Consider the following 57671-nt stretch of genomic DNA (forward strand, 5'->3'; position numbering starts at 1 on the left):
AATCGAAGGGTCAGCCAGCCCAAATCGTTTCACGGCACCCGATGCATGCCATAATTGAATACACTCTACATTTTTCTTAAAGTTAACAGCAGCTAGAAAACCAAAATAATTATCTACAAACACTTTTTCCGAAGTCGCCAGATGATAAATAGACTTTACAAACGCTAAAGGCTTCTTGGGTTGGAATGGCAATACAGTCGTTTGTTTATCCTCTTGAAAAGAAAATTGGCATCGAGCTTCTTTTAAAATTACGATGTCTCCTCTGTACTGTTGTTTCTTTAGAGCTTCAACTGTAAACAAAATATTATCCCCAAAAGAAGAAACAAAAACCGTTTTCTTCCGTTGGGGAGCACGTTTAGCAATATTAAAAATAACCTTCACGATAAGCAAATAAATGCTTATCAAAAAGTCTCTAACCATTGTTCACATCCAGTAAATCGTCTTTAATTTTACTAGTTGAAATTCCAACAGTACGAGGGAGATACACGACTTCACAATAATCTTTTAAGTGGTCGAATTTACCTTTCCAATCATCACCCATAACGAACACGTCCACATCGTACTTCTGAACGTCTTCTACTTTTTGCTCCCAATTATCTTCAGCTATTACTTCATCGACGTAGCGGATAGCTTCAAGTATCATTTTACGGTTTTCAAAGCTGTGATAAGCTTCTTTATTCTTAATAGCATTAAATTCATCTGATGAAATAGCGACGATCAAATAATCTCCTAGATCTTTTGCGCGTTTTAATAGATTAATATGTCCCCAGTGGAGTAAATCAAAGGTTCCATAAGTGATTACTTTTTTCATTATATGTTTCTCCTCCTTGGTTGTTAAACATACCATTATAGAGTATATACCATTATTTTTACAAAACTAAAACACTATATTTACAATATGATGAAATTTCTATTATATAATACTTAGTATCTCTGTCTATTATATAGTACAAGATGTTACAAATTAAAACAACTGAATCTAATAAATTACATTGATTCCCAGGATGGAATTCTTCATTAGAGTAGTTGTTTAATCATCTCTATGGCTCGTGGGTATTCGGATTTCAATTTCCTTATTATAGAGAAACGGTTCCCTCAAAATAGCTTGTTTTTAAAGGGCGCCCCGTAAGGATACTCGGGCTGAAAACATTCTCGATATTTAAAAAAAGCAGTTCTCCTAGGAGAACTGCTTTTTACATTTTCTACTTCTCGATGATGTAGTTATTATTGATACCACTGCTTGACCATGCTGTGGATCCATTGAAATGGATTTGATACCATTCTTTATTTTTAATAAGGTTATTTCGGTTATCCAAAACACCTGCAACCAGATCTCCAGTTTGAATAGAACCTACTGGAGCATAAGAAACAGAGGCACCAGATCTTACGTTTAAATTACTTACTTTAACTTCCAAAAGATTAAGTGAATCAATATAATCTCCACTGACCCATCCTTTATTACCGTCAGAAGAGATTTCATACCATGAACCGTTTGTTCCTAATACATCGACGTTACTGCCAGAAGGTATCGTAGCTATAACTGAATCACTAGTAGATGGCCCTTTTCTTACATTTAGATTAGAACCAGGATTTACCGTGACTACTCCCTTAACATTCTCAGGATAATCTATATAAGTTCGAGAAGGCGGACTCGGATCAGGCTCAGGAGTTGAAGAAGGCTGTCCTACATATGCCGGTACATCGTAAACTAATGCATAATTATCTAATGCATCATAAATATTAGCAATAGTTTTTGTTTGAATTTCGGCCCAAGCAACATGGGTAGCATATTGATGGTGGCCCGGGGAGTCAGGGTTCCATCGCATTTTATAGAGAGTGTCCTGTCCGCTGTGTACATAATTAACGGATACGAATTTGGCTCCGCCAATTATTGCGGACTCAGGTGTAAACCACCCCTCATTAAATGCTCTCTTTGCTCCGCCTGAAACCGGTGCATTGTCAACGGCACCAATACCATAAACGTTGTAGACAGTATGCGTTTTGTTACTTTCAGAAACCACATTGCCATTCCTGTCTACTGGAACTCCTCTTGCTAACGTAGAAGTGCCATAACCAGTTTCATGAATAGCATGAGAAATCAAATAAGCTTCATTAATACCGTGAACCTTGCCTGCTTCTATAAACGAAGATGCTTTTCCTTTTAGTACTCCAGCATTATAGAGAACCTTACTGTTCGTTTCTGCAGCATCCAATCCAGCTGGCTGTGACAATTTTAAAAACTGATAATAACTTGAGGAATTCTTGTCGAAGTTATCAGGATTTAAATAAAAAGCCACTTGTTCTCTGGAAGCGGAAATTCTTCCTGCTCCATCAGCTTTTGGTGTTCTTGTCATTTGAACATCCAAAACATCATTAAAGTTATGATTATAATTTGTTATTTCATAGTTTAATTTTTCTATACTAACTTGATTTTTGTGAATATATCCTTTTTTATTCTGACCATTTATATATGCCTCAGCTTCGAACCAGTTATTGCTGAAGGTTTTGATGTTTAGAATTTCGTTTTTATCGTATACATGCACAATATTTGATTGCTTCGATGCTCTTTCATACATAATGGTTTGATTTTCAGCTGCCAGACCGCTGATTTTTTCCTGGTCGCTTTTCAGGTTATCGACGTGCGATTTTGCGATAAATCCAATGTGGGGTTTTGAGTTTAAATATACTGTAGCTTCATACCAGTTAGGTGAAAAATCTCTGTATTGAAGAATTGTTCCCTGCTCATATGTTTTTAATTTCTTAGAGCTTGTGGAAGTCTCGTTGAATACATGAGTTGGTGCTTCTAAACCAATTCCCTTGTGAGTATTATCCCCATGAGAAGGTTTTCGGACATGGCTTTTATGAATATATCCTGTTTTTTTAACTCCATTTACACCTTTTTCGACAATGTACCAGTCGTTAGAATAGGCTTTAAATGAGAGAGTGGTTCCTTCTGGAAAAGCCTTTATAACATGAGAATTGGTGCTTGCATCAGCATAGACGTTAGTCTGTTCCAATATAGAAATGCCTGTATCTTCTGCACCATGTTTTTCCCCGGTTTCTACATGGCTTTTATGAATGTAGCCGGTTTTTCGCTCATGATTGATAATAACTGTAGCCTCATACCAATCATTTAAATATGATTTATACAAAAGAATCCTTCCGTATGGATAAGATTTTAAAACCTTGGAACCTGTGTCAGCCTTAGAATAAACATTTGTTTTATTTTGCAGAGCAATTCCTGTAAAATCTTCTTGTTCCTCCACGGCTGTCTCTACATGACTTTTGTGAATATATCCTGTATGAGGCTGGTAGTTTAAATACACGGTGGTTTCATACCAATCATGAGAGAAAGTTTTATACTTGAGAATAGAGCCTTGCCCATATGATTTTAAAGCTTTAGAGTCAATATTTGCTTTATCATACACGCTAACGACACTATTAATAGCCCGGCCTTGTAGGCCGTGCTGTTTATTTACTGAATTGTTAACATCGTCTTTATGTATATACCCGGTGTAAGCCTTATAGTTCAAATATACAGTAGCAATATACCAGTTATTGCTATGCGGTTTATATCGGAGAATAGAACCTTTTGTATATTGTTTAAGGACTTTAGAACTTTTACTTTCTATACTATAGACTTTTGTAGGTTCCTTAAGAGCAACACCTCTTATTTCACCTTCTGCTGCAACTTTCTCAATCATTGGTGTTACTGATAATAATGGAACAAAGAACAGTGCAGCCAAAAAAAACTTTAAAAAGCTTAAACTCATCTACTTTTTTTCCTCCTAGTTTCTTAGGTTTTCATTTTTTACACTTTAAGGAGTTATGACATAGGCCTCACCCTCTCCAAAGTATTTAAAGCATATGAAAAAATGAAATAGGAAAAAAGTAGAGATAGTACATATCTATTACTATTTATCTATTTATTTCATGGTGTTCATTATTATGGACATAGTATATCACTATGTTACAAATAAATGAATGAAATATTACGAAAAATGATAGAATTTGTCTATTTATGTCGTCACGGTAAAATTGAAGGCTGTAATAACCCTTCTTATTTGAAAAGTTGATAGAGTCTAAATATAAGGTTAAAATAACCGTTATGAGAATTTTTTGTAGTTGATCGGGGGAGATAGCGATATGGAAGTCCTTAAAAAAGCTTTGGCTTTCTTTTTAGAAAATGAAGATAAAGATAAAAAAAATTCCTTGGAGCCCTTTGAGCCTTCAGATGTAGAAATTAAAAACATTCAATTACATAAAGAAGTAATGGATATTCATTTGTCAAATATCCCAAAGGAAACAAATGTCGAAGTATGGGTCGTGAATATGGGGAATAAAGAAGTAGTAAAAAAGATAAAAGTTACTTCACACTCTAAGGCAATTCTGGACCTGAAAAGTTTATGTGTGAACGGTAAGTATGCATTTTATTTAACTGCAGAGCAAAAAAAATTCCGGTTAAAACCTTCTAAGGCTTTCCGAATGTATCTGACAGACTGGTCTTTTGCTAAAGAATTAAATGACTTCTTGATTGTCCCGTATGTAACGATAAAAAACAATTTCAGCTTGGAAGTCATGGATCCTCATTATTATAAAACTTCGAAGAAACTGCCTCATGTTTTAGAGTTAATTAGTGAAGGAAAAGGGAATATTTTACTCGAAGGTAAGGTTTATGCAGAAGAAAAGTATTTAAATGATTTGGAATTAATGATGAGAAAGAGAGGATCGGATCTCGAATATCATTTTCCTGTTGAAAGAGATGGAATGAAATGGCGAACAGCTATAGACTTTGCTTTTTTAAAACCCTCTAAAGGAATTTGGGATTATTACTTAAAGATTAATAGTGACAGTTTTCGAATAAATGTAGTCCAAAACAGTAATTTAAATCAGTTAGAAAATGTGTTTTCTGCCAGAAGAGAAGCAAGAGTAAATAACTTTTATATAACAAAAAATAACTACTTGTCTTCAAAGATCCAGGCTTCAGTTATTTATATGGACAGAATTGAAGCGAAAATTTCAGGCGGCTGTAAAGTGAAGTGTACGGGTGTTTTAGAAAGTTCTTTAATTAAGAATGCAACCGGTAAGGAAGAGGTTTCTATTTTGACCCGGAACTATAATGAAAGAATTACTGTGCCTGTAAAACTGAGAAAAATAACTGAAGAACTTTTTGATTATTCGTTTGAAATAGATTATCGAGAGTTAATTCCAGAGAATAATGAGACACAAAGGTGGGATGTTTTTTTAACACTCCCTTTTAAAAACGACAGCCAAATGGTCCGTTTTAAAGTGGATTGTGAACAATTGGCTTACCAGTCAAGGGTGAAATGGGACTGTGGCTCAATATATCAAATTTACTTATATTCCACCGTAAATAAACATTTATCAATTGTCTTTAAGGATCTTAGTGTAGAACGTGAAATAACAAATATGTCATTAAGAGATCAAAGGATAAAACTAGATGGTTACGCTTATTTAGACACAATAGAGTGGAGAAATAAAGAAGATGTTAAGAGGGAACTGGTTATCAGAGACCGGGAAACAGAAAATGAATACGTTCTCCCATTAAAAGGTGTAAAAAATAACTTTCAAAGTCACGGTTATTGTTATAACTATAGTGGTTTCGAACTTGAATTAAACTTAAACTGTTTTATAAACCTTGGAAATGGCAATAAAAAGATATTTGACTTTTTTATTAGGTTCCATTATAAGGACAATATAAAGGAAAGAAGATTAGGAAATAAATTATTTGATTACTATAAGGACGATATAATTGATCGAATAATTATAGAGAAAGAAACCTTTAATGAAATTGCTTATTTAACTTATACTCCTAGTGGAAATGTTAAATTAGAAGTGAACAGAGTACCACACGAAGCAATGAAATATTTATCAGAAGAGTATTGGGATCAGCTGGGAGAAGATATTTGGCTCATTGGCGAGCGCTCCAACACTGCTCAAGATACCGGATACCATTTTTTTAAATATTGCCGAGAAATGTATCCTGAAAAAAAAGTTTATTATGCTATTGATCCTGATTCAAATGAAATCGAAAATGTGTCATCATTAGGAAATGTACTTTATATAGGGAGTATTGACCATTATAAAATCGCTGCTAAAGCTAGTGCATTTATTGGGTCCCATGATTTAGAGTATTTTCTTCCAGCCAAAGCTATCGAATTCGAATCCTACAAAAAAGGAAAAAGGATTTTTCTCCAACATGGTGTTCTGGGAAGAAAAAACGTAGAGTACCATAAAGCATTTTATAGATATCCTTTTAATGTATTTTGTGTCAGTTCAACTTCCGAAAAAAATTTAGTTGTTAATAAACTTGGATATGATAAAGAAGATGTTGCAATAACTGGCCTTACTCGCTTTGACAATTTAGTAAATAAAAAGACTAATAAAAATTCTATCTTATTTATTCCAACTTGGAGAGATTGGTTGCTGACTGAAGATCAATTCTTAGAATCAAATTACTTTAAAAAGTATAAAGGTCTTTTAAATCATCCAAAGCTCCATAGTCTCCTGGATACTCATAATGTGGAACTTACATTTTTCCCCCATTATCGAATGCAGCCTTTTGTAGAACATTTTGACTTTGCTCACAACAAAATTAATGTCGTAAAATTGGGCGAGAAGGATGTCCAGAATTTGTTGCTGGAGAATGATTTAATGGTTACTGATTATTCATCCGTTTCTTTCGATTTTAACTATATGGATAAGCCTGTACTGTTTTATCATTTTGACCGAGAATCTTTTTTTCGCAAAGGATTATTACGTCCTATCGAGGAAACATTCGTCGGCGATATTTGCTTTACGGAAGATTTTTTGTTAAAAAAACTCAAAAGTTATATTGAAAATGGATTTCAAGAAAAAGAACTTTTTTTGAATAAGAAACACTTAATATTTGATAGAACAGATTTAAACAATTGTGAAAGAGTGTACAATGAAGTTACAGACCAAATATAAATCTTGAAAAGAAAGGGTTTTGAATCATATGAAAAATAGGTTTAAGCCGTTTATAGCCGATGTAAAGTGGCACAAAGAAGGGAATTTCTCATTATATGTTCCTATTTCAGCAGAAGATAATAAAGTTAATCGTTTAATTTTAATTAACCGCCAATCTTACCAGGAGATTAATATTCCGATCTCTGAGAAAAATGTAAATGAAAATGTTAGACTTTTATACGGAATTCTAGATTACAATAAATGGAAAAATAAATTACAAGAGGGAGAATTCTGGGATCTTTACTTACAAAATGGTGAAGGTAATCACAGGTTAAGTTCCCCTAATTTTGCAATAGAGTACGCCCGAGTAAAAGAAGCAGAGTCTGGGAAGACCTTTCATCCATATCTTACTAAGAAAAATAATGTCTCCTTCAGATTCAGTGAAATCGATTTCTTTGCCGGTATTAATAGTGTAGTTGTAACAGATGAAGGAAAGCTTTCCCTCATTGGAAAAGTAGAAAAAGCAGCTTTTAAAGAAAAAGATGAAGTGAATTTATTAATTACTGATTCCGTGGATTTGGAAACTAGACTACCAGTGAATATGATCAATCAAAACGATGCTTCACTAGCTGAATTTGAAGTGGAAGTGGATCTCTCTGAATTACACACTGGAGAACTACCAAATTATTTGAAGTTTTCTATTGAAATCGAAACAACTGACGGTAATCAAACAATGTGGAGAGAATCGCCTCGACTCAAATTTTTTGGAAAAACAAAGCTTGAAAAGACATACCAGAAAACGATTGAGAGGACTGAGATAAAATTCAAGGTCGCTTCAACTAAAGTAATGAACTACCTTACCCTTCATATTGTAGAAAATAACGTAATTAAAGAGTCTTTGAGGTTAGCAGAAAATAAGATTATAAAGATCAGAAGAGGAAAGAAAGCTCTTGATTTTTACAAAGTAGTTTTCCAATTGTTCAGTTATCTGCCAAGTAAGAAAGAATTAGTAGTGTTTGAAAGTTTCCATGGAAAACAGTACAGTGATAGTCCGAGAGCAATTTATGAGTATATGAAAGAACAGACTCCTTCTTATGAGCTTATATGGAGTGCGGACCGCCGCCATTATAGTGAGTTTGTTGAAAAAGGACTCCCTGTCGTAAGACGTTTTTCTTTAAAGTGGCTTCTTGTTATGACGAGAGCGGGGTATTGGGTGACAAATACCCGGCTGCCTAACTGGCTGCCTAAACCTAAAGGTACAGAGTACGTACAGACATGGCATGGTACGCCGCTTAAACGGTTAGCTGCAGATATGGATGAAGTTCATATGCCGGGAACAAATACTCTTAAATATAAGAGCAATTTTGTTAAAGAAGCGAACAAATGGGATTATCTTGTAGCACCAAATGAATATTCTAGTGAAATCTTTAAGAGCGCCTTCTTATTTGGTAAGAATATGATTGAGTCCGGTTACCCTAGAAATGATTATTTATATAAAGAAAATAAGCCGGAGACAATACGTGAGCTTAAACGTCAACTAAATCTTCCAGAAGATAAAAAGATTGTTCTTTATGCACCGACCTGGCGGGATAACCAATTCTATCAGCGCGGGAAGTACAAATTTGACTTGAGCCTGGATCTTCAGGAAATGAAGAACAAGCTTGGCGACGAGTATATAGTGGTGCTTCGTATGCATTATTTAATTGCAGAGAATTTTGACCTCGGTCCATTTGAAGGTTTTGCATATGATTTCTCTAAGCACGAAGACATTAGAGATTTATATTTAATATCTGATGTTTTAATTACAGACTATTCTTCTGTGTTTTTCGATTATGCGAATTTGAGAAGACCGATTATTTTCTACGTGTATGATATTGATGAATATCGTGACAGTTTACGAGGATTCTACCTTAATCTTGAGAAAGAAGCTCCTGGCCCATTAACTAAGACAACTTCTGAAGTTATTGAGTCGATAAAAAAATTCGAACAGAATAATTACAAGCTTGATGATTCTTTCGAAGCATTTTATGAAAGATTCTGTGCATGGGAAGAAGGAGAATCTTCTAAACGAGTAGTTGAAACAGTTTTTGAGTAATCCTGCTTGTTGTTTTTCTTGAGAATCCTTAGTATAATTTGACGGGTGTAATGATCTTTAGGATTAAGGAAGGTACCATTATGAAGTCTGCTTTAACCGTGTTAAAAGAACAGATTAAATATTTTTATTTAGTGAGACGGTTATCTTTATATGAGTTAAAAAGCTCAAATAATAATAATTACCTGGGGATGCTCTGGGAGCTTTTAAATCCAGGAATCCAGATAGCAATCTTCTGGTTTGTGTTTGGTTTTGGTATAAGAGGTAACAGAGTTGGTGAGGGAGGAATGGATTTCTTCCCCTGGATGCTTTCTGGAATCGTTGTCTGGTTTATGATCCATCAGGGGCTGATCCAGGCTTCGAAGTCGATTTATACTAAAATTAAAATGCTCTCTAAAATGAACTTCCCAATGAGTGTTATACCGAGCTATGTTATATTTTCAAAATTTTATCCGCATTTATTGCTGCTGGCTGTTGTTATGGTAATTTTAAACATTTATGGTTTCACAGTAAGTATATACTATATTCAATTGCCTTTATATATGTTTGGAGTATTGATTTTGCTTTATTCTATCTCATTAATTACTTCAACTTTGTCAACGATTGTAAGAGACGTACAGATGTTCCTGCAGGCTACTTTGAGAATGCTTTTATATTTATCACCCATTTTGTGGGACATCAGCCAATTTAGTGAAGAGTTTAACTGGCTAAAGATAGTTATGCAGATTAATCCTTTCTATTATGTCGTGGAAGCCTATAGGACTTCACTTTTAGGACAGGGCTGGTATTTTATAGAAGAATGGCAGTATACGTTGTATTTTGTTTCTCTAATTGCTGTGCTATTCATAATAGGTTCTGCACTGCATGTGAAGTTCAGACGGCACTTTATTGATTTTCTATAAAACGGAAGTGATGATATGGCTAAATCAGTCATTGTTAAAGATGTATCTAAAAAATATAAGCTCTTTTCTAATCCACGTGAACGAATGCTGGATCTGATTGTGCCGCGTAAATCTTATGGCGAAGACTTTTATGCACTACAGAATGTCAGCTTCGATGTAGAAGAGGGAGATATCGTTGGGTTTGTCGGTGTAAATGGTTCTGGTAAATCCACTTTATCTAATATTATTGCCGGAATTGTACCTGAAACGACAGGCTCAGTAGAAGTGAAAGGACAGGCTGCTTTAATTGCTGTTAATTCTGGTCTAGATAATAAACTGACAGGCCGGGAGAATATAGAATTGAAACTCCTTATGCTTGGTTTCAGTAAGACAGAAATCAAGGACCTTGAAGATGAAATTATAGATTTTGCTGAAATTGAGAAGTTTATTGATCAGCCAGTAAAATCATACTCCAGTGGAATGAAATCCCGCTTAGGGTTTGCTATTTCCGTAAATGTGGATCCTGATGTGCTTATCATAGATGAAGCCCTTTCTGTAGGAGACAAAGCATTTGCTGAAAAAAGCTTGAACAAAATGTACGAGTTTAAAGAGAGTGGTAAAACAATGTTCTTTGTCAGCCACTCTATTGGACAAATGAAAAAGTTCTGTGAAAAGGTTTTATGGCTCGAATTTGGAGAAGTTAAAGAATACGGGCCTGCTAAGGATGTCCTCGAACACTATGAGGAATTTCTTGAAAGGTACAAGAAAATGTCCAAGAAAGAAAAGAAAGAATACAAAGAAGAAGTCACCCGTAGACAAAGTGGCATAAAGGCCACTTCATAAATATCACTATTAAGCACCCCTCTACTTAGAGGAGGTGCTTTGTTTTTGTATAGCTTTTTTATAAATCTCCAGGAACTTTTGGGAAGCCGAATTATGGGAATAAAGCTGCATAATTTTCTGCTGAGCCCTGTTTGCCATATCTTTTGCTTGAAGAGGGTTATCAAGTAAATAGAGAATATGATGAACCAGCTCTTTTTCATCACGATCTCTAAAAAGCAATCCGTCTAACCGGTGATCAATTAATTCTTTAAGTCCTCCTACAGCGCCTGCGATGACAGGAGTCCCAGAACCCATTGCTTCCAAAGCGGAAATCGAAGTAGCTTCCTCGACCCCGTGTGAATGAACGCTAGGAATAAGAGTGATTTGGGCTGCATGATAGAGGTCTACCATTTGAGAATGAGCTACAGATCCCAGCATAAACACATGGTTTTCAAGATTATATTCTGCTGTCTTTTTCTTTATGGCCTTAAACTGTTCTCCAGTTCCTGCGTATACGAGGACGACTTCAGGATGTCTCTTTATAATCTCCCTTAGAGCAAGTAGCGGATAAATCACCCCGTTCTTCTCAGTCAGCCTTCGTGGTACGAACAGTATGGCAGCTTCGGCAGGTAGACCAAGCTTTTTCCTCACGTCATTTGGTGTCTTAAGAAAAGGCTCTGGATCTATAAAGTTTCGAATGACGGTAGCATCTCTTTCGGAGACCTTTTTTACATAATCTTTAATTCGTTGATCTACTGTTATGTTAGCGATGCTTCGAGAGTATGCTTCTAGTTCTATTTTTTTGAGTTCTTCTGCTTCTGAACTGTCCGGTTTAATTGCACCTCTGCTAATCGCTTCATAGGTGTAGTAGCCATGAACGGTAGCGACAACAGGGAGTTTCGTTTCTAATGCGGCTAGTGTCGCGAAAACGTCTTGAGAATTTATAATATCGTAGTGCGATTGCTGCTCTTTAATTAACTCAGCTAGTAGCTGCATCCGCTTTTTGTCATTCACCAGCTGCCCTTTGCCTTTATTAAGCTTATTGATTACGTATCCCGGTCCTTGAGCGATAAACTTCTTTTTCCAGCTGGGAATATTTGAAAAGGACAGCACATCTGCCGAATGGCCGTTGGCTTCCAAGCCTTTTTTTAATGTAGATACATGTGTAGCCAGGCCGCCTTCATGCGGGTAGTCAAAAATGGTTGTAAGTAGTATTCTCAAGACGTTTCCCTCCTTTTAAATAAATGAGCAAGTTCTTCTCTTACAAAGGTAAGATTGAACAGTTTCAACAAAAGCAGATAAAAAGCAAACGTAATAATTGTAAGACTTATTAGCTGAATCCAGGGGTTTTGGAAAGATGCTGTATTCGAGAACAGAACAGCACTAGCTGTTATTATAATGAAGACACAGGCAAGCTTTATCCAATCTTCTCGATAAGCGGCTATTCTTTGTAAGGAAGCTCTCTGTTTAAGAGTATGAAAAAGATAAATCGATTGAAACAGCATCGACAGGCTTGTAGCAAATGCTACTCCGCCTACACCGAAAATAGGAGCAAGGCTTAAACTGAAGATAATATTAATTCCTACTCCATAAATGCATGATCTTAGTGCTGTTTGATTTGCTTTTATCGCATAAACACTGTTTATCAAGTAGTCTCTTATCGCAAAAAAAGGAAGGGCGACAGAGAAAAATAAAAAAGCAATAGTAGTTAGCGAAACAGCCTTCTGATTAAATGCTCCTCTTTCAAAAGCAACAGATACTAGAGTCTGTGCTTCTGCAGTCATAACCGCCATCACAGGAATTGAAAATATAAGGATTACAGTTATGCCTCTGTAAACGAGTCGAAAATACTCCGTTTTATTTCTGGCAGCCAGTTTAGCCAGCTGTGGATACAGTATAGTCGTTACAGGCATTAGAAGAATACTTAGCGGCAGCCATAGCAGGCGGTTGCCATAGTTAAGTGCAGAAACGCTTCCTTCTTCAAGGAAGGAAGTAACAATACGATCGACCACACCATTTAACTGGACAAACAATGAGGCTAGAATAATCGGCCAGAATGGTTTAATGACTTGTTTGATAGCCGGCCATTCTTTCCAGGGCATTATAAAGATCGTCTCATTATGTTGGGGGCGGATCCATGGCCATTGGATGATAATTTGTAAAATGCTTCCGATCAATACTCCCCATGCCAGCCCATAAATTCCCAGCCAATTGTATAAGGCAAACATAAAAATGATAATGCCGAGATTGTTGACGATCGGCGCCCACGCAGGAGGAGCAAATTTCCCGTTTGCGTGCAGCAGGCCTTGAGCGAGCGATTGGGCCGTCATAAATAAAAGTGAGGGCAGCATAATCAGTGTCAAGATTGCGGCTACATGCTGGTCGGCGGCCTCAAATCCAGGGGCAAACAGGAAAACAAGCGGCTGAACTAAAACCATGGCAATAAGCGTCAAACCAAATGAAACTAGAAGGAAAAATGTGCCCAGCCTTCTAATAAGAAGAGAGGCATGGGCAGGAGACCTTTCTTTCTCACTGATGTACAGGGGGATGATCCCCGCTTGAATTCCTGTGCCAAGGGCAGTAAAAAGAATGGTAGGAATTAAGTAAGCTACGAAAAATATATCTGCTGTTTGACTGGCGCCAAATAAAGAAGCAATCAAGGCCTCTCGGAAAAAACCTAGTATCTTCCCAAAAGCCGACAGGATAGTAACCATTCCAAAAAGTTTAATCCATTTCATAATTAGTCTCCATACTTTGTTTGTTTAATATGTATCCTATTATGAAATAGAAGTAAAGAGTAAATGTTTTATCTTCAAGGATGTTATAAAATAATCCTGCCGTCAAAAGTACGGTGACCGCACTTAAGCTTATCGCTCTCCAAAGTCTGTGTTTGATTTTCCAAAGCTTGTAGACAAGGCATCCAAAAAGTGTAAAAAAGATTAACAGTCCAATAATTCCTGTTCCTGTAAGGATGGAAATGTACTGATTATCGGCATAAAGACCTTCAGGAATTCCGTATTCCTTATAAATGGGAGAAGGGAAACTTTGCGATGCCGCGTCCCCATATGTGGCAAACCCACTGCCAATCAGCGGAGAATCAAGAAAGATCTCCGTTCCTTTTAACACTACATAGATTCTTCCCCATTCAGCACTTGCCTGCACAGTTTCACTTGCGAACATTTCTTTAAAACGTTCAATAAATACATTGTTTTCTTTAACTGTGTGAGGTTCTCCTTCAGTCCGTGATTCGTTCTGTTCAGCTTGAGTCGTTTTATAAAAGTAACCATTTTCATCAATATACTCAGTGGCTGAGACGACAGGGGAGTAGATGAGAACGAAAGCGGTAATTCCATACAGGAGTAAAGGAATTGTTTTTTTCCAATAATTAATGAGAAGCAAAAAGATTACTGTTCCGGCTCCAAATGCCAGTAGGGCTCCCCTTGAAAAAGTAAGCAGTGTGGCACCTACTATAAGAACACGGACAGGAATCAGCCACCAGACTTTCTTTTTTAATAGAAAGGATAGAAAAAAGACGATTAATAAGTAAGTTGCCAGTACATTGGGATTGCCTATTAAGCCATAAATTCTCATCGCATTCGCAGAAGCTAAGTTCCATCCTGTCCATGCTTCGGGCAAAAGCCATTGTCTCAGTGTAAGCTTCTCGATAATTCCGTGAATGGACAAAGTAACAGCTGTTAAGATGGATATTAAAATGATTTGCTGAATTTCTCCTTTATTCCAGTGCATTTCTTTCGCTATAATCAGGACTAGCAGAGTGATAAGGAGAGCTCTACCTTGAAATAGTCCAGCTGTCAAAGTAATACCTGATAATAAACCAGACAATAGTCCGACCATAAAAAAGAGGGCGACAGCACCTAACCATCCATAGATACTGATAAGAGTTTTTGGAGAGTGTCGCTTCTTCAACAAAACTGCTGCAAGAATAAAAATAATCAGCGCATCTCCTAAATATGTGAGTCCATTGTTTATCTCAACTAAAAATGGACGGAATGGAAAAAATACAAATAATAGAAAGAAGCCATTTTTTTGATAAAGCAGAGTCGAACTAACAATGGCTGCTGTAACGAAATACCCGATAAACGGGTGGGGTATAATCAGACTGCAAATGATAAGAATGATATGTATGGCGAAAACCCATCCAGTGAAGCGATACATCTAAACACCCTTTTTCCAATTGTTTTTGGGAGTCTTCCCTTTATAATAAACCTATTGCTAAGTATCGACTATCTTTGAAATGTAAGAATTTTGTAAACAAAACTTTAAACTTTGTAAAAAGCAGGAAGGTGGCTTGTTATGAATAAGAATAGAGAGTATGTTGAAATTAAAGGAGTTCCTTTTTTTAGAGTAACGAATGACCAGCTTTTAAATCATCATTTATTCCCGGCGATAGATAACAAACAAAATACTTTTTTAGTAACAGCAAATCCAGAAATTGTAATGGCAGCAGAAACAGATCCTGAATATAAGAGTATCCTTCAAAATGCTGACTATGTAATTGCAGATGGGATAGGAATTGTGATTGGATCAAAGCTTATGAAAGACCCTCTTCCAGAAAGAGTTGCTGGGTTTGATGTTCTTCACCAACTATTGGAAAAGGCTTCACAAAATAATTGGAGATGCTATTTCCTCGGCAGCAGACAGGATATTCTGGATAAAGCAGTTGCTAAAATGAAAAGACGTTTTCCAGAATTAGTCGTTGCAGGCCGTCATCATGGTTATTTTGATATGAATGACACTTCTGTTGTTCAGCAGATTAAAAATAGTGCTCCAGATTTAGTATTTGTAGGATTAGGATTTCCTAATCAGGAGAAGTGGATACATAAATATCGTAATGAATTCAGTTATGGTTTATTTATGGGAGTTGGAGGGAGCTTTGACGCATGGGCCGGTCATGTAAAAAGGGCGCCAGTAATATGGCAAAAACTTAATTTAGAATGGCTTTACCGATTAATAAAACAACCGTCACGCTGGAAACGGATGTTACAATTGCCAAGGTTTATTTGGCATATTTTATTGAAAAAGTAGCATTCTAAAAATAATACGGCAGAAAGAGGGATCGTGATGAAAATTCTTCACCTTAACACAGGGAATGAAACAGGAGGCGGCATGAGTCACATTCTCTCTTTGCTAAGCACCTTAAAGCATGATGAGGTCGTACTAGGTGTTTTAGAAGAAGGAGAAATGGTGCAGCGTGCTAAAAATCTGGACATTGAAACCGTAAACTTTAATCAAGCCTTTCCTTTCGATCTTTCCGTATTGTTTCAGATTAAAAGATATATTGAAAAAAAGGACATCCAAATTGTTCATACTCACGGGCCGAGAGCAAATGTCCTTATGAAATTACTGAAGCCAACATTATCTATTCCCTGGGTTTTGACGCTGCACAGTGATCCTGATGACGACTTTATCGGGTGTGGTGTAAAGGGTGATTTTTTTACCCGTCTTCATAAACGAATGATTCGTTCTGCAGATCATTGTCTGGCGATCTCCGAAAGCTTCAAACAGCTGCTCCTTAAACTTGGAGTGCCGGATCATAAAATTTCGACTGTTTACAATGGCATTGATTTTAATGACTATCCTGAACAAGTAGCTACTAAGCAGGATTTAGGGTTTTCTAATGACGACTTTCTCATCGGAATGGTTGCCCGGCTGGAACCCGTGAAACAGCACGAAATTGCCATCCAGTCTTTTAAAGAATTGCATAAGGAACATCAAAACGCAAAGCTGTTATTAATTGGCGAAGGAACAAGAGAAGCAGATCTTCGAAACCTTTGCAGGTATTATAAAATTGAGAGGGATGTTCACTTTCTGGGGCGCAGGGAAGATGTCTCCTCTATTCTCCCTGCAATGGATGTAACAATGCTGACCTCTAAGAGCGAAAGCTTTCCACTTGTTTTACTTGAATCGGCACGAGCTCAAGTCCCTGTTATTTCTACAAGAGTAGGAGGCGTCAGCCAGCTTGTTCCGTCTTCAAAGTACGGGTGGGTGGCAGAGCCTCATCAAGTAAGTGAAGTTCTTAAACAAGCTTACCTTAGTACAGAAAGAGAAAGAATGGGACAGTGTTTTCACGATTTTGCCCGCAGCCGGTATTCGCTTAACCATCTGGCAAATCAAGTAACTAAAATATATGACTTACTTTATAAACTTCCAATTGAAGAAGAAATTGAATTCCATGTGTAAAAAGAAATAAGAGAACGAAAGGAGGTGCACAGTGGAACTTCGTGCATTTTTATTTTGCTTTTTTTTAGCAATGATTGTGACTCCTCTCATTATAAAAATCGCCCCATTTCTTGGAGCAACAGATGTACCTGACGAACGAAAAGTGCACAAAAAGCCAATGCCACGGCTCGGTGGTTTTGCTATATATTTAAGTGTTGCTTTAGGATTACTCCTCTATATGCCTGACGATCCGATCGTATATCCTATTCTTATAGGAGCAACAATTATAGTATGTACAGGGATCATTGATGACATTATCAGCCTTAAGCCGTTGTATAAGCTAGCAGGGCAAAGTATAGCTGCTTTGGCCGTTATAATGTCAGGAATCCAGATCGAGTTTATAAACCTTCCCAATCAGACAATCATTCATTTTGGTTTTTGGAGCATTCCGATTACATTGTTATGGATTATCGGCGTTACAAACTCCATAAATCTTGTGGATGGACTGGACGGGCTTGCTGCAGGGATTTCTTCGATCGCACTTCTTACAATTTCCAGCATGGCGATTATGGTAGGAAATGAACTTGTCATGTTAATTGGTTTTATGATGCTTGGAGGAACACTGGCTTTTCTTGCCTTTAACTTTTATCCAGCGAAAGTGTTTATGGGAGATACAGGTGCATTGTTTCTTGGCTTCATGATTAGTGTACTCTCCCTCCTTGGATTTAAAAATGTTACACTGTTCTCCCTGGTTATTCCAATTCTTATTCTTGGTGTGCCGATCTCAGACACTCTTATCGCCATGTTAAGACGGACAATACAGGGAAAACCAATCATGAAAGCGGACTTTTCCCATTTGCACCATAATCTATTGAAACTCGGTTACAGCCATCCGCAGACCGTAATCGTCATATATACACTAAGTGCTCTGTTTTGCTTATCTGCCGTCCTATTTTCCCAAGCCACTCTTATAAATTCTTTAGTGGTCGTCATTTTATTAATATTCACTTTGGAAATTATTGTCGAAATAACAGAAGCTGCAGGAGAAAAGTACCGTCCGATATTAAATAAAATACAATCACAACAAAGCAAAGAGTGAAGATTTTCTTAGTCGAAATTTCTCACTCTTTGTATTATTTTAGTAAAAATTGCTATCCCTTCTTCAAATAAAGACACAGTATGATATAATGTTTATATCTTTTTGAAAATTTTACACAAAGTGGAGGTACAACATCTATGGAGGAGACGATCTCTCTCAAGGAAATCTTCGAAGTTTTAAAGAAGAGATTGTGGATGATTATTGCTGTCACTGCTGGGGCAGCCATTATTAGCGCAATCATTACTTTTTTTGTTTTAACACCTACATATGAAGCTTCGTCTGAATTTATAGTCAATCAAGCAGAAAGTATGGACGAAAACTCCTATGACGTTAACAATATTCGTACAAACATAGAACTTATTAGTACATACAATGTCATTATTAAAAGTCCAGCAATTTTAAATGAAGTTATCAATACTATGGATCTGGAAATGACAGCTGAACAGCTGAGTCAAAAAATTCAAGTCTCCAGTGCGGAAGAATCACAGGTTGTTAATGTTACGGTTACCGACGAAAGCCCTGCAATGGCTGTGGGGATTGCAAACGGAACTGTTGAAACCTTTGAGCAGGAGATTTCAAACTTGATGAATGTTGATAATGTCAGGATCTTGTCCCCGGCTGTAGAAAGTGCTGATCCTTCACCGGTAAGTCCTAAACCGCTCCTAAATATTGCAATCGCAATTGTAGTGGGATTAATGGTGGGAGTAGGTCTGGCTTTTCTCCTTGAATATCTGGATAATACGATTAAGACAGAACAGGATGTTGAGAAGACACTTGGCCTTCCGCTTATGGGCGTTATTTCCACTGTATCTGAGGAAGACTTAGGGCCGGAAACGAAGAATAGAAATCCTTCCCGTGCTTCGAAGATAAGGGGTGAGTCTGTTGGGACGTAAATCGCGAAAAAAGAAGAAGTTCGCTTTGAAAGGCAGAAAAATTATCGCTAATGATAATCCAAAATCTCCAATCTCAGAACAATACAGAACCATTCGTGCCAACCTGCAATTTGCTTCTGTCGACAAGGAGCTTCAATCCCTCCTGATTACTTCTTCTGGACCTACAGAAGGGAAGTCTATGACGGCCGCTAATATGGCAGCAGTATTTGCACAGCAAGGCAAACGGGTTCTGTTAATTGATGCAGACTTAAGAAAACCAACCGTTCATCATACATTTCGCTTAAGCAATACACGAGGATTGAGCAATTTTCTTGTAGGAAGAGAATTACTGAAAGATATTTGTCAAGTCACGGCAGTGGATAATCTTGAGGTTTTGACGAGCGGTCCTATTCCTCCGAACCCGTCTGAGCTTCTGGGTTCAAAAACAATGGGCAAACTGCTTTTAGAAGCGCGCCAGATTTATGATATGATCATTTTAGATACACCTCCCGTTCTTGCTGTATCTGATTCACAAGTGCTAGCTAGTGAAGTAGACGGCGTGATGCTCGTTGTACGAAGCGGTCAAACCGAGTTTTCAGCAGCTGAACGTGCTAAAGAACTCCTGCAGCAATCTAAAGCAAACCTTCTAGGTGTAGTCTTAAACGATCGTGAAAAGAAAAGCAGCAACTATTATTATTATTACGGAACGTAAAAACAGGACCTTTGTGTCCTGTTTTTTGTTGAAAAAAATAGTTAATCCATTCTTTCCTAAGCAATATAAAACCAAAAATTCTCAGCTTGTATAAAAGGGAAAAAGAGATTATCAGTATAATAATTTCTTTACAGAAATGTTAGAATTGTTAGTAAAAAAACAGGTATTGCTTGCCAGATGTATGATAATCGATTATTCTATATTTTATATTGTAAAAATGTTGAAAGGGGTCTTATGTATGTTTACACCAGACAAAAAGATAGCGCAACCTGGTAACATTGTAGAATTTGAAAGAAACGATATTATGTTTAAAGGGAAAGTCATTCCAAGTCAGTGTCAGCGCTCAGTTATTGTAGACCTAACAATTATGGAAAATTTGGAGGAAATAGATTTCGAATATGACCGTACAGTCGTGGCCCACGAAAATTATCGAATAATTTCATAATTTTCAGAATAATAACTTGTTAAATTTAAAAATTATAATTATAATGAGGGTTAATAATACAACTTCTCCTTGAATAAAGGCAAACTTATTGAAAAATAAGGACGCAAAGCTACGGGTCTAAGGCCAGTTTTTTCTGGCTAGAGATTTTGACCGCCGGGTCGCCTAGGTGAATGGTGGAGGGATCATTCATTGAAAAAGGCTAAGGAAACGAAGTTGGATGTGGAATGGGTCAGTCTCTTGAAAGAAGCCAAAGAAATGGGGCTTTCACCTGTGGAAGTGCGTAACTATTTAGCCCTTAGTAAAAAAATTATATTAAAGGAAAGAGTTTAAAGCCTCTCAGCAGTTGGGAGGCTTTTTTTGTATGACTCAATCATCTACAATTTCTAAACTAAAATGGGAAAGGCTGCTAATTTTTATAGTAAAATAGAAGTAGTTTAAAAGAGGATGTGAGAGAAAAGTGGGAGGGAATAAGCAGAAAACAAAGCTGCCTGCTGATTTTGCGAACAGTAAAGACTGGCATGAAGCGAGTCAATATTACGATCAGTATATGGAGACAAGAAAAGTACATAAAAAGCGGAACTGGAAAAGAATCGTTATTTATATCATAACTCTTTCATTTATACTTTGTTTTTCTTTATCCGGCTGGTTTTACTTGGAAAGGGTTTCATCTGCGGAGTATACAGCACAGAAATTTGAAAAAGCAATTAAGGAACAAGATGTGTCCAAACTTTCAGAACTTCTTGTATTTCCTCACGATTCTCAATCTTTTAATGCTTCACAAGCTAATCATATGATTGACTATTATAAAAAGCATTCTGGAGAATTTGTTTCAACTGTGGGCTACTTAAGAAGCTCTTCTGGTATAAAAGAGGAAAGAAACCCTGACTATTTTATTCACATGAATAAATCAGGAAAGAAATGGGGCATATTTGATGACTATTCAATAGAACTTGATGCATCACGGATAACTGTTCAGTCAGCAGCAAAAGGGGTTTTTCTTTATTTGAACGATGAACATATTGGAAAACTGGAAACAAACGGTGTGTTTGCCATAGAAGGAATAACTCCTGGAGAGCATGTCTTAAAGGGAGTAGTAAATAGTGGAGAGAAAAAGTATGAAGAGATTATCTCCTTAAATACATACCAAAACTTCGACGAACCCTTATCTTTGAAGTTCGAGGAACTGTCTATAGTAAACAGAAAGAAGTTTTTAGAGGAGGACCTTGAAGAAGAAATAACTGAGGCTGTACATACACATAGTAAAGAATATATTCTTGCTCTGGAATCTAAAGATATTGGGGAATTCAACATTATGAAAAATGAATCTTATTTAGAAAGAGCAGAAAAATCCATAGTGGAAATGAAGGAATTAGGGCAAAGTTATGAGGGAGAGATTAAAGAAATTGGCTTTGATTTAGGCAGCCTTGATTTTAGCTATGATAATAAGAGGGATATATACCAATCGAATATTACCGTATCTCTTACCTTTAATTCTGGGTATTATTTAGATGGTGACAGCCCGGACCATGCACTAAGAGCAAAAAATACGTATTATTGGGATTACGAATTCACATATGATGAAAACGATCAGCATTGGTATATCACCAGCGGGACACCGCTGACGGATTATCAGACAGACAATATGGATGTAATTAAATTTTGATAGAAAAGCCCCGCTTGTGAGTAGCGGGGCTTTTCATTCGACATTAGCAGCCTTATTTCCCGGGGAATAAAAAATTGGATATTAATAGTCTTCAGAGTACGAGGAGTTATTGATAAAGTTCCTGTCTAGTTTCTTGACTAGGCTTATGACCCCTATCATAATTAGAGTTTTCACCTGCTTCATAACTATTCTCTTGATTTTCATCCTCACCAGCGTAAGAACTGTCAGTGGCCTTGTCAGGGAGGTCTAAGTGAGCCTGTAGAGATCCTTGAATATTCATCAAACTGGTATCTTGAATTTGGTAATACCATACTCCATTAATATAAACACCTTCACCTTCAAGCTGCATTTCTTCAAAATTCAGCCCTTGGTTGGAGAGGACATAATCTGCATAGCTCATCATTTCATTAAAAGTAAGGTTTGTTTTCATATTATCGCCTATAGACTCAATTACTTTTCCGTAATTCACAATCGATTCAGCGCTTGCAGCTTTATTAACGATAGCTTCAATCATTTCCATCTGGCGTTGACCGCGTGCTAAGTCACTGTCATACTGACGGGAGCGCACTAAAGCCAGTGCTTCCTCTCCTGTCACAGTTTGATAGCCTTTATCAAGGGCGATGGAGTCCTGCTTATCCTTACTATTTTGTTCAGTTAAATCAAAAGGAACGTCAAATTTCACTCCATTTAAAGAGTCAATTACATCGACAAAAGAGTTAAAATTCAGGCGGACGTAATAATCGACAGGCACTTCAAGTAAATTTTCGACTGTTTCAATTGTGGCTTCTGTCCCGCCGAAAGCGTGGGCGTGGGTAATTTTGTCATTGTATCCTACTTCCGGTATATAAGTGTAGGAATCACGTGGAATGCTGACTAGTTTGACTGATTTATCATTATTATTAAAAGTGGCCAGCACGAGGGCATCTGAACGTGTGGCCGAATAACTGTCACTTCGCTTTTCACTGTCATCTACTCCAATAAATAAAACGGAAGTCGAGTCTTCAATCGGTGTAACTTTGTATGCACGTTTTTCTGATTTACCTCCGCGATCTAATTCTTCAAGAGAATTGTTCGCTGTATTTCTTGCTTTTTCGGTCAAAAAAGCTGCATACCCTGCCGTTGCTCCGATGGTCACCAGGACAACGAGTAATATACTCCCCAAAATTATTTTAACTTTTTTCCTTTTCATCCAATTGCGCTCCCTTATTAAGTTGTTAACCAGTTTTTCTCTTTAATTTTCTATTTGACAGGGTGTTCGTGGTAACTGTATTCTCCCCATTCAAACACTGTCTGACCACTTGTCAGGTCTGTTATCCATTGGTCAAACTCTTCCTGTTTCTTTTTCTCAACATATACTTCTATTTCCACATTTTCTAAGTAAGTAATCTTTTTTATCGGGTATTCTGAGTTCCTGATTTCATTTTCCAGCTTACCGAGAAGCGTATAGTCCGCTGTTATTTTAACTATTCTCATTAATTCCCGACGAACGATTCCAGTTATAAGGATTGCTTCTGAAGCTGTCTTAGAGTAGGCGCGGATAAGACCGCCTGCGCCAAGCTTAATGCCCCCAAAATAACGGGTCACTACAATCGCTGTGTCTTTCAGCTGCATTTTTTTAAGGACTTCAAGCATGGGTACTCCAGCTGTACCGCTTGGTTCCCCGTCATCGTTGGCTTTCTGAATTAAATCATGCTCGCCAATCATATATGCAGAGCAGTTATGATTCGCATCATTATGTTTTTTCTTTATGGATTGAATAAAGTCCTGAGCTTCTTCTTCTGACTCACAACGTTTGACATAGCCGATAAATCGGGATTTCTGTATATTGATTTCATGTGAACCTTCTAATTGAACGGTTTGATAATTTTCAAGCACGAATGGTAACCTCCTAAATTTTTATTATATAATGATTTAAAGAGAGTGAGCAATAATTTGTTGAATGTTGGTTAAATATATTCTATCACGACAAATACCCCCACAAATGGACTTAGGTATTACGAATGAGTATCGTGAATATTGATGGAGGGACTTGCGATGAACGATTTTAAATCTGGGGATAAAGCACTTGACTATATTATTAAAGACATGGTATCCACTGTCGCGAACAGTAAGGATGAAATTTTCCAGATTGGCGAGGATTCCCGAAAGGAATTCGATAATCTGAGTAAAGAACTGGAGCTTATTAAAAAGCAAGTCGCTAATTTAATCGAACAAGGCGACGACCTTGAGGAAAAAGTCCGCTTGTCAAGAGCTCGATTATCTGATGTAAGCAAGCAATTCCGGAAGTATTCAGAAGCAGAAATTAGAAAAGTTTACGAGCAGACACACGGACTGCAGATGGATTTGTCCATCAAACGAGAAAAAGAAAAGCAGCTCCGGGAACGAAGGGATGAACTAGAACTTCGTTTGAAAAATATTGATGAGACGGTAGGGCGTGCAGAAGCCCTTTCTGGTAAAATTTCCGTTGTATTGAATTATTTGACGGAAGACTTTAAAAAGGTAACGGAAACCTTGGAATCAGCAAAAGAAAAGCAGGAATTTGGACTCCAAATCATTGAAGCCCAGGAAGAAGAAAGAAGACGATTATCCAGGGAGATTCATGATGGGCCTGCACAGGCGCTGGCTAATGTTATGCTGAGATCTGATCTAGTCGAACGGACGTTTAAGGAGCGGGGGATCGATGAAGCCCTTGAAGAAATACGAAATGTACGCAAGCTTGTAAGGGCGGCTCTTCACGACGTTCGTCGGATTATTTATGATCTGCGTCCAATGGCTCTGGACGACCTCGGCCTTATTCCGACTCTTAAAAAATATTTAACTAATGTCGAAGAATATAGCAATGTGCAGATTCGCTTTCTATCTTTAGGAAGTGAGGAGAGAATCGACAGTAAATATGAGGTTGCCATTTTCCGCCTGATTCAGGAAGCTGTCCAAAATGCTGTAAAACATGCTGAAGCCACGGGAATTGATGTAAAGATAGAGCTTAAATCACATATGGCCGCTATCATTATTAAAGACGACGGTAAAGGCTTTGACCCATGGAAAAAGAGAGAGAAATCCTTTGGGCTAGTAGGAATGCGGGAACGTGTAGATATGGTTAATGGGGAACTACATATCAACTCCAAGCCTGGCGAGGGGACCATTGTCACGATACATTTACCATTAAAGCAATAATTTAACGAAAAACTATGTAAAAAGGCATGTATCGTTTATAATAGGAATTAGGATTAGGGTCGATCTACTAAAAGAAAAGAGATATAGAACAGAAAGACCCATTCGAATATAAAAATACATCATTCGGGTGGTCAAAATTTAGGAGGTAGACTCAAAATGACCAGAATCGTACTAATTGATGATCATAAACTTTTTCGAGAAGGCGTGAAACGTATCCTTGATTTTGAAGCCAGCTTTGAAGTCGTTGCAGAGGGAGATGACGGTTCTCAAGCCTTAGATTTAATTGATAAACACAATCCAGATATCGTATTAATGGATATCAACATGCCCAGCATGAATGGAGTAGAAGCGACAGCTGAACTTACCAAACGCTATCCCAGCCTAAAAATTATTATTCTCTCCATACATGATGATGAAAATTATGTTACACATGCGCTGAAAACCGGTGCCCAGGGGTATCTATTAAAAGAAATGGATTCTGATGCATTGATTGAAGCGATTAAAGTCGTAAGCAATGGCGGCTCTTACCTTCACCCGAAGGTAACACATAACTTGGTCGCTGAGTATCGTCGTTTATCTGATACTGCGTCTAATGAAGCCTTTCGCACGATTGAATACCGCAAGCCTCTTCACCTGTTAACTCGCCGGGAATGTGAAGTTCTACAGCTATTAGCGGACGGACAAAGCAACCGCGGAGTAGCTGAAGCTTTGTTTATCAGTGAAAAAACAGTTAAAAACCACGTAAGTAATATTCTTCAGAAAATGAACGTAAACGACCGTACACAGGCAGTAGTTACAGCTATTAAAAACGGCTGGGTAGAAGTTATTTAATGTTTTCATAGAGTTCCAGAGTCATATAAGGCTCTGGGACTTTTTATTTTGAAAAACATGAAGACATCTGGTGCAAAGTAAATAAGCATCATGTAAAATAGAGCGTAAGTATGATTAGTCCAGGAAGCACAGAAGGAGAATGACTATATGAAAACTGCCGTACTTACCGACAGTACAGCCTACCTTCCAAAGAAGTTACGCCAGTCTAAGAATATACATATGGTGCCGCTAAATGTTGTATTTGGCGAAGAGTCTTATCAAGAGGAAATCGATATAAACATCGACGATTTTTACGATATGGTAAAAGAAAATTCTGAACTGCCCAAAACCTCTCAGCCGTCCACTGGGCTTATGGAAGAAAAGCTAAAAGAACTGGCGAAGCAGTACGATGCTGTAATTGCCATTCATTTATCGAGCGGAATCAGTGGGACTTACCAGGGGATGGTGACAGCAGCAGATATGGTGGATGATATTGAAGTCCACGTTTTTGATTCAGAAATCAGCTGCCTCATGCAAGGGTATTATGCTTTAGAAGCAGCAGAGCTTGCGGACAATGGAGCCCTCCCTGATCAAATTTTAAGCAGGATGGATGAAATGAAAGCATCTATGAGAGCTTACTTTATGGTCGATGATTTGTCCCACTTGCAAAGAGGAGGTCGATTGAACGGAGCACAGGCATTTGTCGGCAGTCTGCTGCAAGTAAAGCCTGTCCTTCATTTTGTTGATACGAAAATTGTCCCGTTTGAAAAAATCCGAACCCGTAAAAAAGCATTAAAAAGGATTACAACGCTGTTTGAAGAATCTTTGGAAAGTGCCGGCTATTATAAGGCAAGTGTCATTCATGCCAATCGTCCAGATGAAGCAGAACAAATTAAGCATGAAATTGAATCGAAATTTTCAAATGTTGAAGTTACTATAAGCTACTTCGGTCCGGTGATCGGTACTCATTTAGGAGAAGGAGCTATGGGTCTTGGCTGGTACCGTCACTCTTAAAGTATACAAGCCTGCTTGTGAGACTCGAGCAGGCTTTAATTTTTTTTAGGAGAGTGATCGACATGGTTTCCACAGCAAATAGAACATCCGCAAATTCCCCGAAGTCTTTAAAATCGATAATTCCTCATGATTCACCTAACCTCTGGCTGTCAGGCAAGCTTCTTACAAGAACGGAACTTGCTTCTTATTCTTCTCAAGAAATGACTCAACTGCTTCAACTACACTTCCTGAAAAAAGTCTCCTCTATAGAAAAGAATCCGCTCCTATGTAAACGCTGTGGTGCGGATAAGTCTTTTCATTTTGGCCATTTTCATCATGCCGGTTGTGAAAAAGAATGCATCTACTGCCGAAACTGTATCCAGATGGGCAGGGTGATCGATTGTGAGCCCCTATATGCTGGTAGTTCTTTAGTCGCCTGGCCAATACATGAGAAACCCTGTAAATGGGAGGGAGAACTTACGTCAGGCCAGCAGCAAGCGGCAGGTAAGATTATTGAAACCATAGAAACTAAGAGAGAGCTTTTGATTTGGGCTGTCTGTGGGGCAGGGAAGACCGAGATGCTTTTCCCCGGACTTGCCAGGGCATTGGAACTCGGCCTGAGGATATGCATTGCCACCCCAAGAACGGATGTCGTAAAAGAACTGCTTCCTCGACTAAGGAAAGCTTTTCCTGGCATAACTATTCAAGGATTATATGGTGATAGTGATGAAAAGCAAGGGGACTCTCAGCTGCTCGTATCCACCACTCACCAGTTGTTCCGATTTTCATCGGCATTTGATGTGATGGTCATTGATGAAATTGATGCATTTCCTTACCATAATGATGACTCTCTTCAATACGCCGCTAAGCGGGCATCCAAGCCTGAAAGTTCGCGAATATACCTCACCGCTACTCCACGAAAAAAAGAAAAGAAGCTGATTCGCCGAAAAAAGCTTCCCGCTGTATTTATCCCTTCTCGTTTCCACGGATTTCCACTCCCTGTCCCGATCTTTCGATTAATCCCGATGCTTCGTAAGAATATCCAAAATGGAAGACTCCCTAAAAGTCTTACAGAGAAAATTAGGCGTCAGCAGCAAGAAAGCCGGCAGCTGTTAATGTTTTGTTCAACAATTGAACAAGCCTCACAGCTTAAAGCCATATTAGGCCGTGAATTTGAAACTACTTCTGTCCATGCGGAAGATCCAGATCGTGCTGGGAAAGTGCAGGATTTTCGTGATAAAAAGCTTAGGCTTTTAATTACAACGACGATCCTTGAACGCGGTGTTACTTTTCCGGCGGTTGATGTATATGTCATTGATGCCGGACATCATGTGTTCGATGAAGCCGCTTTAGTACAAATAGCCGGGCGAGCCGGAAGAAGTCCTGTGGATCCGGAAGGAGATGTCATCTTTTACCATATTGGCAAAACAAATGCGATGATTGCTGCACGGGAAGCTGTTATCCAAATGAACAAGAGGGCCAATCGATGAGCAGGTGTATCATCTGCTTTACTGATATTTTGCCGGAAGTGTCCTGGATTAACTTCTTCAAACCTCCCAAGGAAGAAAAAATGTGCGGCCGCTGTATTGGAAGATTGGAAAAGATTGAAATACCAGGCTGTCCTAAGTGTTACCGAATTGATGCACAAGGTGTCTGTTTTGACTGTAGGCGCTGGGAGGAGGTGCATGAATTTGCCGATGTTCTTGAAAGAAATGTTTCTTTGTATCATTATAATGACTTTGCCAGGGAGATTGTCGCCCGCTGGAAGTATCGAGGGGACTTTATCCTCATTGAAGCCTTCGCTGAAGCTTTACAGACGAAGCATAATGAGCAGTTTCTTAGCAGAGAAGCCGATTATGTCGCGATTCCATTAAGCAAGGAGCGCCTGAAGGAGCGAGGCTTTAATCAGTCGGAAGCGCTCATATCCCTTCTCGGAATACAGGCTGTGGACTTTTTTAAAAGAAAGGGAAGTGAAAAGCAGTCGAAGAGGGGAAGACGCGGGAGGATGGGAGCGGAAAATCCTTTTTTACTTGTAAAGGATAGGGTAGCTCGTCCAGTGGTTCTTGTTGATGATATTTACACGACAGGGAGTACTGTGAGGAACTTAGCTGTACTGCTAAAGAGGGCGGGCTGTCCGTCTGTAAGTTCTTTGACTCTTTTCCGTTAAGGATGCTTTGGTTTAGCTGCTGTATGCCGATATAATAAGGAAAGATGGGTTTTGAGTGAAACTGGTATCCAGGCCTGGTTTATAGCTGTGGGAAACACGGTGAAGCAGATAAAGGGCGGTTTCGCAAAAATAGAGATAGAACAGACTTTTTTGATGTTTCCACTAAGGATAAAGACTCTGGTCGAGTGATTTATTATGCAATTAAACGCTCGAAAAGCTAAACGGACAGCGGACATCATCCGATATAAAGGAAAGACCATTTACGAAAAAGTTGAGGTGTAATCAATGCGGGTTCAAGGATCAAACTTTTCTAAGATTAATCCTTATCAAAAGCAGATGAATCAGCAGCATGAAATTAAACAGGCTAAACAGCAAGATAAGATGGAGATTTCATCTGAGGGAAAAGCGCTGCAAGAAATAGAGAAGACGAATGAACAGCGGGCGGAGTATATCAAGGACATTAAGGCAAAGGTTGAAAAGGGTGATTATAAGATTGATCATGAGGCAGCGGCCCAGTGTCTGGCTAAATACTATAAAGGAGATTTGTAAGTGACGATACAGAAGATCATTTTGTCATTAGATCGGTTGAAGCAGCTTCATACCAGCATGCTTTCAGTATCTAAGGAGAAAACCGAAGCGATTAAAGATAATAAAATCGAACAGCTGCATGAATGTTTAGTTGCAGAGAGAAAGCATCTTAGCGCGATTGAGAAGCTGGAAAAGAAGCGGATGGAAGAGGTGAAAACTTGGGCTTTACAGGAGAATCAGACAGAAGAACATCCAACAATTTCTCATATTTTGACCGTTACTGAAGGAGAAGAGAATAGGCGGCTGCTGGAAGTTTATAAATCTTTCCTTATTGTGCTTGCCGATTTGAAGCAGCAGGAGTGTCTAAATGGCGAGCTGACGAGGCAGTCGCTGCAGTTTGTCAACATGTCGCTTGATCTGTTAGAGCCGTCAATAAAGAATTTGAACTATGGTGAGTCTGCAGCTGATCGGCCGAAACGTTCTATTTTTGATTCGAAGGCGTAAGCAAGGGGGAGAATGGATATGGTATCATCGTTCAGCGGTTTAGAAACCGCAAAGCGGGGATTGTTTGCTCAGCAGTCTGCGCTTTATGCGACCGGTCATAATATCGCCAATGCCAACACAGAAGGGTATACGAGGCAGCGAGTGAACTTTGAGCAGACCTCACCGTTTCCTCCGGCTTCGAGAAACCGTCCGGAAATTACGGGACAGATTGGCAGCGGAGTGAGAATTGGAGCGATTGAGCGGATTCGAGATAATTATTTAGATGTCCAGTACCGCTCGGAGAATAATAATGCCGGTTATTTTGAGGCACGGGCGAGTGAACTGTCACGTCTGGAGGAAATTATGAATGAACCATTAGAGGACGGGCTTTCAAAAACGATGGATCGTTTCTGGCAGGCGCTGCAGGATTTATCAGTCAATCCTGAACATTCAGGTGCTCGCTCTGTAGTCGTGGAACAGGGGAAAGCCGTAACGGATACGTTCAATTATTTATCAAAAACCTTAATTAATATCCAGGGTGACATTGCAGCAGAAGTTGATATTACGACGAAAACGATTAATTCTATAGCCCAGCAGATCAACAGCTTAAATGGTCAGATTGCATCAGTAGAACCACATGGGCCGGTGCCTAATGATTTGTATGACCAGCGAGATCTTTTGATAGATAAGCTTTCCAGTCTTGTAAATATTAATGTCACATATGAGTCCACACCTTCCTCTGCCGATGCTCTGGCGAGAGGAAAAGTAAATATCTCGCTTGTTGATGCCGGAGGAAAAGAGCTTACATCATCATTAGTAAATGGAGCTGATCAATCGGTGAATGCCTTATCGGTGACTTATAACGATCGTAATCTGGCTTCCACCATTACGTTAGGCGGCAGGGAGATGAGTGTGGAAGAATTTACGATAAATGGTAAGCTGAAAGGCTTGATCGATACCGGGGGTTATGTAAAGGCAAACGGTGAGGATACGGGTACATATGAGAAGATGCTTAGTGATTTAGATAAGCTTGCTACCGGGTTTGCTGAAAAATTTAATGAGGTACACAGGAGCGGGCAGTCATTGCGGACGATCAGTAACGGCGGTCAGCCGCCTGCTTTTTTTGAAATAACAGGGAAGAAAAATGAAGCAGGTATCATCAAAGGGCTGGCCGGCAGAATTGAAGTGACGGATGAAATAAAAGAGGATATCGATCATATCGCGGCTGCTTCTATAGCAGAAGCGGGAAATGGGAATAACGCCAAGTTGCTTGCAGAGGTGCAGCATGCGGATGATGAGCTTTTTGGTGAAAAGGCTTCAATGATTAATTACTATGAATCAATGATCGGTTCGATGGCTGTAGAAGCGCAGGAGGCTGCACGGATGCAAGGTAATACAGCAACGCTGACTAGTTCTGTTGAGCAGAGAAGAATGTCGGTCAGTGCAGTGTCTCTTGATGAAGAGATGACCAATATGATCAAGTTTCAGCACGCGTATAATGCGTCTGCGCGAAACATTACCACAATTGATGAAATGCTGGATCGAATTATCAATCAAATGGGTGTCGTCGGAAGATAAGGGGGAAAATGATGCGCATAACACAAGGAATGCTGGCGAATAACATGCTCCGTCATTTAAGCAGCAGCTATAATGAACTCGGTAGAATTCAGGAGCAGCTGTACACAGGGAAGAAAATCAGCCGGCCGTCTCAAGACCCGGTCGCTGCGATGAAAGGAATGAATTACCGTTCACAGGTGACTGAGATTGCTCAGTATCAGCGGAATATGGGCGAGGTTCATGATTGGATGGAGAACAGTGATGCGGCCCTCGATGAAGGCACCCAGGCGCTGCATCGTATCCGTGAGCTGGCAGTACAAGCGAGCAATGGGACTTATAATACCGGGGAACGTGAAAACATTGCCAAAGAAGTACGACAACTGAAAGCTCATTTAGGAGATGTTGCTAACACACAAGTGAATAATAAGTATATTTTTAATGGGACGAATACGACAGAAAAACCGGTGAAAATGGATGATTTTTCTGTTAATGCCAGTGACTCACCAGTAGAAATAGAGGTTTCCACAGGTAGTAAGATTCAAGCGAACGTCACACCAAGCTTAGTTTTTAATCAAGGATTGTTCACCGATATAGAAAAGTTTGCCGCAAATTTGGAAAACGGCGGGGGAGAAGACGAACTGGGCCGCAGTCTTAAGGATCTTGACGATCATATTGATTCATTCGTTAATCAGCGGGCAGATTTAGGTGCGCGGATGAACCGGATGGATTTAATTGAGAACCGGCTGGCAGCACAGGAAATCAGCGCAAAGAAGATGATGTCGGATAACGAAGATGCTGAAATTGAAAAAGTTATTACCGATTTAAAAACACAGGAAAGCATTCATCGGGCAGCTAGGGTGCAGGTGCGAGAATTATTCAGCCGACATTGATGGACTTTTTAAGATAAGACTGCCTGCTTTTAGGCGGTCTCTCTTTTTCCTAAAGTGGGAAGAAAGATGGAAGTTCCGCAGAATCAGCTTGACTGCACAGCAGGCAAGGCATAGAGCGGAGAGCACCTCTAGGAAAAACGGTAAAGCAAAAGCCGGTGAGAATAACGGTTCATATGAGGCAGTATCTACAACTGAAGATTGAGTGGAAGGTTTAAGGAAGGGGAAAACAATGAAAGCAGAAACTAAATATTTCGGAGAAGTAGAAGTTGCGGAAGATCAGTTTATTCATTTTCACAACGGACTGCCGGGTTTTGAACACCTGCGGGTATTCACACTATTGCCGGTTGATGAACAGGGACTGTATTTCACACTTCAGTCGATGGAGGAAGCCGAAGTGGCACTGATCGTCACAAACCCTTACTTGTTTTACAGTGATTACGAATTTGATATCGATGAAAAATCTACAGGAGATCTCTCGCTGGAACAGCCGGAAGACGTGGCGGTATATAGTGTAGTAACAGTAAAAGAACCGTTTGCCAGATCGACAATCAACCTGCAGGGACCAGTAGTCGTGAATACGACAAGCAGCAAAGGTAAGCAGATTATTCTAAATAAGACTCATTATGAAACGAAGCACCCTTTATTCAATGAAAAAGGCGGTGGTGTCCATGCTCGTCCTTAACCGTAAAGAAGGTGAATCGGTCAGAATCGGTGATGACATTTTGCTTAAAGTAGTGTCGGTAGAGGGCGGTCAGGTGAAGCTCGGGATTCAGGCTCCCAAGGATATAGACATTCACAGACAGGAAATTTATGAGGCCATTCAGCGGGAGAATGCAGAAGCGGCAGATTTCAAAGGGAATTTACTGGAAGTACTAAAATTTCAAAAGAATAGTTAACAATGCCGCCAGCCGGCCGATATAAGTAATGTAGCTCATTACAAAAGTCGGCCGGCTGTTGTTTTGGCAATCAAGCATTTCACAAGGACGTGAAATGACTTACTTTCAAGGAGGAATCTTAAAATGAGAATTAATCACAACATTGCGGCATTAAATACACACCGTCAGCTGGGGTCTGCGAACCAGGCACAGCAAAATTCAATGGAAAAGCTGTCATCTGGTCTTCGTATTAACAAAGCAGGAGATGACGCAGCAGGACTTGCCATCTCTGAAAAAATGCGCGGACAAATCCGCGGGTTGGATCAGGCGAGTCGTAATGCCCAGGATGGGATTTCATTGATACAGACAGCGGAAGGTGCTTTAAATGAGACCCACAGCATCCTACAACGTATGCGTGAGTTAGCAGTACAGTCATCAAACGATACGAATACTGATACAGACCGAGCAGAGCTTCAAAAAGAAGTAAATCAACTGGCTGAAGAAATCACTAGAATCTCAGAGAATACTGAATTTAACACTCAAAATCTTTTAGGAGGAGATTTTTCAGGTAAGTTTCAAATTGGGGCAAATTCTGATCAAAACATAGATTTATCCATTGGAGCTATGGATTCTCAGTCCTTAAGTGTCGGAGAAAAATTCACTATTTCTGAAGGTGCTGAGGCTGGAGATACTTTAACTTATGGAGCCGGTGATTCGACTGCTACTTGGGAGGCAGCTATTAAATTAGGAGATGATATTTCAGTTGCCCAGGATGGATCTGAATTAGCTACTGAAGATGATGTACAAGCTGCTGGTTATTACGATGATGATTCTGGCGAAATAGTGTTAACTGCATCAGAAAAGTTAGCTAACAATGCTGCTGGAGTTATAGGGTTAGATATTTCTTCCCAATCAGCAGCAGATTCAGCAATTACGACAATTAATTCTGCTATTGAAACTGTTTCAGCCCAAAGATCAGAACTAGGTGCATATCAAAACCGTCTGGACCACACAATTAACAACCTTGGAACATCTTCTGAAAACCTGACAGCTGCGGAATCACGTATCCGCGACGTTGATATGGCACAGGAAATGATGAACCAAACGAGGAATTCAATTCTTGGCCAAGCATCCCAGGCGATGCTGGCACAGGCAAACCAATTACCTCAAGGAGTATTGCAGCTGCTTCAATAAAACGACTAAAGAGCCTCTTTTCCGGGGCTTTTTTTCTTTTTCCTTCTTCCTTTTTCTTCACAATCTATAAAATGATCCGATATAAAAAGAAACAAATCACGATATGGTTGTGGATATGGTCACGAAGAAAGTTGTCAAGGAGATACCACCGAAGAAAATGCTGGATTACTATGGGGCGATGAATGAGTTTCTTGGCTGAATTGTGGACGATAGGATGTAAGGAGTGGAGAAAATGCGTATAGGCGGATTAGCCAGTGGGATGGATATTGATGGAATTGTGGCGGATTTAATGCAAGCCGAGCGGAGGCCGCTTAATAAATTAGAACAAACTAAGACGCGTCTTGAGTGGCAGCGGGATGCTTATCGTGATGTGAATAAGCAATTCTTAGAGCTTGACCAGCTGGCATTGGAAATGAAGCTGGATCGCACATTTCAGGGGAAGGATGCGGTTTCTTCAAGTTCTAATGTTGAAGCCCGGGCTACTTCTGGGGCGGGGGAAGGTACATATAAACTGGAAGTGAAACAAATTGCTGAATCGGCTTATAACTACAGTGAACGTATGATTTCAGCTTCTGTAGCTGATAAGCTTGACCCTTCTGCCTCACTTGCCTCGCAAAGAGATAAATTCGGGACATGGGTAAATGAAGGCTCTTTTACGATTACAACGGCCGACGGGGAGATGACTTTTGAGATTGATGAGGAAGAATCCTTAAACAAACTTCTGCAGGACATTAGCAGTTCTGATCTTGGCATTCGGGCTTTTTATGATCAAAGTGCCGATAAGGTGATGTTTGAACGGACGAAGACAGGAAATTTTGTAGTGGATGGAAATGAGATTCAATTCAGCGGCGAAGGGTCCGTTTTTTTAACAGAAACGCTAGGTCTTAATCCAGCGGCAGAGGTCGGCGGTAAGGATGCCAGGTTTACTTACAATAACGCCCTTGAGATTACGTCTTACAAAAATACATATTCTCTTAATGGCGTGAATTTTAACTTGAAGGAAAAGGGTACAGCTACGATAACGGTGACCAATAACGTGGACGAGGCGGTCGAGAAAATAACTGGGTTCGTGGAGAAATACAACAGCATTATTGAAAGTCTTACTGAAAAGCTGAATGAGCGGAAAAACCGGGAATATCCGCCTCTTACTGATGATCAGAAGAAAGCGATGGAGGAGGATGAGATTGAAAAGTGGGAGGAGCAGGCACGTAAAGGGCTCCTTTATGGTGATACAGTGCTCTCAAATGCGCTGACGCAGATGCGGACGAGCTGGTACAGTAAGGTAAACACGGGCAGCGAACTCATTATTTTGTCTGATATTGGTATTTCGACTTCTTCTAATTATTTGGCCAGAGGGAAACTGGAGATCAATAAAGATGAGCTGCGAACTGCTCTTAGTGAGAATGCTGAATCTGTGAAAGCTCTGTTTGCGAATAGCGGTGAAGCTGACAATAAAGGGATTATCCGGCACCTTGAGGATACAATTGATTACACCCGGCAGTCGATCGAACGAAAGGCTGGAAAAGAGTCAAGTACGAGTGAAACCTTCACACTCGGCCGGGAGCTTAAAGACATGGATAACCGTATTCAGCGGTTTGAAGATAAAATGGTTGAGCTGGAGGATCGCTATTGGAAACAGTTTGGCGCAATGGAAAAAGCGATTCAGGAAATGAATTCACAGTCCTCTTTTCTTCAGCAGAACTTTTTCAATCACATGATGTAATGACTAAAGGAGTGTTCTATCAATATGTCGATTCAAGCCTATCAAACGAATTCCGTAGAAACCGCATCACCGGGAGAGTTAACGCTGATGCTGTATAATGGCTGTATCAAATTTATCCGTGCCGGCAGGAAAGCTGTAGAGCAGAATAATATTGAACAGAAAAATATTATGATTCAAAAAGCGCAGGCGATTATCCTTGAGCTGATGGTCACAATGGATCAGCAGTATGAGGTCGCGAATGAGATATTGCCTCTCTATGAATATATTCATCATTTATTAATTGAAGCCAATACCAAAAATGATGGTGCTCTTTTAGAGGAAGCGGAACGTCTCGTTATCGAGTTTCGTGATACGTGGAAACAGGTGCTGCTGCAATCGCGGAAGTTACAGCACGGGACGGGCGGAACTGCGTAATGGCCGGCTGGCAGGAATTCTTAAGGATAACTAATAAGCTTTGCCGGCAGGTGGATCGAAGAGTCACTGATAGTAACCGGGAAGACGTGGCTGTGAAAGTTCAGATGCTTCTTCATGAGAGAGGACTTTTAATGAAAGATCTGCCACAGCCGGAGACTGAATCAGAACTCTCAGCTGCTCGTCAAGTGTATATGCTCAATCAGACTATCAGTGAAAAGCTGACTGTCTATATGAGCAAGCTGAAAAAGAAGATTCGCCACGTACGAAAGCAGCACTCCAGTCAAAAGAAATATACGAATCCCTATCAAAGTGTTTCAAGCTATGACGGGATGTTTTTAGATCAAAAAAAATGAGCCTTCCCTTTAAGAGGAGGCTCATTTTTATTTATTCAACAAAAGAAGAGTCGACAAGGCCGTTAAGGTTTGGCTTTTCTTCTAAGAATTGCAGCTCATAAGAAGAATCGGCAAACATTTGAACTTCCTTCGGATCTACCACTGTAGTGAAAGTCATACGTTCGAAAGCATTATCAACCACTTCCTGAGACAGTTCCTGGTCGGTAATTTCCTTAATTTTATCAATCGCAATCTGTTTCGCTTCATCCGGGTTATCATTTACATAGTCAGTCGCTTTCTTGTGAGCATCGACAAGGTTTTGGATTAAGCCCGGGTCTTTTTCTTTCAGTCTTTCTGATGTTACGAATACGGAAGCCGGCATATTAGCGTTATGTGCTACTTCATCGTTTTCAAAAAGAACCTTTCCTGTGCCCTGGGCTTCAATATAAGCCGCCCACGGTTCTGGCACTGCGGCTACGTCGACCTTTTCTGTTTCAAACATACTGCTGTACGTCGCAGGCTTTCCTGTAACGTGTTTCATTTCACCATTTAAACGGTCTGATGTAATGCCGAATTCATTTTTCATCAACGTCTCAAACTGAACATCATGGGTACAACCGACACGTGGGGAAATGAATGTTTTCCCTTTAATGTCTTCTGCGGATTCAATGTCTGCACCGTTACGTGCCATAATTACGGTACCGCCAGTGGCACCGGCAGCTACAATATTAATTTTCGCTCCGCTTGTGTAAAAGTTCATCGCAGGTCCTGGACCTACTATTCCGCCTTCAATCTCACCAGTTTCGACTGCCGTCATAAAGGCAGATCCATCAGGAAAATATTTAAAGTTAACTTTTGTGCCATCCGGCAGTGCATCTTCGTAAAATTCTTTTTCTTCCGCTACCATTCCAGCTGCGTGATCAATATTTGGGAAGTACCCGATCGTTACTTCATTTTCCGAATCTCCGCTTCCGGAAGTAGACCCGCTTCCACATGCAGCCAGCAGACCCGTAATAAGCACCAATGAAAGTGCCGTAATTAATTTTTTCATATACCTCTCCCTTTCTGGGGTTAAGCTAATCCCCAACGTTTCATTACGTTTTTCTCTAGTTTGGAAAATACGATTTGATCAGCTATAGATCCGATAAGACCGATAATAATAATAATGGCTACAACTTGATCCATTCGTGCATAATCTTGTGCATAGGCTAAAGAATATCCAAGTCCTGGTCCGTTACTTAGCAGTTCCCCGGCCATTAGGGCTCTCCAGCTGAAAGCCCAGGCTAAGCGCAGTCCCGTCATAAAATATGGAATACTGGCTGGAACTTCCACTCTGAAAAATAGAGGAATGCCATTTGTACCCATCGTTCGTGCCGCCCGGATAAACTGTGGAGGCACACTGCGAATTGCTGTACGAACATTCAAAGCCATTACGAAGGTACCGCCTAATACGACGACGAAAATAACGGCAAATTCACTAAATCCAAAAAGCATAATAGCTAGTGGTACCCAGACGATACTTGGAATACTCTGCAAAGCAATTAAATACATCCCGGCTGTTTCGTCTGCCTGACGGGACTTACCTAAAATAATCCCGACAGCTGTTCCCATTAAGATGGCTAAAAATAATCCAATAAATAAGTGCCTAAAGCTGGCTCCCAAAGCTGCAATGAAGTCTCCTTCTGTAAACCCGTAGACAAGAGCGTCCCATACACTGAGAGGAGCGGGAAAAACAATCTCTTCTAAAATGCCTGCGGAAAAGATCAACTGCCAAATGCCAATGACAACAGCAAGAAAGACAATCCGTTTAACTAGAATATTCAATGTCATGACTAAGCTCTTCCTTTAAAACTTTATTTATTTCATCTTTAAGCAGATCCATTATTTTGTTTTCTAGCTCTATCACTCGGGCGTCATCTCTTTTTCGGGGCCTTGGAATATCGATTTCAAAATCAGCGATGATCCGTCCAGGACGAGTACCCATAACTACAACTCGATCTGACAGTTTAATAGCTTCCTGAATACTGTGAGTAACGAAAACGATCGTCTTTTGTGTTTCCTGCCATACTTTTATCAGCTCATCATGAAGGATGTGACGAGTCTGTTCATCAAGGGCTCCAAATGGTTCATCCATAAGCAATACCTTAGGATCCATGGCGAGTGCCCTGGCAATAGCCACACGCTGCTGCATACCGCCCGAAAGTTCATAAGTATATCGGTCTTTAAAGCGGCTGAGATGGACCATTTTCAAAAAGTGATCAGCTCGTTCATCAGCTTCTTTTTTATTCATTGTTGATTTTAGAGGGAAGGTCACGTTTTCCTTTACATCCAGCCATGGAAATAAGGAAGGCTGCTGAAATACCATGCCGCGGTCAGGCCCAGCGTTTTTAATTTCATTTCCCTCTAATAAAATTTCCCCTGAGGTCGTTTTTTCCAATCCGGCAATTAATGCTAACAGAGTGGACTTCCCGCAGCCGGATGGTCCCAGCAGGGATACAAACTCTTTTTTATCGATATCAAGATTGATGTTTGAAAATACTTGAAAGTCCCCATTTTCTCTGTCATGAAAGGATTTCCCAACATCACTTATTTGTAGAAACATCTGCTTCCTCCCAGTATATAATAATTCCTATCCATATAGTTGGTTTTAATTGTATAGTTTATGATTATACAGATGAAGCCTATACCGTGCAATAATTATTGTTTAAAATTTTTAATAATAAAAAAGCCAATGGATAAGATCCACTGGCTGTCAACTTGCTTTGTTTAACTTGTTTTTAGTTTCTTTAAAATTATAGTTTATATTTTGAGGGTTAGCTTTGACTAAGGTCACTATATATTCATTAAAAGGTACGTAAGAAATAGCCTTTAAGATAATTACACAAATTAATATAACCATAAGATGGTAAGGGATTATAAATATTGAATAAGCAAATACATCATATGGTGCGTAGTCCTGATATAAGTAAATAACTAAAGGATGTAGCAGAAAAATCCCCATAGACATATTTCCTAAACTTATAAAGACTTTAATTATACTTTCACTAATTAACATTAAAGAATAATAAATACTTATGATTACGACAAAAGAGATAGGAATAGCAAATAAATTTATCAAATTTTCATTAGAATTTATAACTTGTTGGCTAGTGTGATAATCAAAAACAATTAAAGCCAATACGGCTAACCCCGTAATCTGAACAAAAAGCCGGTTATTTCTCAAAGATAAATATTCGTGAATATACGGCCATAGGTGGACAAATAATGAGCCGAGCATAAAGTAATAAAGCCACTGTAATAGGAACCCGCGTCCATTTATGAAGTTTTCTAGGTAGGATCCTCCGGCTTCGAAATGATTAGTAATGAATACATAATTTATAAATAGAGAAGTAATAGTTAGGAAAATAACAGATTTGAAATTCAGCCACTTCTTAATTAATACAAACAAAACATAGAACTGTATAACTAAACTGATAAAGTATAAATGATAATGCGATTTTCCAGATATAACCATGTATATGAAATCTTTTACTTGTTCTTGGTTAGACCAGTCAGGAATGCTGTAACTACCCATATAATATTTGTACACTAAATATATGAAACTCCATACAAGAAAAGGAGAGATAATTTTTACCATTCGGCTTTTTATAAACCGCTTTAGTGTAAAATTTTTCCCAATCATAGAATTATATAAAAGGAATCCGCTCATAACAGCAAACAGAGGAGTGCCGATTCTTGATATTTGGTTAAAGAAATTTGTAAGAGTGGTATAACCATCAATGGAATGATAAAAACGAGCACTGACGTGAACCATAACAACCATTAAACAGGCGACTGCCCTTACAAAATTAATTTCATAAAAGTATCTCTTTTCCAAGTCTACCTCCTCCTATTGAGTTTTTAATAACCTTTTGTTACAAAGTCTCACCCAATATAACATTATTACTGGTAAAGGGACATTTTTCAATAGTACATATTTACAATCTTTTACCATTTCCAACAATTTCCGACACAAAAAGTTCGAAAAGTTCTGAAAGTTTATGCAGGAATGGGCGAGGGTATGGTAGAATATAAACTACATAAGGATGAAAGGAGGACACTTCTAGATGTTAAAATATAACATTCGTGGTGAAAACTTAGAGGTGACAGATCCAATTAAGGACTATGTGGAAAAAAAGGTGGGCAAGATGGAACGCTACTTTGAAACTCCACCGTCATCTGAAGTACACGTAAATTTAAGTGTCTATAATGATGAGCAGACGATTGAAGTGACTATTCCTATGAAGAATTTACTTCTTCGAGCCGAGGAGCATAACACTGATCTATATGCTGCCATCGACCTTGTGGTAGATAAATTAGAAAGACAAATACGTAAGCACAAAACGAAAGTGAACCGGAGATCCCGCCAGGAGGGTGCTCCTAAGTATGTGTTTGCCGAACTTGAAAGGGAAGCACAAGAACAAAGACTTGAACAACAAGAAGAAAATGATTCCGATATCGAGATTGTAAGGACAAAGCGTTTTGACTTAAAACCAATGGATAGTGAAGAGGCTGCATTGCAGATGGAAATGTTAGGCCATGCGTTTTACGTTTTTACAAACGCGAACACGGATGAAACAAATATTGTATATAAACGACGTGATGGAAAATATGGATTAATTGAAACCTGATCCTAAAAAACAGCTCTGCCAAACCGGCGGAGCTGTTTTTTTTGTGGTAGAAATTAAAATAGATAGTATTTTTCTTTTTTGACCAATCATTTATTTAAATTCTCCTGTTTTACTGGGTGAAAACTTTGTTGTGAAAGGAATGTCACATAAAGTTCTATTTTTTGCTGCTTTTTTATTTTGATAAAAAGAGTGTATAAATAAGATGTAATCCCTACCAAGGAGGCGATGTGAATGTCTAATACTTATCCATGTAAAGTTTGCGGGCAAGTCCTAAAGCAAACAAAACAGCAAGAAAAAACGATAGCCCAGCTTGTTGAAATCATCGGTGCCCTTAACCGGAAAATTGCTGATCTTGATCAGCGCCAGGTGAAAATGGAACGGATAGTCGTTCCGGAGCTTTTTCCCCGCTCGACCTCCTCTGCCTCCTCTTAAATCGCCTCCATCTGGGCAAGTAGTCTTCCCAGGATTACTTGTCCTCTTTTTTTATCCTTGCGGGACTGATCCTGCTTTCCTGTTCTGTTGTCAGTAAGCCTCCCTTAGTGTTATGATTAGGAGTGGATTATACTATTCAACCGAAGATTTGGTATGAAAGAGGAGCGGTTGCCATGCTTGGAACCTTAAAGAAAATTTTTGGTGGAGAGAATCGCCAACTTAAAAATTTAGAGAAACTAGCAGAAAAAGTTGAAGAACTAGAAACAGATATAGAGAAGCTCTCTGATGATGGGCTTCGACAAAAAACAGAAGAGTTTAAGTCACGTTATGAAAAAGGGGAGACTCTTGATGATCTTCTTGTAGAAGCCTTTGCTGTTGTGAGAGAAGCATCTAAACGTGTTTTGAACATGCGTCCCTTTAAAGTACAGATTCTTGGAGCCATTGCACTCCACGAAGGAAACATTGCAGAAATGAAAACAGGTGAAGGTAAAACGTTAGCATCTACTATGCCTGCTTACTTAAATGCAATTACTGGAAAAGGCGTACACATTATTACAGTTAACGATTACCTTGCCAGCCGTGATGCTACAGAGATGGGGCAGCTGTTTGAATTTCTCGGCTTAAAAGTCGGTTTGAATTTAAATGGAATGTCAAAGGATGAAAAGCGTGAAGCTTATCTTGCTGATATCACTTATGGTACGAACAATGAATTTGGTTTTGATTATTTAAGAGATAACATGGTCTTATATAAAGAACAAATGGTACAGCGTCCTCTTCATTTCGCTATTATTGATGAGGTCGATTCAATTTTAATTGATGAAGCACGTACCCCTCTGATCATTTCCGGAACGGCCTCTAAATCCGCTGACCTTTATCAGTCAGCAAACTCTTTCGTTCGTTTACTGGAAAGAGATGATGAGTTTACGTATGATGAAAAAACAAAAAACGTACAGCTTACTGAAGAAGGGATCAATAAGGCTGAGAAGTTCTTTAAAATTGAAAACTTGTTTGATCTATCAAATGTGACACTGATTCATCATATTAATCAGGCATTAAAAGCCCATACAACAATGCAGCGAGACACAGATTATGTAATAGAGGAAGGCGAGGTCGTTATCGTCGATCAGTTTACGGGTCGATTAATGAAAGGCCGCCGATACAGTGACGGTCTGCACCAGGCAATCGAAGCAAAAGAAGGACTGCCTATTCAAAATGAAAGCATGACTCTAGCTTCTATTACGTTCCAAAACCTTTTCCGTATGTATGAAAAGCTGTCCGGAATGACGGGTACAGCAAAAACGGAAGAAGAGGAATTCTTAAATATCTACAACATGCGGGTAATTACCATTCCCACAAACAGAGAGATTATCCGTGACGATAAACCAGACCTTGTTTATAAAACGATGGATGGAAAGTTCAAAGCCGTCGTAGAGGATATTAAAGAACGTTATCAAAAAGGACAGCCGGTGCTAGTCGGTACGGTAGCCGTTGAAACTTCCGAGATTATTTCGCGATATTTAACGAAAGCGAAAGTGCCTCATAATGTATTGAATGCGAAAAACCACTTCCGTGAAGCTGAAATTATAGAGAATGCCGGTCAAAAAGGAGCAGTTACGATTGCGACCAACATGGCCGGCCGTGGGACGGATATTAAGCTCGGTGAAGAGGTGAAAGATCTGGGCGGTCTTGCCGTCATTGGGACAGAGCGTCATGAATCACGCCGGATCGATAATCAGCTGCGTGGACGTTCCGGTCGTCAGGGAGACCCGGGTATGTCTCAATTCTACCTTGCGACAGATGATGAACTAATGCGTCGATTTGCATCTGATAATATGCGCAATATGATGGAGAGACTTGGAATGGACGACTCTCAGCCGATTGAAAGTAAGATGATTTCACGAGCAGTAGAGTCTGCCCAAAAACGTGTGGAAGGTAACAACTTTGATGCTCGTAAAACCGTTCTTTCTTATGATGACGTACTTCGACAGCAGCGTGAAGTTATCTACAAACAGCGGTTCGAAGTTCTGGATTCTGAGAACTTACGCGAAATCGTTGAACAGATGATTAAGAGTACAGTAAATCAGACAGTAATGGCACACACTCAGGAAGAACTGGATGAGGACTGGAACTTAGAAGCGATTGTAGATTACTTGAAAGCCAACCTGCTTGAAGAGGGTGATATCACAGTTGAAGATCTCAAAGGCAAAGATCCAGAAGAGATGGAAGAATTAATTTTACAAAAAGTTAAAGAACGCTACGATGAAAAAGAAGCAGAACTCTCAGAGGATCAAATGCGTGAATTTGAAAAAGTCATTCTTCTGCGAACCGTCGATCAGAAGTGGATGGATCACATTGATCAAATGGACCAGCTGAGACAAGGAATCCACCTGCGGGCTTACGGGCAGAATGATCCGCTTCGTGAATATCAGTTCGAAGGATTTAATATGTTTGAAAAAATGGTAGCTTCTATTGATGAAGAGGTAGCTAAATATGTCATGAAAGCCCAAATCCGCAACAACCTGCAGCGGCAGGAAGTAGCAAAAGGCGCCACCGCTGTATCAGGCGGCCAGGAGAGCAAACAGCCAAAGAAAAAGACGCCTTTCGTGAAGAAGGATTCCGTGGGACGTAATGACCCATGCCCATGCGGAAGCGGTAAAAAGTATAAGAATTGTCATGGTTAAGAAAGGAGAGAGGCACTCTTACACAGAGTGTCTTCCCTTATGTTTTTAGAAGAATATTAGGAGTGATTGGATATGGATATGGCAGAAATTCGCCACGAGTTAGACAATTCAGCTAAGCGATTAGCGGACTTCAGGGGGTCTCTTTGACGTCGAACAAAAGAAAACCAGGATCGCTGAACTCGAAGAGGAAATGACGGAGCCGGGATTTTGGGATAGCCAGGACACCGCTCAAAAGGTTATTAATGAAGTAAATAGTTTGAAATCCCTTGTCCATACGCTTGAAGAGCATGAAGAAACTCATGAAAATCTTGAAGTTTCTTATGAGCTTGTAAAAGAAGAAAACGATGCAGATCTTTTAGAAGAGCTTGTTGAAGAAATTCAACAACTTGTAGAGAAACTGGATAATTTTGAACTGTCTTTACTACTAAGTGAAGCTTATGATAAAAACAATGCGATCCTTGAACTGCATCCCGGTGCCGGCGGAACAGAGTCCCAGGACTGGGCAAGCATGCTGCTTCGTATGTATACACGCTGGGCTGAAAAGCGAGGGTTCTCTGTAGCTACTCTTGATTACCTTCCTGGAGAGGAAGCCGGCGTGAAAAGTGTAACATTGATGGTTAAAGGTCATAATGCCTATGGTTACCTAAAGGCTGAAAAAGGAGTTCATCGACTCGTTAGAATATCTCCATTTGACTCGTCTGGCCGCCGTCATACTTCCTTCGTATCCTGTGAGGTCATGCCGGAATTCAATGATGAAGTTGAGATTGATGTGCGCACCGAAGATTTAAAAATTGATACGTATCGTTCAAGTGGTGCAGGCGGACAGCACGTTAACACGACTGATTCTGCTGTTCGTATTACTCACTTGCCGACAAACACGATTGTGACGTGTCAATCGGAACGGTCCCAGATTAAGAACCGCGAACAGGCCATGAAGATGCTTAAATCCAAGCTTTACCAGCTGGAGATTGAACGACAGCAGGCACAGCTTGATGATATCCGTGGGGAACAGAAGGAAATTGGCTGGGGGAGTCAAATCCGCTCCTATGTCTTCCACCCTTATTCTATGGTGAAAGATCATCGTACGAATGTAGAGAATGGAAATACTCAGGCTGTAATGGATGGGGAACTTGATAAGTTTATTAACGCCTATCTTCGTTCTCAAATGAACTAAGATCCTCTATACTAGTAAAAATAGAAAAAGAGGAGGAAACCCTTCGGTTTCCTCCTCTTTTTCTGTTTTTCTTACAAAGGCTTAGAATCTAAGTCTTGTAATGCTGCAGTACTTCATCAGCTAATGTACATATGCGATTTACCATTTCAACAGGCTTCACCACTTTAGCCGCTGTTCCTAATTGGTAAAAGTAATGGGAGACATATTCTATTTCATTACGGTCAATTTTTGTATCAATATAGCCTTCATCTTCATTTATTATCTCTATATATGGTTCCAGCCAGGACTGGCTTTTGCATTGGCGGAGTCCTTCCCCAGTTAATTCTACGTATAGAGGTGTGGAGAATGTTTTTTCATTTAAATGGCTAGTCAACCAATCATGGAGCGTAATATTAGGATCATAATGTTTATTTAACCTGCGGAACGATTGAATGCGGTCTGCACGGAATACTCTTATGGCACAGTGTTCCATATCGAAGGCGGGCACATACCAGAAACCATTATATGCATACATACCAATAGGTGATATCTTTCTAGGGGCTATCCCTGTTTTTGAGTAATATTGAATGCCCACTATTTGCTTATTTATAGCTGCTTCAATGATTTTCTTTAAATAGGGGGAGTCTGCCCCTCTTTTTATGTTCCAAAAAGTTAATACGGAAGAAAGTTGAGTCATTTTCTTTCTAGTATCAGCTGGGAGAGATGAATAAAGTTTATCGGAGACATATTTAATATCAACATCGAAGGGAAGAGAATGGTAGTATTTTAAAGATTCAAATGCAAAAAAGATAGAGAAGGCTTCGCTTTCGTTAAAAAGAATGGGAGGCAGAACCCGGTTGTCCAATACACGGTAGCCTCCGTTGCGCCCAGGCTCTGTATAGAGAGGAACACCGATCTCTCCTATTTCTGAAAGGTAGCGATGAGCTGTTCGCAAGGAAACATTGAATTCGTAAGCGATATCTTGAGCGGTAAATTTCCGTTTTGCATTTACGTAGACAATGAGATCGAATAGCAATTTAGTTTTAGACATAAATCTCCCTCCTTTTTTGATAATAACATGTCAATTCCTGACATGTTATTATGTTAAATTTTTAATAGAAAATAACTTAAGGAGGAGTTACCGTGGAAGTGTCCTCAAGAACAATGAATGCAGCAATTCTTCATCGTTTTGGCGGTTGTCATGAATTGTTATACCAGGAAACGTTTATACCTGACATTGGACCACAGGAGGTATTAATTGAAGTTGCCTTCGCCGGGGTTGGTGAATGGGATGCGTTTGAACGACAAGGCGGATATGCCGAAATGCTTCATATGGATCCCGAATTCCCTTATATTCTTGGTTCTGAAGGATCGGGTACGGTTATTGCTATTGGAGAGGAAGTAACCGGTGTAAAGGAAGGAGATCAAGTCTATGCCCCAGCCTTCTTAAACCCAAAGGGAGGGTTTTACGCGGAATATACGGTTGTTGAAGCCGAGTATGTTACTCCAATACCGGTAGAATTAACAAGACTGGAGGCTGCGGCTATTTCCGGCGTAGGATTGACTGCATTACGGGGACTGGAGGATGTTTTGCATTTAAGAAAAGGAGAATCCATAATGATCTTCGGTGCCAGTGGAGGAGTGGGCCATATCGCCGTGCAGCTGGCAAAAGCAATGGGGGCGCGCGTATTTGCAGTTGCTTCCGGAGAGGACGGAGTTGCTATAGTAAAAAAACTTGGTTGTGATATGGTGGTAAATGGTAAGAGTGAGAATATTACATCCCAGGCTAGAGGTTATATGCCGTGTGGATTCGATGCAGCTCTTTTTACTGCAGGTGGTACAAAGGCTGATAGCGCTGTGAATTGTCTCCGTAAAGGCGGAAGGATCGCTTATCCTAATGGAATATTCCCTGAACTCCGACTTCCTGAAGGAATGACAGCAGCTGGTTATAATGCCGATCCGGACCGCGAGATCATCGTACGTCTTCTGACTTATATCATAAGATTCGACTTATTTGTTCATATTAGTTATATGTTTCCTTTAAAAGAGGCAGATAAGGCTCATAAAATGCTAAAAAAACATTATGTGGGGAAAATTTGTTTGGAAATAAATCCTTGAAAACCTCTCCTTCGATGTCTTAACTACTTTTATCAGGGCCTGCTCTTTCTTAGTGTGACGGTAAGTTCTGTCTATTCCACATTATTTTTGCTATTCTAAGAATAAAGACTAATGGAAAGGCTGGAAGACAAATGACCGTAAAAAAAGCAATTATTCCTGCAGCTGGACTAGGCACACGTTTCCTTCCCGCTACGAAAGCCATGCCTAAGGAAATGCTTCCTATTGTAGATAAGCCAACGATTCAATATATAGTAGAAGAAGCGATCGCCTCAGGCATAGAGGATATTATTATCGTGACCGGGAAAGGTAAGCGGGCCATTGAAGATCATTTTGACCATGCTTTTGAGCTTGAAGATAATTTATATAAAAAAGAAAAATTTGAACTCCTCGAAAAGGTAAAACAGCCGGGAGCTGTAGATATTCATTATATCCGGCAGAAGGAACCGAAAGGGCTGGGCCATGCTGTCTGGTGTGCGAGGAAATTTATCGGAGATGAACCTTTCGCCGTTCTGCTCGGAGATGATATTGTAGAAGCAGACAAGCCATGCTTAAGACAGCTGATTGATCAATATGAGGAGACTCAATCATCAATTATTGGAATTAAGCAGGTTCCTGAAGAGGATACTTCACGCTATGGTATTATCGCCCCGGCTTATCAGGAAGGCCGGCGCTATCAGGTGGAACATTTTGTTGAAAAGCCTAGAAGAGGTGAGGCTCCCTCCAACCTGGCAATAATCGGCCGCTACATTTTAACACCAGGGATTATGGAGCTGCTTGATAATCAGGAAGCGGGCGCTGGTAATGAGGTTCAGCTAACGGATGCTATTGAAAGGCTGAACCAAATAGAGGCGGTATACGGATACGAATTTGAAGGGGAACGCTATGATGTAGGTGATCAGCTCGGATTTATAGAGACAACGCTAGCTATCGCTCTTAACCGAGATGATGTAAAAGAAGATGTTAGGAAGCTGATCAAAAGATTAGCTGCAGAAAACACATCACTTAAATAACCTTTAACGAATTAATACGTTATCATGCTCTCGTTTACACGTCATTAGCCGAGTGGTATACTCCTATCGGTAGTTTAACGGATGGAAGGAGATCGCTCGTCATGATGATGGCTAAAAAATATAGAAGGGAACCGCTGCCTCCACTTGTACGCCATACTATTGAATATGGACTTGTCATTTTAGGTTCCTTTTTTGTTGCGCTTGCATTTAATGTTTTCTTACTGTCGAACAATATTGCTTCGGGCGGTGTGGCAGGTATCAGTACAATAACAAAGGGTGTATTCGGCTGGGAACCCGGAGTGGTGCAGTGGGTGCTGAATGTTCCTTTGTTTATTACTGGTGTTATTATACTTGGGAAAAATTTCGGTATGAAATCATTTGTTGGTACAATGGTTCTTCCGCTTTTTGTATTACTCACAAGCAGCCTTTCTCCTGCTACTCCTGATCCGTTGCTTGGTGCCATATTTGGTGGTATGGGAGTCGGACTGGGACTTGGAATTGTATTTCGTGGGAGGGCTTCAACGGGAGGTATAGACTTAGCAGCACAGGTATTACATAAGTTTACGCACTTGCCGCTTGGAGTCAGTGTAGCTCTCTTTGACGGCCTCATCGTCATAACTTCAGCACTTGTGTTCTCGCTTGAAGAAGGGCTCTATGCATTAATCGGATTGTTTGCTACAAGCCGTACTATAGATTTTGTTCAGGTGGGTTTAAACACTTCTAAAAACGTGATGATCATCACGGAAAATTTAGAAGAAACGAGGCAAACAATTCTTGAAAAAATTGATCGAGGAGTTACCGTTCTTGAAGGTTCTGGCGGTTACACGGATGAAAAGCGGAAAGTCATTATGTGTGTCGTTCAGCAAAATGAATTCATCAAATTGACACAAACGGTAAAACGAATTGATCCAGGGGCATTTGTCGTAGCTATGAACGCAACAGAGGTTCTCGGCGAGGGTTTTAAAATGCCGTAAGTGGGTTATACTAATTACATCCATTTTTTGAAAAAAACGTAATGGTGAGGTGTATGTACAATGAAAAAGTGGTTATTGACTCTTTTATTTGGAGGAACTCTTGTTCTTAGCGCCTGTGGTGGTGGCGGTGACGAGGGGGCTGAAGATGCCGGCGACGGCGGAGATAACGGCGGAGGAACTGAAGAAGTTGACACAGCCGCTGCGGAACAGACGTATGAGCAAACCTGTGCAAGCTGTCACGGTGGAGACATGGAAGGCAATGTCGGACCGGCTTTAACGGATGTAGGATCAAATTATTCGGCTGATGAAGTCTCCCAGATTATTCAGAATGGAAAAGGCTCTATGCCAGCTCAGAATGTAGAACCTCAGGATGCTGATAACTTAGCTCAGTGGTTGACTTCTAAGGAATAGCGGTAATACTTAAACCTGGTTTGTAAATAACCAGGTTTTTTTATGTTTTCAAGATAGGTCTTTTGACCTGTTTTTGGCTTATTTCAAGATTTCACGAACTTAAATTTTAGTAAAACCACCTGCAGTAACTTCTGATATTTAAAAAGCAGAAAATGAGAATTACATTTAGTTAAATAAGTGAATTCAAGAGTTTTGAATCGGTTTAATTCAAAAGGGAAATTGCGAATTTTGTCGAAATGATAGAGGAGCATAAAACTTTTGAAATGAAAATGTAATATATTTTTGTCTTAAAAACTCGAAATCAGATGTTATAATGTACGAGGACTTAAGGGGTCAATTCAGAAATTAAAGGATTACAACATAGATGAAAAACAACAAAGGAGTATGGGTGATTACTATATGATTGAGATGAAGGGTGTGTATAAGACTTACCCAAATGGTGTTACTGCTTTGAATGGGATAGATGTACATATTGCGGATGGAGAATTTGTATATGTAGTTGGTCCCAGCGGTGCGGGGAAGTCGACATTTACAAGATTGATGTTCAGGGAAGAGAAGCCGTCTAAAGGTACTGTGAAAATTAATAAATATAACCTTTCCACATTAAAAGAACGAAAAGTCCCTCAGCTTCGCCGTAATATCGGTGTGGTCTATCAGGATTTTCGTTTACTTCCAAGAATGACAGTATATGAAAACGTCGCATTTGCTTTAGAGGTTATTGAAGAATCTCCAAACCAAATTCGACGTCGTGTCATGGATGTGTTGGAGCAGGTACGCTTAAAAAATAAAGCCCGCTTCATACCTGATGAATTATCAGGAGGAGAACAGCAGCGGGTCTCGATTGCAAGAGCAATTGCCAACCATCCGAAGCTGTTAATAGCTGATGAGCCGACAGGCAATCTGGATCCGGATACGTCATGGGAAATTATGCACATCTTAGAAGAAATTAATGCAAAAGGGACTACAGTACTTATGGCTACCCACAGCCAGGAGATTGTAAACACGATTCGCAGACGTGTAATTGCGATTGAGGATGGCCAGATTGTACGTGATGAAGCACGGGGGGAGTATGGATATGAAACTTAGAACCCTCGGTAGACATACACGTGAAGGTACTAAAAGTGTCTGGCGTAACGGCTGGATGACGATATCAGCTATTGGGGCTGTAACGACGACACTGCTTTTAGTCGGAGTTTTTTTGGCTGTAATGTTAAACTTAAATGAATTTGCGAGCAATGTGGAACAAGACGTCGAGGTTAAAGTCCTTGTCGATGTAACAGCCAATGATGAACAAATTAACAATCTCGAGAGTGAATTAAGTGAAATACCAGAAGTTAATGAATTGAACTACTCATCCAAAGAAGAAGAATTAGATCAGCTTGTGGACAGCCTTGGGGATCAGGGGAAAGCTTTTGAATTGTTTGAGCAGAGCAACCCGCTCAATGATGCTTTTGTTATTAAGCCTCAGGAACCTGTAGATGCTATTGAAATTGCAGATCAAGCGGAGTCTATGGAGTATGTAGATGAGGTCGATTTTGGAGAGGAAATCGTTCAGCGCTTATTCCAATTTAATGAATATGCAAGGTATATTGGAATGGCTCTTATTGTAGGATTAGTTTTCACAGCTATCTTTTTAATCTCAAATACAATCAAAATAACAATTATTGCGCGGAGAAAAGAGATTGAAATTATGAAGCTTGTAGGAGCGACTAATTCATTTATCCGCTGGCCGTTCTTTATAGAAGGAATAATATTGGGGGTTCTAGGAGCTATTATCCCTATTGCTGCGGTTATGGGCGGATATTACTATATGTATTACAACTTACAGGACCGTATCAGTTTTGATTTTATCCAGTTACTACCGTATTATCCTTTTGCTTTCCAACTGGCAGGGATCATTCTTGTAATTGGTGCATTCATCGGCGTTTGGGGAAGCGTGATGAGTGTTCGTAAGTTCTTAAAAGTTTAAGGTGAAAAATGGGGAGGAAGAAAACCAGATGAGGAAGTTTTACACTGTTTCATTGACTGCACTTCTAGTTGCCGGTTCTCTTCTTACGCCTTTTCAAGTAAATGCCAATGGTGATCTTGAAGAGGTAAGAGAGGAACTGCGCGAACTAGAAAAAGAAAAGGGTAACGTAGGAGATAAACAAAGTGAGATCTCTGATGATAAAAGCAAAACAGAAGATGAAATAGCAAAAAATGAATCAGAACAGAAAGAAACCGAAAAGCAAATGGAGAAGATTGATAACGAGTTAAGTGAAACTCAGGAAAAGCTTCGTAAGAAAGAAAATGAAATTAAAGAAACAGAAGAGCGTATTGCTCAGCTCAAAGAAGATATTGAAATTCTTCAGGAAAGAATTAAGGAGCGGGAGGAGCTTCTTAAAGAACGACTGCGTGCCCTGCAAAAAAGCGGTGGAGATGTTCAGTACTTAGAAGTGTTGATGGGGGCACAGAGCTTCGGAGACTTCTTAGATCGCGCCTCTGCTGTTACTACGATCATGGATCAGGATAAAAACATCATGGATACACACATGCAGGAAAAACAGCTTCTTGAAGAAAAGCAGGAAGAGGTAAAGCAGAAGAAAGAAGAACTGATCAAACAAAAAGAAGATCTTGAAAGCATCAAAGCCGATTTGGACGCCCAAATGGCGGAAAAAGAAAAATTAATGAAAGAACTTGAAGTTCAGCAGGAAGAGCTTCATGATCATAAGATGGATCTAGAAGAAGAAGAAGCTCTGCTCAGAGACCAGGAAGCTTCCATCCAGAAAGCAATGGAAAATGCGAAAGGTGAAGAGTCCCGGATCCAAGAAGAAATGGAACGTCAAGCTGAGCTGGAAAGACAAAAGGAAGAAGCTGAACGTAAAAAACAGCAGAAATCTTCAAGCAGCTCAAACAGTGATTCCAGTTCCTCTTCATCAGCAGACTCAGCACCTGCACCAGCTCCAAAGCCAGCAGCTGCAAGCTCAGGCAGTGACTTTATCCGCCCAGCAGCAGGACCAGTAACCTCGGAAATGGGTGCACGCTGGGGAACTACACATGCGGGAATAGATATTGGAGGTAATGGAACACCAATTGTTGCAGCAGCTGATGGACAAGTTCTTCGTTCCTATTACTCTTCCTCTTATGGGAATGTCGTATATTTAACCCACTATATTGATGGTAAGATTTATACAACCGTTTATGCACATATGCAGAACCGTAAAGTCAGTTCCGGTGATACAGTTTCTCAAGGACAGCAGCTCGGACTAATGGGCACTACAGGAAATTCAACCGGGCCTCACTTGCACTTTGAAGTACACGAAGGAGCCTGGAATGCTTCCAAGAGTAATGCGGTGAACCCTAGAAACCATATAAATTTTTAAATGATAAATTAAAAATCCTCTCTTTTCTAAAGAGAGGATTTTTTTTATGAACTTTCCTTTTATACGATCAGAAATAAAGAAAAAGCTTAGCCTTTATAGATAATTCCTTCTTATTGTTGTTGTCCCATTTGCTGCTGACACTGCTGGGCCAGCTGTTGAATTTGTTGAAGCTGCTGAGCTGCGTTTTGCTCACGCTGAGCCATAGGCTGCTGAGCATTCATGTTAGTGTTTGGCTGCTGCTGGGATTGCTGAATCTGCTGGGAATTTTGTCTTTCCTGCTGCTCTAATTGTTGAGCTATTTGTACGATTTGCTGAAGAGCTTGTTGCGTTTGCTGTTGTTGCATAAAAATTCCTCCTTTATTTTTGTTCAGTTACTAGTGTGCTTATAATCTTAACGTTTATTCTTATAATTTTTACATGTATAACCACTTAAACTCTACAAAAGCTAACAACAGAAGGAGGTGTTTGTATCGTGAAACATTTTAAACTTTTTGCGATTAAATTTATAGTAACCTTGATCGCTCTTACTTTGATTTTAGGAGCGGGATATGATGTTTCCTTTGGAAATGTATTTTTAATATCACTTGTTTTAGGAGTCATTTCCTATGTTCTGGGAGATTTGATTATCTTACCAAGAACGAGTAACACCATTGCTTCTATTGCTGACTTTGCCCTTGCCTACTTTGTCATTTATTTTATGACAGATGCTTTAACTGTAGGAGGAGACTTGTTTACTGCTTCTCTATTATCGGCTATTGCGATCGGTATTTTTGAGTATTTCTTCCATAAAAGTGTCAGCACTACTCTTCATTATGACCAGTCAAAACGACGGAGACGTACCACTAATCCAGAATTGCGTACAGAAGCTTCAGACGAGTTAACTCCTTATCCAGAAGAAGAAAAGGATTAACTGTGCAGCCTACCCTCCTGGGAAATCGGGAGGGTTTTTTGTTCCTTTAGCATCTGCGGGTAATTTGTTATGGCATGGATATACTAATCTTTGTCTATTTTTTTGTAAGAGGCCTATACTTCTGTCTCTTTTTAAAACGCCAGAGAGAAGGATTTTATGTGAAGACTAAATGCAAACCTAATGATAAAAAAATTGCCTGGTGGCAGCTGTCGCTTATAGGCGTCGGCTGTACAATCGGCACTGGCTTTTTCTTAGGATCATCCCTTGCCATAAACAGGGGTGGACCGACGGTACTATTATTATTTCTACTCGCTGCTCTTGGTACTTATATCGTATTTGACGCCCTTTCTAAAATGACCGCAGAGGATCCCCAAAAGGGTTCATTTCGTACGTATGCGAAGAATGCTTTTGGCAGGTGGGCCGGTTTCAGCAACGGCTGGGTATATTGGTCCTCTGAACTGTTAATTATGGGTAGTCAGCTGACCGCATTGGCTATTTTTGCGCAGTTTTGGTTTCCGGATATCCCTCTTTGGGTATTATCGAGTATCTTTGGAGTGCTTGGAGTCGGTGTAATTCTTACAGGAGTCAGCGGTTTTGAGCGAATAGAGAATATATTTGGGGTTATGAAGATCGCGGCAATTCTAATGTTCATTGTGATTGGAGTCCTTGCAGTCAGTGGTCTTCTGAAGGGAGGACAGCCTGAGCAGGCTTTCTCTTTTTCAAAAGATGGACTGCTTCCTGCAGGTTTGACTGGACTGTGGACTGCTTTTATTTATGTGTTTTATGCATTTGGGGGGATTGAAGTGATGGGGATTATGGCCAATGAATTAAAAGAGCCTAAAGAAGCCCCAAAAGCGGGGAAGGTGATGCTGATCCTTCTAACAACCATTTATGTTATCTCTATCGGACTTGCTGTATGGCTGCTCCCAGCCGATAAGTTTAATGCAGATGAAAGCCCGTTTCTTTCAGCTCTTCAAGCTTTTAATTTGTCATTTGTTCCACATGTATTCAATGGAGCTCTGATCATTGGCGGTTTTTCAACAATGGTGGCCTCTCTTTACGGAATCACCACCATCTTAACTTCTCTTTCCGAAGATGGAGACGCCCCGAAGTTTTTCTCGAAAAAAGGACCAAGGGACGTACCTTACTTTTCCCTGCTGCTTACAGTGGGCGGGTTAATCGCATCCATCATTGTCGCTCTTCTTCTACCAGGGAAAATATATGAATACTTAACGACGGCGGCGGGGTTAATGCTGCTTTATATTTGGGTGTTTATTTTATTTACGTTTCACAAAATGGTACATCTTTCGTTATTTAGTGAAGTAAAACGATGGGTGGGAGTTGTTCTTATTCTGCTTGGAATCAGCGGTACTCTGTTTCATAGTTCAAGCCGTATCGGTTTATTCATCAGTCTAGGATTTATTCTAGTGATTGGTGCCGTCACGCTTTTAATGAGAAAAAGGTGGCGTTCATCCCAGGTGAAACAATAACCTAATAGCTTGATATCCAAAATAGAGGGCAAATCCAAATAAACAGACTCCTGAGGCTATGGATATTCCTTTTAAAAGCGCAGGGGTTAAAATTTTTCTGAAACCACTTGAGACGAAAGCCATCGTAATATCCCAAATCATCAAGCCGGTCAAAATGGCTGCTCCATACAGAAGGACATGGTTAAGGTCATACACCTGCATAGTATTGGCCAGTACAGAACCATAAATGCCCAGCCAAAACAAGATCGACAGAGGATTAGTAATGGTTAATAAAAAACCGCTTCTAAATGTTTTTCTTAAAGAATCCTTTGTCCTGCGCTCAGAACTCGTAATTTCCTGGGAACTTATCATGCTCTCTACCGCTGTATAAAAGAGAACAAAGGATCCAAACAGCCATAGAAAGGTTTTCATAAGCGGTATTTCAATAAAATGGACCACTCCGAAAAAGACACTCAAAATTAACAAGCATTCACCGATAATGGAACCAAGACCGATCACCCATGAATGAAGAAATCCATTACGTATGCCTTGATCCATTTGAGCCGCATTGATAGGACCGATCGGCGCGGCTAAAGAAAAACCTAATAATATGTAGCTTAAAAATACGCCCAAAAAATTCGCTCCTCTCCATATTTAATAACTTGTCCTATCTTATTCAAGAAAGAAGCGAACTATGAGGAAAGAAAAAAGACACAGTCTCCTGGAATGTGTCTTTAACGATTAGAGGCTTGATACGTCTCTTCAATTAAGCGCAGTAAATCCGCGGCTTTTTGAATTTCCTTAGCATTCGATTCTGTATTAAATTCCGGATCTTCCTTCAGCTGGTAAACTGCTTCTTCGGCCATTTTAACGTGCTGCTGTGCCTCTGCGAAACCTGTATTATCCTCCTGCATCTTTTCCACAGATTCTTTTGCTCGAAATAATATATCCTTAACATGACTTATCTGATCCATTTTGAAAACCCCTTTCTTATAGGGTTAATGTGATAAAAAAGCCCTGCATTTATTCATAAACAGTAGAAATGCCTTAGTTTTAAAAAAGCTGTGCACGGAAATGAAAGAATAAAAGGCGTTAGATTATCTTATTGGAGGTGCTATTTTTATGGAGAATTACAATCATGGTATGAGAGATACAATGGATGGTAAGAATATGCCGATGACTTCAGTATCGAGCGGGAAAGGGGAAGAAATTCTTCCAGACGTTTACAACTTTACAAACCAGATCGTCAACCTTTGCTTCGTAGGGAATGCTGAACACTGGGTACTAGTAGATACAGGGATGCCGGATTCTGCGAAGACGATTGTTGAGGAAGCGGAAAAACGATTCGGAAAAGGATGCAGACCAAGAGCTATTATTCTAACCCATGGACATTTTGACCATGTGGGGGCTGTTGTAGATCTAGTGGAGAAGTGGGAGGTACCTGTTTATGCGCATGAAGCAGAGCTTCTTTATTTAACGGGGAAACTGGATTATCCTGAACCCGATTCTTCTGTAGAAGGAGGAATGGTCGCTAAAATTTCCCGCTTTTTTCCTAACAAGGCTGTCGATTTAGGGAATCATGTACTTGCATTGCCAGAGAATGGAACGGTTCCGCTTATGCCCG

At 39.7% G+C, this 57671-nt stretch carries 58 protein-coding genes and 1 riboswitch (2 of these 59 cut by a window edge); of the genes, 42 read left to right on the forward strand and 16 right to left on the reverse strand.

Annotated elements, in window-relative coordinates:
- The 3 genes from B7E06_RS07165 to B7E06_RS07175 form a co-directional block, all read right to left on the reverse strand.
- Nucleotides 1-420, reverse strand: the beginning of a protein-coding gene (locus B7E06_RS07165) for a CDP-glycerol glycerophosphotransferase family protein (RefSeq protein WP_082233328.1). 768 nt of this gene lie to the left of the window's left edge; only the first 420 of its 1188 coding nucleotides appear in the window; it begins with the start codon at nt 418-420; its stop codon lies off the left edge, out of view.
- Complete coding sequence (gene tagD, locus B7E06_RS07170) at nt 413-811, reverse strand: glycerol-3-phosphate cytidylyltransferase (RefSeq protein ID WP_082233329.1); 399 nt, start codon at nt 809-811, stop codon at nt 413-415. The genes B7E06_RS07165 and tagD overlap by 8 nt, the downstream gene beginning before the upstream one ends.
- A 391-nt stretch (nt 812-1202) precedes the next feature.
- Nucleotides 1203-3773 carry an SH3 domain-containing protein gene (locus tag B7E06_RS07175; RefSeq protein ID WP_082233330.1) on the reverse strand — a complete coding sequence of 857 codons (2571 nt, stop codon included), beginning with the start codon at nt 3771-3773 and terminating at the stop codon, nt 1203-1205.
- Nucleotides 3774-4146: 373 nt separating this feature from the next.
- Here B7E06_RS07175 and B7E06_RS07180 point away from each other — a divergent pair, with 373 nt between their 5' ends.
- The 4 genes from B7E06_RS07180 to tagH all read left to right on the forward strand — a co-directional run bounded on the left by B7E06_RS07180 (nt 4147) and on the right by tagH (nt 10767).
- On the forward strand, nt 4147-6972 hold the full coding sequence (locus tag B7E06_RS07180; protein WP_082233331.1) for a CDP-glycerol glycerophosphotransferase family protein: 2826 nt from the start codon (nt 4147-4149) through the stop codon (nt 6970-6972).
- 28 nt (nt 6973-7000) lie between these two features.
- A complete protein-coding gene (locus B7E06_RS22230; RefSeq protein WP_082233332.1) occupies nt 7001-9046 on the forward strand; it encodes a CDP-glycerol glycerophosphotransferase family protein in 2046 nt (681 codons plus the stop codon).
- An 80-nt stretch (nt 9047-9126) separates the two neighbouring features.
- A complete protein-coding gene (locus tag B7E06_RS07190; protein WP_082233333.1) occupies nt 9127-9945 on the forward strand; it encodes an ABC transporter permease in 819 nt (272 codons plus the stop codon).
- 15 nt (nt 9946-9960) lie between these two features.
- Nucleotides 9961-10767, forward strand: coding sequence for a teichoic acids export ABC transporter ATP-binding subunit TagH (tagH, locus tag B7E06_RS07195; protein ID WP_082233334.1), 807 nt, complete (start codon nt 9961-9963; stop codon nt 10765-10767).
- Nucleotides 10768-10788: 21 nt separating this feature from the next.
- Here the strand turns inward: tagH and B7E06_RS07200 are convergent, their stop codons facing one another.
- The 3 genes from B7E06_RS07200 to B7E06_RS07210 are packed head-to-tail and all read right to left on the reverse strand — an operon-like array spanning nt 10789 to nt 14922.
- Nucleotides 10789-11967: a glycosyltransferase family 4 protein gene (locus B7E06_RS07200; protein WP_082233335.1), complete on the reverse strand. Its 1179-nt coding sequence runs from the start codon at nt 11965-11967 to the stop codon at nt 10789-10791.
- Complete coding sequence (gene murJ, locus B7E06_RS07205; protein WP_082233336.1) at nt 11964-13484, reverse strand: murein biosynthesis integral membrane protein MurJ; 1521 nt, start codon at nt 13482-13484, stop codon at nt 11964-11966. Before murJ ends, B7E06_RS07200 begins: the two co-directional genes overlap by 4 nt.
- Nucleotides 13471-14922 carry an O-antigen ligase family protein gene (locus B7E06_RS07210; RefSeq protein ID WP_082233337.1) on the reverse strand — a complete coding sequence of 484 codons (1452 nt, stop codon included), beginning with the start codon at nt 14920-14922 and terminating at the stop codon, nt 13471-13473. Before B7E06_RS07210 ends, murJ begins: the two co-directional genes overlap by 14 nt.
- Before the next feature lie 138 nt (nt 14923-15060).
- On the opposite strand from B7E06_RS07210, the gene B7E06_RS07215 reads away from it, so the two are divergent.
- The 8 genes from B7E06_RS07215 (at nt 15061) to B7E06_RS07250 (ending at nt 21717) form a co-directional block, all read left to right on the forward strand.
- Nucleotides 15061-15792: a WecB/TagA/CpsF family glycosyltransferase gene (locus B7E06_RS07215; RefSeq protein WP_082233338.1), complete on the forward strand. Its 732-nt coding sequence runs from the start codon at nt 15061-15063 to the stop codon at nt 15790-15792.
- 36 nt (nt 15793-15828) lie between these two features.
- Nucleotides 15829-16947, forward strand: coding sequence for a glycosyltransferase (locus tag B7E06_RS07220; RefSeq protein ID WP_082233339.1), 1119 nt, complete (start codon nt 15829-15831; stop codon nt 16945-16947).
- Between the two features lie 70 nt (nt 16948-17017).
- A complete protein-coding gene (locus B7E06_RS07225; RefSeq protein ID WP_082235940.1) occupies nt 17018-18025 on the forward strand; it encodes a glycosyltransferase family 4 protein in 1008 nt (335 codons plus the stop codon).
- 137 nt (nt 18026-18162) lie between these two features.
- Nucleotides 18163-18918 carry a YveK family protein gene (locus B7E06_RS07230; protein WP_082233340.1) on the forward strand — a complete coding sequence of 252 codons (756 nt, stop codon included), beginning with the start codon at nt 18163-18165 and terminating at the stop codon, nt 18916-18918.
- Nucleotides 18908-19609, forward strand: a complete 702-nt coding sequence (locus B7E06_RS07235; RefSeq protein WP_082233341.1) for a CpsD/CapB family tyrosine-protein kinase — start codon at nt 18908-18910, stop codon at nt 19607-19609. The genes B7E06_RS07230 and B7E06_RS07235 overlap by 11 nt, the downstream gene beginning before the upstream one ends.
- 238 nt (nt 19610-19847) lie before the next feature.
- Entirely contained in the window at nt 19848-20054 is a 207-nt protein-coding gene (locus B7E06_RS07240) for a YkvS family protein (protein ID WP_082233342.1), read from the forward strand.
- A 68-nt stretch (nt 20055-20122) separates the two neighbouring features.
- Nucleotides 20123-20220, forward strand: a riboswitch (cyclic di-GMP riboswitch).
- A gap of 23 nt (nt 20221-20243) precedes the next feature.
- Complete coding sequence (locus tag B7E06_RS07245; RefSeq protein WP_082233343.1) at nt 20244-20384, forward strand: anti-repressor SinI family protein; 141 nt, start codon at nt 20244-20246, stop codon at nt 20382-20384.
- A 127-nt stretch (nt 20385-20511) separates the two neighbouring features.
- On the forward strand, nt 20512-21717 hold the full coding sequence (locus B7E06_RS07250) for a TcaA second domain-containing protein (RefSeq protein WP_082233344.1): 1206 nt from the start codon (nt 20512-20514) through the stop codon (nt 21715-21717).
- 106 nt (nt 21718-21823) lie between these two features.
- Here the strand turns inward: B7E06_RS07250 and B7E06_RS07255 are convergent, their stop codons facing one another.
- A complete protein-coding gene (locus B7E06_RS07255) occupies nt 21824-22906 on the reverse strand; it encodes an LCP family protein (protein WP_082233345.1) in 1083 nt (360 codons plus the stop codon).
- Nucleotides 22907-22956: 50 nt separating this feature from the next.
- Nucleotides 22957-23592, reverse strand: coding sequence for a YigZ family protein (locus tag B7E06_RS07260; protein WP_082233346.1), 636 nt, complete (start codon nt 23590-23592; stop codon nt 22957-22959).
- Nucleotides 23593-23751: 159 nt separating this feature from the next.
- On the opposite strand from B7E06_RS07260, the gene B7E06_RS07265 reads away from it, so the two are divergent.
- The 16 genes from B7E06_RS07265 to fliT all read left to right on the forward strand — a co-directional run bounded on the left by B7E06_RS07265 (nt 23752) and on the right by fliT (nt 36878).
- A complete protein-coding gene (locus B7E06_RS07265) occupies nt 23752-24891 on the forward strand; it encodes a sensor histidine kinase (RefSeq protein ID WP_082233347.1) in 1140 nt (379 codons plus the stop codon).
- Between the two features lie 156 nt (nt 24892-25047).
- Nucleotides 25048-25722 carry a response regulator gene (locus B7E06_RS07270; protein WP_082233348.1) on the forward strand — a complete coding sequence of 225 codons (675 nt, stop codon included), beginning with the start codon at nt 25048-25050 and terminating at the stop codon, nt 25720-25722.
- A 147-nt stretch (nt 25723-25869) separates the two neighbouring features.
- A complete protein-coding gene (locus B7E06_RS07275) occupies nt 25870-26715 on the forward strand; it encodes a DegV family protein (protein WP_082233349.1) in 846 nt (281 codons plus the stop codon).
- Nucleotides 26716-26777: 62 nt separating this feature from the next.
- Nucleotides 26778-28184 carry an ATP-dependent helicase ComFA gene (locus B7E06_RS07280; RefSeq protein WP_082233350.1) on the forward strand — a complete coding sequence of 469 codons (1407 nt, stop codon included), beginning with the start codon at nt 26778-26780 and terminating at the stop codon, nt 28182-28184.
- Entirely contained in the window at nt 28181-28861 is a 681-nt protein-coding gene (locus tag B7E06_RS07285) for a ComF family protein (RefSeq protein ID WP_245807695.1), read from the forward strand. The genes B7E06_RS07280 and B7E06_RS07285 overlap by 4 nt, the downstream gene beginning before the upstream one ends.
- A gap of 285 nt (nt 28862-29146) precedes the next feature.
- Nucleotides 29147-29410 carry a flagellar biosynthesis anti-sigma factor FlgM gene (locus B7E06_RS07290; RefSeq protein ID WP_082233351.1) on the forward strand — a complete coding sequence of 88 codons (264 nt, stop codon included), beginning with the start codon at nt 29147-29149 and terminating at the stop codon, nt 29408-29410.
- A complete protein-coding gene (locus B7E06_RS07295) occupies nt 29411-29893 on the forward strand; it encodes a flagellar protein FlgN (RefSeq protein ID WP_082233352.1) in 483 nt (160 codons plus the stop codon).
- A gap of 18 nt (nt 29894-29911) precedes the next feature.
- Nucleotides 29912-31450: a flagellar hook-associated protein FlgK gene (gene flgK / locus B7E06_RS07300; protein WP_082233353.1), complete on the forward strand. Its 1539-nt coding sequence runs from the start codon at nt 29912-29914 to the stop codon at nt 31448-31450.
- A gap of 11 nt (nt 31451-31461) precedes the next feature.
- Nucleotides 31462-32319 (forward strand): flagellar hook-associated protein FlgL, encoded by an 858-nt coding sequence (flgL, locus tag B7E06_RS07305; protein ID WP_342743618.1) that lies wholly within the window; start codon nt 31462-31464, stop codon nt 32317-32319.
- Between the two features lie 229 nt (nt 32320-32548).
- Nucleotides 32549-33001 (forward strand): flagellar assembly protein FliW, encoded by a 453-nt coding sequence (gene fliW / locus B7E06_RS07310; RefSeq protein WP_082233354.1) that lies wholly within the window; start codon nt 32549-32551, stop codon nt 32999-33001.
- On the forward strand, nt 32988-33215 hold the full coding sequence (gene csrA, locus B7E06_RS07315) for a carbon storage regulator CsrA (protein WP_082233355.1): 228 nt from the start codon (nt 32988-32990) through the stop codon (nt 33213-33215). Before fliW ends, csrA begins: the two co-directional genes overlap by 14 nt.
- 123 nt (nt 33216-33338) lie before the next feature.
- Nucleotides 33339-34388: a flagellin N-terminal helical domain-containing protein gene (locus B7E06_RS07320; protein WP_082233356.1), complete on the forward strand. Its 1050-nt coding sequence runs from the start codon at nt 33339-33341 to the stop codon at nt 34386-34388.
- 115 nt (nt 34389-34503) lie between these two features.
- On the forward strand, nt 34504-34587 hold the full coding sequence (locus tag B7E06_RS07325; protein WP_245807802.1) for a flagellar protein FlaG: 84 nt from the start codon (nt 34504-34506) through the stop codon (nt 34585-34587).
- Between the two features lie 33 nt (nt 34588-34620).
- Nucleotides 34621-36111, forward strand: coding sequence for a flagellar hook-associated protein 2 (locus B7E06_RS07330; RefSeq protein WP_082233358.1), 1491 nt, complete (start codon nt 34621-34623; stop codon nt 36109-36111).
- A 24-nt stretch (nt 36112-36135) separates the two neighbouring features.
- Complete coding sequence (fliS, locus tag B7E06_RS07335; protein ID WP_082233359.1) at nt 36136-36525, forward strand: flagellar export chaperone FliS; 390 nt, start codon at nt 36136-36138, stop codon at nt 36523-36525.
- Entirely contained in the window at nt 36525-36878 is a 354-nt protein-coding gene (gene fliT, locus B7E06_RS07340; protein WP_082233360.1) for a flagellar protein FliT, read from the forward strand. The genes fliS and fliT overlap by 1 nt, the downstream gene beginning before the upstream one ends.
- Before the next feature lie 31 nt (nt 36879-36909).
- Here the strand turns inward: fliT and B7E06_RS07345 are convergent, their stop codons facing one another.
- From B7E06_RS07345 to B7E06_RS07360, 4 genes are all read right to left on the reverse strand, one after another.
- Nucleotides 36910-37908, reverse strand: coding sequence for an aliphatic sulfonate ABC transporter substrate-binding protein (locus B7E06_RS07345; protein WP_082233361.1), 999 nt, complete (start codon nt 37906-37908; stop codon nt 36910-36912).
- A gap of 20 nt (nt 37909-37928) precedes the next feature.
- A complete protein-coding gene (locus tag B7E06_RS07350; RefSeq protein ID WP_082233362.1) occupies nt 37929-38687 on the reverse strand; it encodes an ABC transporter permease in 759 nt (252 codons plus the stop codon).
- Nucleotides 38665-39459 (reverse strand): ABC transporter ATP-binding protein, encoded by a 795-nt coding sequence (locus B7E06_RS07355; RefSeq protein WP_082233363.1) that lies wholly within the window; start codon nt 39457-39459, stop codon nt 38665-38667. The genes B7E06_RS07350 and B7E06_RS07355 overlap by 23 nt, the downstream gene beginning before the upstream one ends.
- Before the next feature lie 150 nt (nt 39460-39609).
- On the reverse strand, nt 39610-40734 hold the full coding sequence (locus tag B7E06_RS07360) for an acyltransferase (RefSeq protein WP_082233364.1): 1125 nt from the start codon (nt 40732-40734) through the stop codon (nt 39610-39612).
- 229 nt (nt 40735-40963) lie between these two features.
- Between B7E06_RS07360 and hpf the strand changes: the two genes are divergently transcribed.
- From hpf to prfB, 4 genes are all read left to right on the forward strand, one after another.
- The gene (hpf, locus tag B7E06_RS07365) at nt 40964-41527 is read left to right on the forward strand and encodes a ribosome hibernation-promoting factor, HPF/YfiA family (RefSeq protein ID WP_082233365.1); all 564 of its coding nucleotides are present in this window, start codon (nt 40964-40966) and stop codon (nt 41525-41527) included.
- A 231-nt stretch (nt 41528-41758) separates the two neighbouring features.
- Nucleotides 41759-41959, forward strand: coding sequence for a hypothetical protein (locus tag B7E06_RS07370; protein ID WP_082233366.1), 201 nt, complete (start codon nt 41759-41761; stop codon nt 41957-41959).
- 173 nt (nt 41960-42132) lie between these two features.
- Entirely contained in the window at nt 42133-44640 is a 2508-nt protein-coding gene (gene secA / locus B7E06_RS07375) for a preprotein translocase subunit SecA (protein WP_082233367.1), read from the forward strand.
- Nucleotides 44641-44712: 72 nt separating this feature from the next.
- Nucleotides 44713-45814 (forward strand): peptide chain release factor 2 gene (gene prfB, locus B7E06_RS07380; RefSeq protein ID WP_143414467.1). Its coding sequence is split into 2 segments (ribosomal slippage): nt 44713-44784 and nt 44786-45814, totalling 1101 coding nucleotides; the frame shifts between segments, so codons are not numbered across the junction.
- Nucleotides 45815-45902: 88 nt separating this feature from the next.
- Here the strand turns inward: prfB and B7E06_RS07385 are convergent.
- Nucleotides 45903-46844: a helix-turn-helix transcriptional regulator gene (locus B7E06_RS07385; protein WP_082233369.1), complete on the reverse strand. Its 942-nt coding sequence runs from the start codon at nt 46842-46844 to the stop codon at nt 45903-45905.
- Between the two features lie 92 nt (nt 46845-46936).
- On the opposite strand from B7E06_RS07385, the gene B7E06_RS07390 reads away from it, so the two are divergent.
- The 7 genes from B7E06_RS07390 (at nt 46937) to B7E06_RS07420 (ending at nt 53668) form a co-directional block, all read left to right on the forward strand.
- Nucleotides 46937-47911, forward strand: a complete 975-nt coding sequence (locus B7E06_RS07390; RefSeq protein WP_245807696.1) for a quinone oxidoreductase family protein — start codon at nt 46937-46939, stop codon at nt 47909-47911.
- Between the two features lie 131 nt (nt 47912-48042).
- Nucleotides 48043-48921 (forward strand): UTP--glucose-1-phosphate uridylyltransferase GalU, encoded by an 879-nt coding sequence (gene galU / locus B7E06_RS07395; RefSeq protein WP_082233370.1) that lies wholly within the window; start codon nt 48043-48045, stop codon nt 48919-48921.
- A gap of 107 nt (nt 48922-49028) precedes the next feature.
- Nucleotides 49029-49895, forward strand: coding sequence for a YitT family protein (locus B7E06_RS07400; protein WP_082235943.1), 867 nt, complete (start codon nt 49029-49031; stop codon nt 49893-49895).
- Between the two features lie 60 nt (nt 49896-49955).
- Nucleotides 49956-50306: a cytochrome c551 gene (gene cccB, locus B7E06_RS07405; RefSeq protein ID WP_082233371.1), complete on the forward strand. Its 351-nt coding sequence runs from the start codon at nt 49956-49958 to the stop codon at nt 50304-50306.
- A 399-nt stretch (nt 50307-50705) separates the two neighbouring features.
- Nucleotides 50706-51392, forward strand: coding sequence for a cell division ATP-binding protein FtsE (ftsE, locus tag B7E06_RS07410; protein ID WP_082235944.1), 687 nt, complete (start codon nt 50706-50708; stop codon nt 51390-51392).
- Nucleotides 51382-52275, forward strand: a complete 894-nt coding sequence (gene ftsX, locus B7E06_RS07415; protein ID WP_082233372.1) for a permease-like cell division protein FtsX — start codon at nt 51382-51384, stop codon at nt 52273-52275. Before ftsE ends, ftsX begins: the two co-directional genes overlap by 11 nt.
- Nucleotides 52276-52303: 28 nt before the next feature.
- Complete coding sequence (locus tag B7E06_RS07420) at nt 52304-53668, forward strand: murein hydrolase activator EnvC family protein (protein WP_082233373.1); 1365 nt, start codon at nt 52304-52306, stop codon at nt 53666-53668.
- A gap of 110 nt (nt 53669-53778) precedes the next feature.
- Here B7E06_RS07420 and B7E06_RS07425 read toward each other — a convergent pair whose 3' ends face one another.
- Nucleotides 53779-54012: a hypothetical protein gene (locus B7E06_RS07425; RefSeq protein WP_082233374.1), complete on the reverse strand. Its 234-nt coding sequence runs from the start codon at nt 54010-54012 to the stop codon at nt 53779-53781.
- Between the two features lie 128 nt (nt 54013-54140).
- On the opposite strand from B7E06_RS07425, the gene B7E06_RS07430 reads away from it, so the two are divergent.
- Both B7E06_RS07430 and B7E06_RS07435 read left to right on the forward strand, forming a co-directional pair.
- The gene (locus tag B7E06_RS07430; RefSeq protein ID WP_082233375.1) at nt 54141-54578 is read left to right on the forward strand and encodes a YndM family protein; all 438 of its coding nucleotides are present in this window, start codon (nt 54141-54143) and stop codon (nt 54576-54578) included.
- Nucleotides 54579-54736: 158 nt separating this feature from the next.
- Nucleotides 54737-56068 carry an amino acid permease gene (locus B7E06_RS07435; RefSeq protein ID WP_245807697.1) on the forward strand — a complete coding sequence of 444 codons (1332 nt, stop codon included), beginning with the start codon at nt 54737-54739 and terminating at the stop codon, nt 56066-56068.
- On the opposite strand, the gene B7E06_RS07440 is transcribed toward B7E06_RS07435, so the two are convergent.
- Together B7E06_RS07440 and B7E06_RS07445 are read right to left on the reverse strand one after the other, a co-directional pair.
- Nucleotides 56048-56680 carry a LysE family transporter gene (locus B7E06_RS07440; protein WP_082233377.1) on the reverse strand — a complete coding sequence of 211 codons (633 nt, stop codon included), beginning with the start codon at nt 56678-56680 and terminating at the stop codon, nt 56048-56050. The two genes, B7E06_RS07435 and B7E06_RS07440, sit on opposite strands and share 21 nt — an antisense overlap.
- A gap of 101 nt (nt 56681-56781) precedes the next feature.
- Complete coding sequence (locus B7E06_RS07445; RefSeq protein WP_082233378.1) at nt 56782-57021, reverse strand: hypothetical protein; 240 nt, start codon at nt 57019-57021, stop codon at nt 56782-56784.
- Nucleotides 57022-57169: 148 nt separating this feature from the next.
- On the opposite strand from B7E06_RS07445, the gene B7E06_RS07450 reads away from it, so the two are divergent.
- A protein-coding gene (locus B7E06_RS07450; RefSeq protein WP_245807698.1) for an MBL fold metallo-hydrolase crosses the window boundary here: on the forward strand, nt 57170-57671 show its 5' portion. 362 nt of this gene lie beyond the right edge of the window; only the first 502 of its 864 coding nucleotides appear in the window; the start codon lies at nt 57170-57172; the stop codon falls past the right edge of the window.

Origin of the sequence: Halobacillus massiliensis (genome assembly GCF_900166625.1) — a bacterium.
GTDB classification, from domain to species: domain Bacteria; phylum Bacillota; class Bacilli; order Bacillales; family Halobacillaceae; genus Halobacillus_A; species Halobacillus_A massiliensis.

What these genes read in the sequence shown, in the direction of transcription:
- tagD (WP_082233329.1), bottom strand. Translation starts at nt 811, where the DNA reads ATGAAAAAAGTAATCACTTATGGAACCTTTGATTTACTCCACTGGGGA.
- B7E06_RS07175 (WP_082233330.1), bottom strand. Translation starts at nt 3,773, where the DNA reads ATGAGTTTAAGCTTTTTAAAGTTTTTTTTGGCTGCACTGTTCTTTGTT.
- B7E06_RS07180 (WP_082233331.1), top strand. Translation starts at nt 4,147, where the DNA reads ATGGAAGTCCTTAAAAAAGCTTTGGCTTTCTTTTTAGAAAATGAAGAT.
- B7E06_RS22230 (WP_082233332.1), top strand. Translation starts at nt 7,001, where the DNA reads ATGAAAAATAGGTTTAAGCCGTTTATAGCCGATGTAAAGTGGCACAAA.
- B7E06_RS07190 (WP_082233333.1), top strand. Translation starts at nt 9,127, where the DNA reads ATGAAGTCTGCTTTAACCGTGTTAAAAGAACAGATTAAATATTTTTAT.
- tagH (WP_082233334.1), top strand. Translation starts at nt 9,961, where the DNA reads ATGGCTAAATCAGTCATTGTTAAAGATGTATCTAAAAAATATAAGCTC.
- murJ (WP_082233336.1), bottom strand. Translation starts at nt 13,484, where the DNA reads ATGAAATGGATTAAACTTTTTGGAATGGTTACTATCCTGTCGGCTTTT.
- B7E06_RS07210 (WP_082233337.1), bottom strand. Translation starts at nt 14,922, where the DNA reads ATGTATCGCTTCACTGGATGGGTTTTCGCCATACATATCATTCTTATC.
- B7E06_RS07215 (WP_082233338.1), top strand. Translation starts at nt 15,061, where the DNA reads ATGAATAAGAATAGAGAGTATGTTGAAATTAAAGGAGTTCCTTTTTTT.
- B7E06_RS07220 (WP_082233339.1), top strand. Translation starts at nt 15,829, where the DNA reads ATGAAAATTCTTCACCTTAACACAGGGAATGAAACAGGAGGCGGCATG.
- B7E06_RS07225 (WP_082235940.1), top strand. Translation starts at nt 17,018, where the DNA reads ATGATTGTGACTCCTCTCATTATAAAAATCGCCCCATTTCTTGGAGCA.
- B7E06_RS07230 (WP_082233340.1), top strand. Translation starts at nt 18,163, where the DNA reads ATGGAGGAGACGATCTCTCTCAAGGAAATCTTCGAAGTTTTAAAGAAG.
- B7E06_RS07240 (WP_082233342.1), top strand. Translation starts at nt 19,848, where the DNA reads ATGTTTACACCAGACAAAAAGATAGCGCAACCTGGTAACATTGTAGAA.
- B7E06_RS07255 (WP_082233345.1), bottom strand. Translation starts at nt 22,906, where the DNA reads ATGAAAAGGAAAAAAGTTAAAATAATTTTGGGGAGTATATTACTCGTT.
- B7E06_RS07265 (WP_082233347.1), top strand. Translation starts at nt 23,752, where the DNA reads ATGAACGATTTTAAATCTGGGGATAAAGCACTTGACTATATTATTAAA.
- B7E06_RS07270 (WP_082233348.1), top strand. Translation starts at nt 25,048, where the DNA reads ATGACCAGAATCGTACTAATTGATGATCATAAACTTTTTCGAGAAGGC.
- B7E06_RS07275 (WP_082233349.1), top strand. Translation starts at nt 25,870, where the DNA reads ATGAAAACTGCCGTACTTACCGACAGTACAGCCTACCTTCCAAAGAAG.
- B7E06_RS07280 (WP_082233350.1), top strand. Translation starts at nt 26,778, where the DNA reads ATGGTTTCCACAGCAAATAGAACATCCGCAAATTCCCCGAAGTCTTTA.
- B7E06_RS07285 (WP_245807695.1), top strand. Translation starts at nt 28,181, where the DNA reads ATGAGCAGGTGTATCATCTGCTTTACTGATATTTTGCCGGAAGTGTCC.
- B7E06_RS07290 (WP_082233351.1), top strand. Translation starts at nt 29,147, where the DNA reads ATGCGGGTTCAAGGATCAAACTTTTCTAAGATTAATCCTTATCAAAAG.
- flgK (WP_082233353.1), top strand. Translation starts at nt 29,912, where the DNA reads ATGGTATCATCGTTCAGCGGTTTAGAAACCGCAAAGCGGGGATTGTTT.
- flgL (WP_342743618.1), top strand. Translation starts at nt 31,462, where the DNA reads ATGCGCATAACACAAGGAATGCTGGCGAATAACATGCTCCGTCATTTA.
- fliW (WP_082233354.1), top strand. Translation starts at nt 32,549, where the DNA reads ATGAAAGCAGAAACTAAATATTTCGGAGAAGTAGAAGTTGCGGAAGAT.
- csrA (WP_082233355.1), top strand. Translation starts at nt 32,988, where the DNA reads ATGCTCGTCCTTAACCGTAAAGAAGGTGAATCGGTCAGAATCGGTGAT.
- B7E06_RS07320 (WP_082233356.1), top strand. Translation starts at nt 33,339, where the DNA reads ATGAGAATTAATCACAACATTGCGGCATTAAATACACACCGTCAGCTG.
- B7E06_RS07325 (WP_245807802.1), top strand. Translation starts at nt 34,504, where the DNA reads ATGGTCACGAAGAAAGTTGTCAAGGAGATACCACCGAAGAAAATGCTG.
- B7E06_RS07330 (WP_082233358.1), top strand. Translation starts at nt 34,621, where the DNA reads ATGCGTATAGGCGGATTAGCCAGTGGGATGGATATTGATGGAATTGTG.
- fliS (WP_082233359.1), top strand. Translation starts at nt 36,136, where the DNA reads ATGTCGATTCAAGCCTATCAAACGAATTCCGTAGAAACCGCATCACCG.
- fliT (WP_082233360.1), top strand. Translation starts at nt 36,525, where the DNA reads ATGGCCGGCTGGCAGGAATTCTTAAGGATAACTAATAAGCTTTGCCGG.
- B7E06_RS07345 (WP_082233361.1), bottom strand. Translation starts at nt 37,908, where the DNA reads ATGAAAAAATTAATTACGGCACTTTCATTGGTGCTTATTACGGGTCTG.
- B7E06_RS07350 (WP_082233362.1), bottom strand. Translation starts at nt 38,687, where the DNA reads ATGACATTGAATATTCTAGTTAAACGGATTGTCTTTCTTGCTGTTGTC.
- B7E06_RS07355 (WP_082233363.1), bottom strand. Translation starts at nt 39,459, where the DNA reads ATGTTTCTACAAATAAGTGATGTTGGGAAATCCTTTCATGACAGAGAA.
- hpf (WP_082233365.1), top strand. Translation starts at nt 40,964, where the DNA reads ATGTTAAAATATAACATTCGTGGTGAAAACTTAGAGGTGACAGATCCA.
- B7E06_RS07370 (WP_082233366.1), top strand. Translation starts at nt 41,759, where the DNA reads ATGTCTAATACTTATCCATGTAAAGTTTGCGGGCAAGTCCTAAAGCAA.
- secA (WP_082233367.1), top strand. Translation starts at nt 42,133, where the DNA reads ATGCTTGGAACCTTAAAGAAAATTTTTGGTGGAGAGAATCGCCAACTT.
- B7E06_RS07385 (WP_082233369.1), bottom strand. Translation starts at nt 46,844, where the DNA reads ATGTCTAAAACTAAATTGCTATTCGATCTCATTGTCTACGTAAATGCA.
- galU (WP_082233370.1), top strand. Translation starts at nt 48,043, where the DNA reads ATGACCGTAAAAAAAGCAATTATTCCTGCAGCTGGACTAGGCACACGT.
- B7E06_RS07400 (WP_082235943.1), top strand. Translation starts at nt 49,029, where the DNA reads ATGGCTAAAAAATATAGAAGGGAACCGCTGCCTCCACTTGTACGCCAT.
- cccB (WP_082233371.1), top strand. Translation starts at nt 49,956, where the DNA reads ATGAAAAAGTGGTTATTGACTCTTTTATTTGGAGGAACTCTTGTTCTT.
- ftsE (WP_082235944.1), top strand. Translation starts at nt 50,706, where the DNA reads ATGATTGAGATGAAGGGTGTGTATAAGACTTACCCAAATGGTGTTACT.
- ftsX (WP_082233372.1), top strand. Translation starts at nt 51,382, where the DNA reads ATGAAACTTAGAACCCTCGGTAGACATACACGTGAAGGTACTAAAAGT.
- B7E06_RS07420 (WP_082233373.1), top strand. Translation starts at nt 52,304, where the DNA reads ATGAGGAAGTTTTACACTGTTTCATTGACTGCACTTCTAGTTGCCGGT.
- B7E06_RS07425 (WP_082233374.1), bottom strand. Translation starts at nt 54,012, where the DNA reads ATGCAACAACAGCAAACGCAACAAGCTCTTCAGCAAATCGTACAAATA.
- B7E06_RS07445 (WP_082233378.1), bottom strand. Translation starts at nt 57,021, where the DNA reads ATGGATCAGATAAGTCATGTTAAGGATATATTATTTCGAGCAAAAGAA.